This window comes from Stenotrophomonas sp. YJH_SMC_94-11, from assembly GCF_059370435.1.
In genome coordinates this window covers 682,171-739,841 of the sequence record NZ_JCAFTR010000001.1, presented here as the reverse complement: position 1 = coordinate 739,841, position 57,671 = coordinate 682,171, and the positions used below count along the sequence as shown (strand labels likewise).

The 57,671-nt window shown below is 67.1% G+C and carries 42 protein-coding genes and 1 riboswitch (2 of these 43 only partly in view); of the genes, 21 read left to right on the top strand and 21 right to left on the bottom strand.

Going from position 1 to position 57,671, the window contains the following annotated elements; translation table 11 throughout:
* From AC5P74_RS03295 to thiC, 5 genes are all read right to left on the bottom strand, one after another.
* Nucleotides 1-1,586, bottom strand: the 5' portion of a protein-coding gene (locus tag AC5P74_RS03295) for a TonB-dependent receptor plug domain-containing protein (RefSeq protein ID WP_053497514.1). It extends 1,264 nt beyond the left edge of the window; only the first 1,586 of its 2,850 coding nucleotides appear in the window; the start codon lies at nt 1,584-1,586; its stop codon lies off the left edge, out of view.
* Between the two features lie 49 nt (nt 1,587-1,635).
* Entirely contained in the window at nt 1,636-2,535 is a 900-nt protein-coding gene (locus AC5P74_RS03290; RefSeq protein ID WP_053497516.1) for a helix-turn-helix transcriptional regulator, read from the bottom strand.
* 115 nt (nt 2,536-2,650) lie between these two features.
* Entirely contained in the window at nt 2,651-4,969 is a 2,319-nt protein-coding gene (locus tag AC5P74_RS03285) for a winged helix-turn-helix domain-containing protein (RefSeq protein WP_171957460.1), read from the bottom strand.
* Nucleotides 4,970-5,228: 259 nt separating this feature from the next.
* A complete protein-coding gene (locus AC5P74_RS03280; RefSeq protein ID WP_050562719.1) occupies nt 5,229-5,900 on the bottom strand; it encodes an ion channel in 672 nt (223 codons plus the stop codon).
* 136 nt (nt 5,901-6,036) lie between these two features.
* Nucleotides 6,037-7,881 (bottom strand): phosphomethylpyrimidine synthase ThiC, encoded by a 1,845-nt coding sequence (gene thiC, locus AC5P74_RS03275; protein ID WP_171957459.1) that lies wholly within the window; start codon nt 7,879-7,881, stop codon nt 6,037-6,039.
* An 81-nt stretch (nt 7,882-7,962) separates the two neighbouring features.
* A riboswitch (TPP riboswitch) is annotated at nt 7,963-8,064 on the bottom strand.
* A gap of 224 nt (nt 8,065-8,288) precedes the next feature.
* Here thiC and AC5P74_RS03270 point away from each other — a divergent pair.
* Entirely contained in the window at nt 8,289-9,866 is a 1,578-nt protein-coding gene (locus AC5P74_RS03270; protein WP_049413309.1) for a BCCT family transporter, read from the top strand.
* 566 nt (nt 9,867-10,432) lie between these two features.
* Here the strand turns inward: AC5P74_RS03270 and ggt are convergent.
* Nucleotides 10,433-12,151, bottom strand: a complete 1,719-nt coding sequence (ggt, locus tag AC5P74_RS03265) for a gamma-glutamyltransferase (protein ID WP_495204796.1) — start codon at nt 12,149-12,151, stop codon at nt 10,433-10,435.
* Between the two features lie 686 nt (nt 12,152-12,837).
* Between ggt and ilvC the strand changes: the two genes are divergently transcribed.
* The 9 genes from ilvC to leuB all read left to right on the top strand — a co-directional run bounded on the left by ilvC (nt 12,838) and on the right by leuB (nt 22,486).
* Complete coding sequence (gene ilvC / locus AC5P74_RS03260) at nt 12,838-13,812, top strand: ketol-acid reductoisomerase (RefSeq protein WP_495204795.1); 975 nt, start codon at nt 12,838-12,840, stop codon at nt 13,810-13,812.
* 39 nt (nt 13,813-13,851) lie between these two features.
* Nucleotides 13,852-15,588, top strand: coding sequence for an acetolactate synthase 2 catalytic subunit (gene ilvG / locus AC5P74_RS03255; RefSeq protein WP_005419106.1), 1,737 nt, complete (start codon nt 13,852-13,854; stop codon nt 15,586-15,588).
* Nucleotides 15,572-15,823, top strand: a complete 252-nt coding sequence (locus tag AC5P74_RS03250) for an ACT domain-containing protein (RefSeq protein ID WP_005419108.1) — start codon at nt 15,572-15,574, stop codon at nt 15,821-15,823. The genes ilvG and AC5P74_RS03250 overlap by 17 nt, the downstream gene beginning before the upstream one ends.
* Before the next feature lie 96 nt (nt 15,824-15,919).
* Nucleotides 15,920-17,011, top strand: a complete 1,092-nt coding sequence (locus AC5P74_RS03245; protein ID WP_053499063.1) for a threonine dehydratase — start codon at nt 15,920-15,922, stop codon at nt 17,009-17,011.
* On the top strand, nt 17,008-18,594 hold the full coding sequence (locus AC5P74_RS03240) for a 2-isopropylmalate synthase (RefSeq protein WP_053499065.1): 1,587 nt from the start codon (nt 17,008-17,010) through the stop codon (nt 18,592-18,594). Before AC5P74_RS03245 ends, AC5P74_RS03240 begins: the two co-directional genes overlap by 4 nt.
* 10 nt (nt 18,595-18,604) lie before the next feature.
* Complete coding sequence (locus AC5P74_RS03235; protein ID WP_053499067.1) at nt 18,605-19,378, top strand: class I SAM-dependent methyltransferase; 774 nt, start codon at nt 18,605-18,607, stop codon at nt 19,376-19,378.
* A 60-nt stretch (nt 19,379-19,438) separates the two neighbouring features.
* Nucleotides 19,439-20,857 carry a 3-isopropylmalate dehydratase large subunit gene (leuC, locus tag AC5P74_RS03230; RefSeq protein WP_069139238.1) on the top strand — a complete coding sequence of 473 codons (1,419 nt, stop codon included), beginning with the start codon at nt 19,439-19,441 and terminating at the stop codon, nt 20,855-20,857.
* A complete protein-coding gene (leuD, locus tag AC5P74_RS03225) occupies nt 20,857-21,435 on the top strand; it encodes a 3-isopropylmalate dehydratase small subunit (RefSeq protein ID WP_005419117.1) in 579 nt (192 codons plus the stop codon). The genes leuC and leuD overlap by 1 nt, the downstream gene beginning before the upstream one ends.
* Nucleotides 21,425-22,486 (top strand): 3-isopropylmalate dehydrogenase, encoded by a 1,062-nt coding sequence (leuB, locus tag AC5P74_RS03220; protein WP_346607906.1) that lies wholly within the window; start codon nt 21,425-21,427, stop codon nt 22,484-22,486. The genes leuD and leuB overlap by 11 nt, the downstream gene beginning before the upstream one ends.
* Before the next feature lie 170 nt (nt 22,487-22,656).
* Here the strand turns inward: leuB and AC5P74_RS03215 are convergent, their stop codons facing one another.
* Entirely contained in the window at nt 22,657-23,430 is a 774-nt protein-coding gene (locus tag AC5P74_RS03215) for an SDR family oxidoreductase (RefSeq protein WP_188239483.1), read from the bottom strand.
* A gap of 117 nt (nt 23,431-23,547) precedes the next feature.
* Here AC5P74_RS03215 and AC5P74_RS03210 point away from each other — a divergent pair, with 117 nt between their 5' ends.
* Entirely contained in the window at nt 23,548-24,453 is a 906-nt protein-coding gene (locus AC5P74_RS03210) for a LysR family transcriptional regulator (RefSeq protein ID WP_053499076.1), read from the top strand.
* 243 nt (nt 24,454-24,696) lie between these two features.
* Here the strand turns inward: AC5P74_RS03210 and AC5P74_RS03205 are convergent, their stop codons facing one another.
* Both AC5P74_RS03205 and AC5P74_RS03200 read right to left on the bottom strand, forming a co-directional pair.
* Nucleotides 24,697-27,858, bottom strand: coding sequence for an efflux RND transporter permease subunit (locus AC5P74_RS03205; RefSeq protein ID WP_049416701.1), 3,162 nt, complete (start codon nt 27,856-27,858; stop codon nt 24,697-24,699).
* Between the two features lie 4 nt (nt 27,859-27,862).
* The gene (locus AC5P74_RS03200) at nt 27,863-28,993 is read right to left on the bottom strand and encodes an efflux RND transporter periplasmic adaptor subunit (RefSeq protein ID WP_053499077.1); all 1,131 of its coding nucleotides are present in this window, start codon (nt 28,991-28,993) and stop codon (nt 27,863-27,865) included.
* 119 nt (nt 28,994-29,112) lie between these two features.
* Between AC5P74_RS03200 and AC5P74_RS03195 the strand changes: the two genes are divergently transcribed.
* The 3 genes from AC5P74_RS03195 to AC5P74_RS03185 all read left to right on the top strand — a co-directional run bounded on the left by AC5P74_RS03195 (nt 29,113) and on the right by AC5P74_RS03185 (nt 31,951).
* A complete protein-coding gene (locus tag AC5P74_RS03195) occupies nt 29,113-29,793 on the top strand; it encodes a TetR/AcrR family transcriptional regulator (protein WP_005419125.1) in 681 nt (226 codons plus the stop codon).
* A gap of 135 nt (nt 29,794-29,928) precedes the next feature.
* On the top strand, nt 29,929-30,576 hold the full coding sequence (locus AC5P74_RS03190) for a protein-L-isoaspartate O-methyltransferase family protein (RefSeq protein WP_053499081.1): 648 nt from the start codon (nt 29,929-29,931) through the stop codon (nt 30,574-30,576).
* A 16-nt stretch (nt 30,577-30,592) separates the two neighbouring features.
* Complete coding sequence (locus AC5P74_RS03185) at nt 30,593-31,951, top strand: TolC family outer membrane protein (RefSeq protein WP_346607907.1); 1,359 nt, start codon at nt 30,593-30,595, stop codon at nt 31,949-31,951.
* Between the two features lie 96 nt (nt 31,952-32,047).
* Here the strand turns inward: AC5P74_RS03185 and AC5P74_RS03180 are convergent, their stop codons facing one another.
* Together AC5P74_RS03180 and waaA are read right to left on the bottom strand one after the other, a co-directional pair.
* Nucleotides 32,048-33,247 (bottom strand): APC family permease, encoded by a 1,200-nt coding sequence (locus AC5P74_RS03180; RefSeq protein WP_372484517.1) that lies wholly within the window; start codon nt 33,245-33,247, stop codon nt 32,048-32,050.
* 271 nt (nt 33,248-33,518) lie between these two features.
* The gene (gene waaA / locus AC5P74_RS03175; RefSeq protein WP_053499087.1) at nt 33,519-34,817 is read right to left on the bottom strand and encodes a lipid IV(A) 3-deoxy-D-manno-octulosonic acid transferase; all 1,299 of its coding nucleotides are present in this window, start codon (nt 34,815-34,817) and stop codon (nt 33,519-33,521) included.
* Nucleotides 34,818-34,877: 60 nt separating this feature from the next.
* Here waaA and AC5P74_RS03170 point away from each other — a divergent pair, with 60 nt between their 5' ends.
* Nucleotides 34,878-35,795, top strand: coding sequence for an LpxL/LpxP family Kdo(2)-lipid IV(A) lauroyl/palmitoleoyl acyltransferase (locus AC5P74_RS03170; protein WP_005419134.1), 918 nt, complete (start codon nt 34,878-34,880; stop codon nt 35,793-35,795).
* Between the two features lie 108 nt (nt 35,796-35,903).
* On the opposite strand, the gene AC5P74_RS03165 is transcribed toward AC5P74_RS03170, so the two are convergent.
* The 4 genes from AC5P74_RS03165 to AC5P74_RS03150 all read right to left on the bottom strand — a co-directional run bounded on the left by AC5P74_RS03165 (nt 35,904) and on the right by AC5P74_RS03150 (nt 39,131).
* Nucleotides 35,904-36,353, bottom strand: a complete 450-nt coding sequence (locus tag AC5P74_RS03165; RefSeq protein WP_346607909.1) for an REP-associated tyrosine transposase — start codon at nt 36,351-36,353, stop codon at nt 35,904-35,906.
* A gap of 137 nt (nt 36,354-36,490) precedes the next feature.
* Complete coding sequence (locus AC5P74_RS03160) at nt 36,491-37,822, bottom strand: O-antigen ligase family protein (RefSeq protein WP_206620414.1); 1,332 nt, start codon at nt 37,820-37,822, stop codon at nt 36,491-36,493.
* Nucleotides 37,803-38,918 carry a glycosyltransferase gene (locus AC5P74_RS03155; RefSeq protein ID WP_069139227.1) on the bottom strand — a complete coding sequence of 372 codons (1,116 nt, stop codon included), beginning with the start codon at nt 38,916-38,918 and terminating at the stop codon, nt 37,803-37,805. The genes AC5P74_RS03160 and AC5P74_RS03155 overlap by 20 nt, the downstream gene beginning before the upstream one ends.
* 15 nt (nt 38,919-38,933) lie before the next feature.
* Nucleotides 38,934-39,131: a zinc-finger domain-containing protein gene (locus tag AC5P74_RS03150; RefSeq protein WP_005410967.1), complete on the bottom strand. Its 198-nt coding sequence runs from the start codon at nt 39,129-39,131 to the stop codon at nt 38,934-38,936.
* Nucleotides 39,132-39,549: 418 nt separating this feature from the next.
* On the opposite strand from AC5P74_RS03150, the gene AC5P74_RS03145 reads away from it, so the two are divergent.
* Both AC5P74_RS03145 and AC5P74_RS03140 read left to right on the top strand, forming a co-directional pair.
* Nucleotides 39,550-42,894: a GH92 family glycosyl hydrolase gene (locus AC5P74_RS03145; RefSeq protein WP_346607910.1), complete on the top strand. Its 3,345-nt coding sequence runs from the start codon at nt 39,550-39,552 to the stop codon at nt 42,892-42,894.
* Complete coding sequence (locus tag AC5P74_RS03140; RefSeq protein WP_032954509.1) at nt 42,891-43,634, top strand: basic secretory protein-like protein; 744 nt, start codon at nt 42,891-42,893, stop codon at nt 43,632-43,634. The genes AC5P74_RS03145 and AC5P74_RS03140 overlap by 4 nt, the downstream gene beginning before the upstream one ends.
* 385 nt (nt 43,635-44,019) lie before the next feature.
* Here the strand turns inward: AC5P74_RS03140 and AC5P74_RS03135 are convergent, their stop codons facing one another.
* Nucleotides 44,020-46,311 carry an NADP-dependent malic enzyme gene (locus AC5P74_RS03135; protein ID WP_053501175.1) on the bottom strand — a complete coding sequence of 764 codons (2,292 nt, stop codon included), beginning with the start codon at nt 46,309-46,311 and terminating at the stop codon, nt 44,020-44,022.
* 230 nt (nt 46,312-46,541) lie between these two features.
* The gene (locus tag AC5P74_RS03130) at nt 46,542-47,885 is read right to left on the bottom strand and encodes a dicarboxylate/amino acid:cation symporter (protein WP_065178333.1); all 1,344 of its coding nucleotides are present in this window, start codon (nt 47,883-47,885) and stop codon (nt 46,542-46,544) included.
* A 332-nt stretch (nt 47,886-48,217) separates the two neighbouring features.
* Between AC5P74_RS03130 and AC5P74_RS03125 the strand changes: the two genes are divergently transcribed.
* The 3 genes from AC5P74_RS03125 (at nt 48,218) to AC5P74_RS03115 (ending at nt 53,019) form a co-directional block, all read left to right on the top strand.
* Complete coding sequence (locus tag AC5P74_RS03125) at nt 48,218-49,387, top strand: OprO/OprP family phosphate-selective porin (protein ID WP_346608095.1); 1,170 nt, start codon at nt 48,218-48,220, stop codon at nt 49,385-49,387.
* A 66-nt stretch (nt 49,388-49,453) separates the two neighbouring features.
* On the top strand, nt 49,454-52,102 hold the full coding sequence (locus AC5P74_RS03120) for a hybrid sensor histidine kinase/response regulator (RefSeq protein WP_346608096.1): 2,649 nt from the start codon (nt 49,454-49,456) through the stop codon (nt 52,100-52,102).
* A gap of 530 nt (nt 52,103-52,632) precedes the next feature.
* Nucleotides 52,633-53,019: a hypothetical protein gene (locus AC5P74_RS03115; protein ID WP_206620412.1), complete on the top strand. Its 387-nt coding sequence runs from the start codon at nt 52,633-52,635 to the stop codon at nt 53,017-53,019.
* Between the two features lie 84 nt (nt 53,020-53,103).
* On the opposite strand, the gene AC5P74_RS03110 is transcribed toward AC5P74_RS03115, so the two are convergent.
* Genes AC5P74_RS03110 through AC5P74_RS03095 form a run of 4 tightly spaced genes read right to left on the bottom strand, consistent with a single transcriptional unit; the run spans nt 53,104 to nt 56,914 of the window.
* Complete coding sequence (locus AC5P74_RS03110; protein ID WP_069139222.1) at nt 53,104-53,760, bottom strand: response regulator; 657 nt, start codon at nt 53,758-53,760, stop codon at nt 53,104-53,106.
* Nucleotides 53,761-53,788: 28 nt separating this feature from the next.
* The gene (locus tag AC5P74_RS03105; RefSeq protein WP_495204794.1) at nt 53,789-54,844 is read right to left on the bottom strand and encodes an ABC transporter substrate-binding protein; all 1,056 of its coding nucleotides are present in this window, start codon (nt 54,842-54,844) and stop codon (nt 53,789-53,791) included.
* Nucleotides 54,841-56,232 (bottom strand): sensor histidine kinase, encoded by a 1,392-nt coding sequence (locus AC5P74_RS03100; RefSeq protein ID WP_032954514.1) that lies wholly within the window; start codon nt 56,230-56,232, stop codon nt 54,841-54,843. Before AC5P74_RS03100 ends, AC5P74_RS03105 begins: the two co-directional genes overlap by 4 nt.
* Nucleotides 56,225-56,914: a response regulator transcription factor gene (locus AC5P74_RS03095; RefSeq protein ID WP_005419188.1), complete on the bottom strand. Its 690-nt coding sequence runs from the start codon at nt 56,912-56,914 to the stop codon at nt 56,225-56,227. The genes AC5P74_RS03100 and AC5P74_RS03095 overlap by 8 nt, the downstream gene beginning before the upstream one ends.
* A gap of 276 nt (nt 56,915-57,190) precedes the next feature.
* Between AC5P74_RS03095 and AC5P74_RS03090 the strand changes: the two genes are divergently transcribed.
* A protein-coding gene (locus tag AC5P74_RS03090) for an OprO/OprP family phosphate-selective porin (protein WP_070489913.1) crosses the window boundary here: on the top strand, nt 57,191-57,671 show its beginning. Its footprint extends 659 nt past the window's final position; only the first 481 of its 1,140 coding nucleotides appear in the window; it begins with the start codon at nt 57,191-57,193; its stop codon lies beyond the right edge, outside the window.

The window sequence follows — 57,671 nt, the reverse complement described above, 5'->3', positions numbered from 1 at the left end:
TAGCTGCCTTCTTCCTTGCGGTGCTCGACACCCAGGGCGAAGCCCAGGTCGCCGGCCGGCAGGGTCACGATGGCACCCGACAGGTTGGCGGTGAAGCTGGTGGTCTTGGTGACGCCACGGGTGGTGAAGGTCGGGAACAGGAAGTCCTGCAGCTCCTGGTTCGCCAGCGAGCCCTGGCCATCAACGCCGTACGGCAGCAGCGGGTTCCACGGGCGGCAGTCGCCCAGGATCGGGTTGGCCGCGGTGCCGCAGCGGGCAACGCCGCCGGCATCGATGAACGACGGGCCCAGGGCCTGACGCGCGCCGATCAGGCTCATGTCGCCACGGTTGCTCTTGATCGACTCGTTGCGGTTCCACAGCGCGCCGACATCCCAATCGAAGGTCTTGCCGCCGAGCTCGAAGAAGCCGGTCAGGGTCGGAGCGAAGCGCAGGGTCTTCAGCTGGCTGTCAGTGGTACGCGGCACTTCCCACAGGCGGCGACGGAAGCTGACGTCCTGGCCGACCGGATTGAAGGCGCTGGCAGCCGACAACGGGGTCTTGATCGAGTTGGAAGCGGACTGGTACGGGTAACCGGCAATCTGCTGGAACGTCTGGCGCTCGTTGTAGAGCACGTCGGTGTTCAGGCTGATCGAATCGGTGAAGTCGTAGGTGCCGTTGATGTAGACCGACTTGCGCTTCACACCGGTGAGCAGGGTCATCTGCTCGTTCGAGTTGGCGAACTCGTCTTCGGTGATCGCGTGGTAGTCGTTCGGGTTCTTCGGGTTGCCACCCGGGTTCAGGGTCTGCCACACAGCGCTCGACTTGGTGCAGTCGTACAGCGCCGGGTTGCACCAGCTGCCGTTCTGGCTGATCGGGCTCCAGTCAGCCGAGGTCGAGTTCGGACCCAGCGAGCCGTCACGGCTGTACCAGCGGTCCTTGGCCCACACCGGATCCTGCTTCGAGTACTCGGCCGACAGGGTCAGGCTGCCGCGTTCGCCGCGGGCACCGAGGGTCATCGAATAGGTTTCGGTGTCGCCGTCGCCCTTGCCGTACTGGCCGACGTAGACGTTGGCTTCGCCGCCATCGAAGTTCTTGCGGGTGATCACGTTGACCACGCCGGCAATGGCGTCGGAACCGTAGATCGACGAGGCGCCATCCTTCAGGATCTCGATGCGCTCAACGGCCGACATCGGGATCTGGCTCAGGTCCTGCAGGCCCGAGGTCGAAGCGCCCAGGCGCTTGCCGTTCATCAGCACCAGGGTGCGCTCGGCGCCCAGGTTGCGGATGTCGACGTAATAGCCGCCCACGTTCTCGCCCGAAGCCAGCGACTCCGAACGCGAGATGGCCGGGGAGCCGGCCGAGGTCAGGTTGTTCAGCACGTCGGCGACGCTCGAGAAGCCCTGCTTTTCCAGGGATTCGCGGGTCATCGTCAGGATCGGCTGCTGGGTTTCCACCGAGGCGCCGCGGATGCGCGAGCCGGTGACCGAAATGCGGTCCAGGTCGGTGGTGCCCTTTGCTTCCTGCGCCGAAGCAAAGGCCGGCGCCAGCGCCAGCGCAATGCCGGCCGGCAGCAAGCCGAACCGCACTGCGGGATTACGAACGTTCATCTATCTCTCCAAGGTACGTGTTAGCAGCGTGTTAAAACACCCCAGCACGTTACGATTGCGTTGCAGCGCTGTATTTGCGCGAACCAACCGGAGACTTTGCGGATTGTGGCGGGAGCAAGCCGCCGTTCTCCCTGAAGCGCGATGCGGACTGGCCGTAGCGGGCGCGGAACGCACGCGCGAAGCTGCAGCAGTTGTCGAAACCGCTGGCGGCAGCGACCTCGCCCACCATCATGTCGGTGTCACGCAGCAGATCAGCGGCGCGTTCGAGGCGCAGCCGTGCCGAAAGCGACTGCGGGCTTTCCTCGTACAGGCTCTGGAAGGTCTTGGACAGGTACCAGCTGGAGAAGTTGGTCAGCTCGGCCAGTTCGCCGATGCGCACCACCCGGTGGCTGTTGCCTTCCAGATAGAGGCGCGCGCGCTGCATGCGGCCGAACACCTGGCGCTTGCGGCTGCGCGAGCGGCCCGGGCAGCGCTGCACGTTGTCGGCCAGGCCGCGCTGCAGGCCCGCGAGGTGCAGCAGCAGCGGGCGCAGGGCCTGCGCCGGCTGGCCGCTGGCCAGCGCATCGCGCCACAGGCGCAGCGCCACGCGCGCATCAGTGCGGTTCATCCGGCCACGACCTGCATACAGGCCGCAGTCGGCCATCTCGGTCAGCACGCGAAGCGCTTCGATGTTCAGGTTCAGGCCAACGCACAACCCGTTGCGACCGGCCTGCACCAGCGGCCGCGATTCCTTCTCGAACGCGATCCACTCGCCTTGGCGCAGGCGGAAGCGCCCTTCCTTGGCCTCGACCCACGAGCTGCCACGCACCTGCATCCAGACAGTGAAGCTGGAGCCGGCGGTCTGCAGGCTGCCCAGCCGGGCCACGCCCAGGCAGGTCGGTGCGACGTCGTCGAGCGACCGGTCCAGGGAAACAGTTTGGCCGCGATCGGCCAGCGAGAGTTGACGCATGGGGGCACCACGGATTTGCCTAGTACAGGACTCCGTTTTGCCAAATCAGGCGGCACTGCGTCAGGAAGGTCCGACGAGATCGCCACGAATTCGCGACGAGATCCCGACGAAGAAATTACGAAGGCCCATTTCCCTTGAACAACAACAACTTGGAGAATGCGGGGAACAGTGCAGGCGGGCGTTCGGGCAACCGCATCACGCCGATGTCAGCGCCATCGCTGACCGCCATCGCCACGAACAGGTCCTTTCCGTCGGCGCTGGCACTGAGCCCGTTGCCGGCGCTGAGCCGTTCTGCGTCCAGGCAACGTTCCGGCTCCTCCCGGCCGGGCTGGATGCGCACGAAGGTGGTGCCACACGTGGTCGAGGTACCGAGGTAGCCGATGCCGCTGTTGCCGGTCACGGTCCAGGCCCGGTATCGCCAGCGGCTGGGCCGGTCATCGCTGATCTGCTGCACGCTGGCCGGGGACAACGCGGCATCCGCCGACCACAGGCCACCGGCGGCCAAGCGGGTGAACAACACGCGGCCACTGCTCCGGTCAAAGCGCGCCTGCGACACCCCATCGATGCTGGCCAATCGGCGCCAGGGCTGGACGCTGCGATCGAACAGGCTCAACCGCGTGCGCTGGTCGGCATCGCGCTCGACCACAAACAGCTGCTGCGGCGAGGCGCCATACAGTGCCTGCAACGGCTGTTCGGCCGGAACCGGCAAGGGTTGCAGGCGTTCATCGCGTGGCGCGATTTCATAGAGCACCGTGCGCCCATGCGCATCGCGGCCAACCACGAGCAACTGCCGGCTGTCGGCCGACCAGTCAGGCGCCTGCCGCGCTTCCGGCCGCAGCCCTTCGATGGGACGCAGCGAATCCGGTCGCTGCATGTCCGCCCACCACAGGGCGAAGCTGCCGGAACGATCGGAGGTGAAGACCAGCTGGCGGCCATCAGGCGCTGCCATCGGCTGCCCATCGCGGCCACTGGAGGCGAACAGGCGCTCGGGCGTGCCGCTGCCCTGCATCGGCACCTTGAACACGCCGAACTGCGCGCGCCGGTGGACGAACGCCAGCATGCCACCGCGTCGCGAGACCGCTGGCCACTGCGCATCATCCAGGCCGGCATCGCGCAACGTGTGCCGCTCGACGTCCAGGTAATAGAGCCGCGCCTCGCTATCGACACGGCGACCGAAGACGATGGTTCGGCCATCGTCCAGCCAGGCCCAGCCGCGCAGCTCTGCCGCTTCATCGGTCAACTGCTCGGGCGTACCGCCCGCGGCTGGCACCCGCCACAGATCACCCAGCTGCGGGTTGCGCACGAACACCAGCCATTGCCCATCAGGCGAATAACGCGGTGCGTAGTCGAAGTCATCCTGGTCGACGCTGTAGGCCAGCGCGCGCCACTGGCCACTGGCCAGGTCCAGCACGCGGATGCCACGGTGCGCGTAGCGACCGACCATGCTGCCGAACACCAGGCCACGCCCATCTGGCGTCCAGTCGAAACTGAGCAGCTCCGTCCCATCGCAGCGTGTGGCCTGGCGCAGTGCGCCACCGGTGGCGCTGGCGATCAGTACCTGGCAGCCGCCGTCGGCGGAGAACCGCGCGAAGGCGATTTCGCGACCATCCGGCGACCAGTTCGGGAAGCGATCGACGGCACCGGCCGGTGGCGCCAGCAACTGGCGCGCCGGCGCGTTGCCGGAGGTCTGCAGCTTGATCGCGCCACCGCCGTTGCCATCCTCGTTGGCGCCCTCATAGGCCACCAGCGAACCGTCCGGTGACAGCGTGGGATAGGTTTCGAAGCCGCTGGTTGCGGTGATCAACCGATACGGTCGCTGCGGGCTGCCGATCACCCGCGTACCGTTCTCCACGGCAGCCTCCACCGGCGAGCTGCCGGCCGGTGCACGACGCAGCAGCAGCGTGGTCAACACCAGCAGCGTGGCCAGCATCAACACGCCCAGCACCAGCAGCACGCGCCGACGGATATGGCGCCAGCGGCGGCGCGCTGCCTGTGGATGCGCAGGCAACGCAGCAGTGGTCACCGGCTGCGCGGCCATGCCTTCGTCGTCGGGGACGCCTGCGGCCACGGGCTCGGCATCGTCCAGCACCTGCACCGGGACCAGAAGCCGATAGCCTGTCTTGGCGATGGTTTCGATGTAGGCCTGGCCGTTGTCGTCGTCGTTGCTGAACGCCTTGCGCAGCTGGGTGACGGCCTGGGTCAGCACATCGTTGGTCGGCAGCGTGTCCGGCCATACCTCGGCGAACAACTCGTCGCGGGTGACAACGCGACCCGGCTGCCGCAGCAGCACGCGCAGCACGCCCAGCGCCTTCGGCGTCAGCCGGCGCGGGCGACGCGCGCCGACGACCTCGACTTCGCGCGAGGACAGAGTGACGGTGCACTCTCCTATCCGGATCCGATCGGATACCGGGAACTGGATTTCGCTGCTGTTCATTTTCTGCTACACAGTAGAGACAGGTCCCGGGCAGTGTTTGCCTTCGATACCGCCCCGTCCTGGGAACAGCGAAAAGCCAGACTCCGCACAAAGCATCGGCGCATACCGCAAAAACAATCGAGCGCGCGAATACTAGCCTATGCAAGTTACCTCGCCTATCGCGTGGTCGACATCAGGCTCTCTCTCGCCGACGAATTCACATAATTTGCGACATCATTCGCGCCCTTTCGGGCGCGAAATTTTTATCTGGCGTTCATTTTCACATGCGCCGCAACATGGTCAATCCGACCAGCCGCGAAACCACCAAAGCCACGTACATCACGCCGGAAAACTGCTCCAGCATGACCAGCGCGCGTGCCTGTGGATGCAACGGCACGACGTCACTCAAGCCGACTCCAGACAGCAAGCTGAAGCTGAGATAAAGCAGCTCCATCCAACTGCGCTGCGAGCCTCCGCCGGTGCCCTGGAAGCTGCCCGGGTACCACTGCTGGCATACCGCGAATGCGAACGCAAATGCCCATGCAAGCAAGGTGAATGTCGCGCCTGCGGCGAACAGTTCGTCGCGGGTGACCTTGTGGTCCTGGAGCATGTAGGCAATCAGGGCGCCGGCCGTATAGAAGTACAGCAGGCTCTCCAGCAACTGTGCGGTGGTCAGCAGTGCGCTGCGGTCGAGCAATGCGCCAGCCAGCGAGAACACCACCGACGGGATGGCCAGCAGCAGTGCCAGCCAGGTGCCCAGTGGGCTGCGCTGGACCACCCACAGCGCCAGGCCCAGTACCGCCATGCCGAACATGCCCAGCGCCGCGCGGCCGGCAGCGGTGTCATCCAGCGCGGGGTACAGCAGCACCGCGATCAACTGGGCACCCAGCAGCCAGGCCGAAGGATGACGGCGGGCAATGGCCAGCCAACGGGTGGTCATGGCAACGGGCATGGTGTCCTTCCCCCAGGGTGATGCGCGGAGCATAGCGGGGAGCGGCGTGATGAGCGGTGGTGCCGGCCGCTGGCCAGCGCTCCTCCCGGCCCCTGCACAACCGGCCGCCGGCCGGCAGCCGGCACCCGGCTACTCGTCATCCCTGGTGGTAGACCTCTGCGCCAGCCGCGCGGAACTCCTCCGACTTCTCCTTCATGCCGGCTTCGGCGTAGTCACGCACATCCTGGGTGATCTTCATCGAACAGAAGTGCGGGCCGCACATCGAGCAGAAGTGGGCCAGCTTGTGCGCATCCTTCGGCAGCGTCTCGTCATGGAACTCCCTGGCCTTCTCCGGATCCAGGCCAAGGTGGAACTGGTCTTCCCAGCGGAACTCGAAGCGCGCCTTGCTCAATGCGTTGTCGCGAACCTGCGCACCCGGATGGCCCTTGGCCAGGTCGGCTGCATGCGCGGCAATGCGATAGGCCATGATGCCGTCGCGCACGTCCTGGCGATTGGGCAGGCCGAGATGCTCCTTCGGCGTCACGTAACAGAGCATGGCCGTGCCGAACCATCCGATCATCGCCGCGCCGATCGCGCTGGTGATGTGGTCGTAGCCCGGTGCGATATCGGTGGTCAACGGCCCCAGCGTATAGAACGGCGCCTCGCCGCACTCACGCAGTTGCTTGTCCATGTTCTCCTTGATCAGCTGCATCGGCACGTGGCCGGGGCCCTCGATCATGGTCTGCACATCATGCTTCCAGGCAGTCTTCGTCAGCTCGCCCAGCGTTTCCAGCTCACCGAACTGCGCGGCGTCATTGGCATCGGCGATGCAGCCCGGGCGCAGGCCGTCACCCAGCGAGAAGGTCACGTCATAGGCCTTCATGATTTCGCAGATCTCTTCGAAATGCGTGTACAGGAAATTCTCCTTGTGGTGCGCCAGGCACCACTTGGCCATGATCGAGCCCCCGCGGCTGACGATGCCGGTCACCCGCTTGGCGGTGAGTGGCACGTAGCGCAGCAGCACGCCGGCGTGGATGGTGAAGTAGTCCACGCCCTGCTCGGCCTGCTCGATCAGTGTGTCGCGGAAGATCTCCCAGGTCAGTGCTTCGGCGCGGCCGTCGACCTTCTCCAGCGCCTGGTAGATCGGCACCGTACCGATCGCCACCGGCGAGTTGCGGATGATCCACTCGCGGGTTTCATGGATGTGCTTGCCGGTGGACAGGTCCATCACGGTGTCACCGCCCCAGCGGATCGCCCACACCAGTTTCTCTACCTCCTCGGCGATTCCCGAGGAAACGGCGCTGTTGCCGATGTTGGCATTGATCTTGGTCAGGAAGTTGCGGCCGATGATCATCGGCTCGCTTTCCGGATGGTTGATGTTGTTGGGCAGCACGGCGCGGCCGCGCGCGATTTCATCCCGCACGAACTCCGGAGTGATGATCTTCTGGATCGAGGCGCCGAACGCCTCGCCCGGGTGCTGCTGCAGCAGGCCCGCATCGCGGATCGTCTCCAGCCGCTGGTTCTCGCGGATGGCAACGAATTCCATTTCCGGCGTGATGATGCCGCGCCGCGCATAGTGCATCTGGGTGACGTTCGCGCCTGCCCGTGCACGGCGCGGCAGGCTGCGGGCGGGGAAGCGCACGGCAGCGAGCTTCGGGTCGTGCTCGCGATCACGCCCGAACGACGAACTCAGGCCTTCGAGCTGCTCGGTATCGCCACGTTCCTCCACCCAGCCGCGACGCAGTGCCGGCAGCCCGGCGGACAGATCGATACGCGCGTCCGGATCGGTGTAGGGGCCGGACGTGTCGTAGACCGTGACCGGTGCATTCTCTTCGCCGCCGAACAGCGTCGGGGTGCGGGTCAACGCGATCTCCCGCATCGGCACCTGCAGATCCGGGCGCGAACCGGGCACGTGGATCTTGCGCGAGCCGGGAATGGGCCGGGTCACGGATTCGGAGAGTTGCTGGGCCTGTTGCTGCAGGGCGGAGAGCTGTGCGTTCATCGGCATCGTCCAGAAAGGTCAGGGACGAAGCGGCGGCGCACTGCGACCGCGCCCGGACGGTCCTTGGGCGGAGTCCGGGCACGGCTGCATTGCAAAGCTTCCCTACGCCGGTATGAGCCGGATCAGGTTCCAAGGGACTGTCTCAACCGTGGCCACGTGGCCTCGGTACCCCCGCTTCTTGGCGTGCATTAGAGCATAGACCGCCCGCTTCCGGATCTGACCCCAATCGCTGTTCGTTAACAGAACCATGACGTCGCGTTCAGTAACGTGCACGTCCGTCGCGCTCCCGCGACCGACGCTTCCTTCGCCGCCGACGCGGCCCCTGCCCGGTTCGCGCTGCATGCCGCCGGCCCTTCGCTGCAAGCTCTGCTCGCTCCCCTCAATCCCTTGATCGGAGAAGCTCCTTCATGGTGTTTCGCGTTTCCATCGCACTGGTTCTGCTGCTGGTGCTGCTTGCCGGTATTGCACCTGGCCCCTTCAATACCGTGGTGCAGAGCATCCTCGGCGAACTCATCCGCGGTATCGGCTGGCTGTACCTGCTGGTGGTGTTCCTGGCCCTGGTGTTCCTGATGTACCTGGCCTTCGGACGCTTCGGCAACCTGCGCATCGGTGGCGAAGACGCCGAGCCGGAGTTCTCGCGGGCCAGCTGGATGTCGATGCTGTTCGCCGCCGGCATGGGCATCGGCCTGGTGTTCTGGGGCGCCGCCGAGCCCATTTCGCACTTCAGCAAGCCACCGGAAGGGCTTGCTCCGCAGAGCCTGGATGCGGCACGCGCCTCGATGCGCTATGCATTCTTCCACTGGGGCCTGCACCCGTGGGCCATCTACGCGCTGATCGGGCTGGCAATGGCCTGGTTCCAGTTCAACCGCAACGGCCGTGGCCTGGTCAGCGACATGCTGCAGCCGATCATCGGCCGCCATCATCGCGGCTGGATCGGTCGCGTGGTCAACATCGCTGCAGTGGTCGCCACCGCGATCGGTGTCGCGACGACGCTGGGCTTCGGCACCATCCAGATCGCCGCCGGCATCGAGCGCGTGTTCGGCGTGCAGGCTACCGTCCCAGTGCAGATGACCATCATTGCCGTCGCCTTCGTGCTGTATATGGCGTCCACCGCCAGTGGCGTGGAGCGGGGTGTGAAGTGGCTGTCCAATTTCAACCTGGCGTTGGCTGCCCTGCTGGCAGCCATCCTGCTCGTGCTGGGGCCGACCGGCTTCATCTTCGATACGTTCACCACCACGCTGGGCTCCTACCTCAACCAGCTGGTGACAATGAGCCTGCGCATGTCACCGTTCTCCGGCAGCACCTGGGTGGCGGACTGGACAATCTTCTACTGGGCCTGGTGGATCTCGTGGGCACCGTTCGTGGGCTCATTCATCGCACGCATCTCGCGCGGCCGCAGCGTGCGCGAGTTCGTGATCGGCGTAGTGCTCGCGCCGACGCTGCTGGGCTTCTTCTGGTTCGCGGTGTTCGGCGGCACCGCGCTGTGGGCGCAGATCTTCGGCCATGCCGACCTGGTGCAGGCGCTGGGCAATGGCTACGAGACGGTGCTGTTCACGCTGTTCGACAGCATGCCGCTGCCGTTGCTGCTGTCGTGCATCGCACTGGTACTGCTGATGATCTTCTTCGTAACTTCGGCCGACTCGGCGGTACTGGTTCTGGCCAGCATGTCCACTGACGAAGCAGGCGATCCACCGTTGAAGCGCAAGCTGGCCTGGGGCATCGCGGTGGCGTTGATCGCAGCGGCGTTGCTGCTGGCCGGTGGCCTGGATGCACTGCAGGGCATGATCACGATTGCGGCGTTGCCATTCGCGCTGCTGATGGTGCTGGTGATGGTGTCGCTGTACCGCGTGCTCGACCAGGAGTACACGCGTGAGCGACGGCAGGCGCAGCGCCAGCGGCACATGATCGATGCGTGGATCGCACGCGAGATGGCGGCGCAGGAAGAGACGCAGGCCGAGGCCGCACGCGCGCACGATCAGGATTGAGGGTGTTTTGCAGCCTGCGGCTGCACCGCTTTTTCAGGCAAGGGCCAAGGTCAAATTCAAAGGCGGTTCTGGGTTGCTGCTGGTTGGGTGGGGCGGTGTGGGTGGGCAGGACACGCCGTGAACCCATCCATGGGGGCTCGATGGCGCCATCCATGGCGCCAACGGTCCTGCCCACCCACACCGCCCCACCCCCGACAGTTTCCCGGTAACTGTTGGTTTTCCACGCTTTGCGTGGAAGATGTGTATCGGAAAACAAGAAGGGGTCAGATCCGTTTTCCTTCGGAAAACGGATCTGACCCCAACACACAGCGCGCGGCTGTTGCCGTTGCCTTTGCCTTTGCCTTTGCCTTTGCTCTTGCTCTTCTTTTTTCTTTTCCTGCGGTGACGGACACGGAAACTGTCCGTGGCCGGGCGGGTGGGTTGGCTGGGGGCGTGAGCCGCATGGATGCGGCGACCGAGCTTACATGGACGTACTTGCAGCGGCCCCCAGACGATCCACCCGCCCGGCTAAGCCCCGTATCGCTGCCATCACCGCAGAGGGGACTCAGCCCGTTGGCCGGGAAACCTCAATACCCCGCCGCCTGCCCGTCCTTGCGGCTCTCCGAAGCCCCGTAGTACACCCCGGTCTCGGGATCGCGCATGATCGCCTGATAGCCACCATACGGGCCGTCGGCGAACACGATGCGATGCCCCTTGCGCATCAGCGCGCGCACGGTTTCATACGGGAAGCCGGTTTCCAGGTTCACTTCACCACCGTCGGTCATCGCCGTGGCCTGGCCGGTCGGCTCGGTGGAACCCTCATGCTGGATGCGCGGTGCGTCACCGGCTTCCTGCAGGTTCATGCCAAAGTCCACCAGGTTCATCACGATCTGCGCATGGCCCTGCGGTTGCATCGCGCCGCCCATCACGCCGAAGCTGGCATACGGCTTGCCCCCCTTGGTAATGAACGCCGGAATGATCGTCTGGAAGGGGCGCTTGCCCGGTGCGTATCCGTTGGGATGGTTCTTCTGCAGCACGAACATCTCGCCGCGGTCCTGCAGGATGAAGCCCAACCCCGGCGGCGCCATGCCGCTGCCCATGCCGCGGTAATTGGACTGGATCAACGAGACCATCATGCCGTCGGCGTCGGCCACCGTCATGTAGATCGTGTCGCCTTCCTCCAGCTGCTTCGGTGTGCCCGGCTGCACTTCCTTCAAGGCCTTGTCCATCGAGATCAGCGCGCGGCGCTGCGCGGCGTACTCCTTGGAGATCAGCTTCTGCACCGGCGCCGGCTGGAATGCCATGTCGGCGTAGAAGCGCGCACGGTCGGCGAAGGCCAGCTTCTTCGCCTCAACGAACAGGTGCACATGCTCGGGTGAGCCGAACGGGATCTTCGAGAAATCGTAGCCTTCCAGCACGTTGAGGATCTGAAGCGCAGCGATGCCCTGGCTGTTGGGTGGCAGCTCCCAGACATCGTAGCCACGGTAGTTGCTGCTGACCGGCTCGACCCATTCACCGTGGTGGTCGGCCATGTCCTGGTAGCTCAGGTAGCCACCGTTGGCCTTGAAGTAGTCACCGATGGTGCGCGCGATCTCGCCCTTGTAGAAGGCGTCGCGCCCGCCGTCGGCGATCTTCTGCAGGGTGCTGGCCAGGTTCGGGTTCTTCCACATCTCGCCCTTGCGCGGGGCGTGGCCGTTGATCGTGAACTGCTCCTTGAAGCCCGGGTACTGCGACAGCTTGGGCACCGAACGGTCCCAGTAGTAGGCGATCACCTCGACCACTGGGTGGCCCTCGCGGGCGTAGCGGATGGCCGGCGCCAGGTTGTCGGCCATCGGCTTGCGACCGAAACGGTCGTGCAGGGCGAACCAGCCGTCGACCGCGCCAGGTACCGACACCGGCAGCGGGCCGGTGGCCGGGATGTCCTTCAGGCCACGACGCTGGAACTCGGCCAGGGTGAGCGACTTCGGCGAGCGGCCCGAGCCGTTGTAGCCGTAGAGCTTCTGCGTCTTTGGGTCCCAGACGATGGCGAACAGGTCGCCACCGATACCGTTGCCGGTCGGCTCCATCAATCCGAGCGCGGCATTGGCCGCGATCGCCGCGTCGACCGCCGAGCCACCGCCCTTCATCACGTCCAGCGCGATCTGGGTGGCCAGCGGCTGCGAGGTAGCCGCCATCGCATGCGGGGCGATCACCTCCGAACGGGTGGCGAAGGTGTGGCCGGTGATGCGGTCGGCGGCGATGGACAGTGCAGGCACGGCAGCCAGCACGGCGGCGGCGAGCAGGGAGCGGGCAAGGCGTCGGGACACGGTCGGGTTCCGGTGGAAGGTGGTTCCGCGATCTTCGCCGCTGCGGCCTTCATGCGGTATCGGGCAGAGGTCATGGGCGATGGCCTTTCGGTAGGTGCCGACCAGGGTCCGCCCCAGCATGGCGAACAGCGACCCGGAATCCGCGCAAAAAGCGTGTTGAAAGGAGTGAATTCGGGTTCACTGAAACACTTTCAGTGGCAACCATCCTTGCGGCGCAAGCGATTTCGCTGGACTCACTGGAAACCGATAAAAAAACTGTCGTGAGGGTTGACACCGCCAAAACGCCTGTGTTTCTCTCGATCGCATGTTGCATCACAACACGCCACCGCGAACCCACATCGAAGCCGCCGCCATCGGCGCCGCCTCGCTGCGTTCGATTCTTGTGCTCGTACTTATTACCCAACCCACAGGTGCGGGACGAGCCAGCGTGTAAGCAACAGACACACCGGAACTCTTCAAAAACCCGCACCCGCCCCGGTGCGGGTTTTTTCATTTCAGAACCTGGTTTCAGACGCAACCACCATGACCAACGCTCATCGCACAACCCGGACCTGCAGCACCACGCCTCGTGGTGGCTGTGCCTGTGCGATGCGCGGCGCCCCCTCCACCGCTTTCCCCTGACCGGCCGGCACGTCACCTCGACGACCGGCCGTTCTTTTTTCTTCCCACCGCAAGGAACCTCCCCCATGAGCACCAACGACCTGCCCCAGACCAAGATCGCCGTCATCGGCTACGGCAGCCAGGGCCGCGCCCACGCACTGAACCTGCGCGAATCCGGCTTCGACGTGGTGGTAGGCCTGCGTCCGGGCGGTCCGACCGAAACCAAGGCCCAGGCCGATGGATTCACCGTGGTCGCGCCCGCCGATGCGGTGAAGGACGCCGATCTGGTCGCCGTGCTGACCCCCGACATGGTGCAGAAGAAGCTCTACAACGATGTGCTGGCGCCGAACATGAAGCAGGGGGCGTGCCTGCTGTTCGCCCACGGACTGAACGTGCACTACGGCATGATCGAGCCGCGCGCCGATCTGGACGTGGTGCTGGTCGCGCCGAAGGGCCCGGGTGCGCTGGTGCGCCGTGAGTACGAGATCGGCCGTGGCGTGCCGTGCATCTGGGCGGTCTACCAGGACGTCAGCGGCAAGGCCGCGCAGCATGCCCAGGCCTATGCGGCCGGCCTCGGCGGTGCCCGCGCCAACCTGATCCAGACCACCTTCAAGGAAGAGACCGAGACCGATCTGTTCGGCGAGCAGGCGGTGCTGTGTGGTGGTGCGTCGGCGCTGGTGCAGGCTGGTTTCGAGACCCTGGTGGAAGCCGGCTACCAGCCGGAGATCGCCTACTACGAAGTACTGCACGAGCTGAAGCTGATCGTCGACCTGTTCTACGAAGGCGGCATCTCGCGCATGCTGGAATTCATCTCCGAGACCGCGCAGTACGGCGACTACGTCAGCGGCCCGCGCGTGATCGACGCCGGCACCAAGGCGCGCATGAAGGAAGTACTGAAGGACATCCAGGACGGCACCTTCACCAAGAACTGGGTGGCCGAGTACGAAGCGGGCCTGCCGAACTACAACAGGTTCAAGCAGGCCGACCTGGAGCACCCGATCGAAAAGGTGGGCAAGGAACTGCGCGCCAAGATGGTCTGGTTGCAAGGACAGGCCGCGTAACCGCGCGGCCCTCCCCCACCCGCTTTGCAAGGTTCCCCCATGAACTCTTCCACACACCGCAGCGCGCCGCCCAACGGCGCGCGCTGGCTGACCCAGGCGCTGGAGGCCGAAGGCGTCCGCACGCTGTTCGGCTATCCCGGTGGCACCATCATGCCGTTCTACGACGCGCTGGTGGACTCGTCGCTGAAGCACATCCTGGTGCGCCACGAGCAGGGTGCCGCCCTGGCCGCCAATGGTTTCGCCCGCGCCAGCAACCAGGTGGGCGTCTGCGTGGCCACCTCCGGGCCGGGCGCGTCGAACCTGGTCACCGGCATCGCCGATGCGATGCTGGACTCGGTACCGATGGTCTGCATCACCGGCCAGGTCGGCACGCCGCTGCTGGGCACCGACGCCTTCCAGGAACTGGATGTGTTCGGCCTGACGATGCCGATCGTCAAGCACAGCTGGCTGGTGCGCAGCGTCGATGACCTGCCGCGCGTGGTGGCCGATGCGTTCCGGATCGCCCGCGAAGGTCGCCCCGGCCCGGTGCTGATCGACCTGCCCAAGGACGTGCAGCTGGCCGACGCCAGCCATCTGCCGGCCCATGCGCCCAGCAGCGTCGAACCACCGCCGGCGCCGGCCGAGGCCGCCATTGCCGAAGCCATTGCCGCGCTGGCCGCGGCCGAGAAGCCGGTGGTCTACGCCGGCGGTGGCATCGCGCTGGGTGATGCGGTGCAGGACCTGCGCGATTTCGTCGAGGCTAGTGCCATCCCCACCGTGATGACGCTGCGCGGCCTGGGCGCACTGCCGGCCAGCCATCCGCAGTCGCTGGGCATGCTGGGCATGCACGGGACCCGCGCGGCCAACATGGCGGTGCAGGAAAGCGACCTGCTGCTGGTGCTGGGCGCACGCTTCGACGACCGTGCCACCGGCAAGCTGGCGGAGTTCGCACCGTTCGCCCGCGTCGTTCACATCGATGCGGACGCATATGAGATCTCCAAGCTGCGCAGCGCCGATGTCGCCGTGCCCGGCAACGTCGGTCACGCCATCCGCGCCCTGCGTGCGGCCTTCCCCTCCCCCAAGGCCCACCAGGACGCATGGCGCAAGCGCTGTGCACAGCATCGCGATCGTTTCGCTGCGCGCTACGACGCACCGGGCCAGCACATCTACGCCCCGGCGCTGCTGAAGCGCCTGAGCGAGCTGGCCCCGGCCGATGCGGTGATCGCCTGCGACGTTGGCCAGCACCAGATGTGGGTGGCGCAGCACTGCCGCTTCAACCACCCGCGCAACCACCTGACCAGTGGCGCGCTGGGCACCATGGGCTTCGGCCTGCCGGCAGCGATGGGTGCGCAGTTCGCCTGCCCCGATCGCACCGTGGTGCTGGTGTCCGGCGACGGCAGCTTCATGATGAACGTACAGGAGCTGGCGACCATCGCGCGCTGCCGCCTGCCGGTGAAGATCGTGCTGCTGGACAACAGTTCGCTGGGCATGGTGCGGCAGTGGCAGGAGCTGTTCTTCGCCGAGCGCTACAGCGAGATCGACCTGTCCGACAACCCGGACTTCGTGGCGCTGGCGCAGGTGTTCGGCATTTCCGCCACCCGCATCGACGCGCGGGATGACGTCGAGGGTGGCCTGGCCGCGCTGCTGGCCGAACCCGGCCCGGCACTGCTGCACGTGGCCATCGATGCACGCGCCAACGTATGGCCGCTGGTGCCACCGAACACCGCCAACAGCACGATGCTGGAAAGCAACCCCGCCCATGCCCGCCAGGAGATCCCCAATGCACTACCGGCTTGACCTGGTGCTGCACCCGGCCGAAGGCGCGCTGTTGCGCGTGATCGGCATGGCCGAGCGCCGTGGCTTCGCGCCGCGTGCGATCAGCGGTGCGCCGGTGGCCGCCGACGATGGCCGCTGGCACCTGCAACTGGTGGTGGATGGCCAGCGCCCGGCGGAAACGCTGTGCCGGCAGATCGAAAAGATCTACGACTGCGTGTCCGTGCAGGTCACCGCCGTGGAAGGAGCATCCGTATGAACACCCGTACCGTAGTGACCACGGTGCCGGTACGGAGGCGTCTTCTTCGCCGCCCGTGCCCGCATGCGGCGGTCGCCTGCACCCCGCTGGTGGCCCATGCCGGCCGCTGATGCCAGCCAGGAAAGCGATGTCGGAGACGTAAGCGTCGCCGACGTACTGGCGGCGCAGGCCCGGCTGCGCCGCTTCCTGCCGCCTACCCCGCTGCACCATGCCGAGCGCTTCGGCACCTGGCTGAAGCTGGAGAACCTGCAGCGCACCGGGTCCTACAAAGTGCGCGGCGCGTTGAACGCGCTGCTGGCCGGCCGCGAGCGCGGCGATACCCGGCCGGTGATCTGCGCCTCGGCCGGCAACCATGCCCAGGGCGTGGCGTGGGCGGCCTACCGCCTGGACGTTCCGGCCATCACCGTGATGCCACATGGCGCGCCGGCCACCAAGATCGCCGGCGTCGCTCACTGGGGCGCCACCGTGCGCCAGCATGGCACCAGCTATGACGAGGCCTACGCCTTCGCGGTTGAACTGGCACAACGCCACGGCTACCGCTTCCTTTCCGCGTTCGACGACGCCGATGTGATTGCCGGCCAGGGTACGGTCGGCATCGAGCTGGCCGCGCACGCACCGGACGTGGTGATCGTGCCGATCGGCGGCGGTGGCCTGGCCTCCGGCGTTGCACTGGCGCTGAAATCACAGGGCGTGCGCGTGATCGGTGCCCAGGTGGAAGGCGTTGACTCAATGGCGCGCGCCATCCGCGGCGACGTACGCGAGATCGCCCCCGTCGCCTCGCTGGCCGACGGCGTGCGGGTGAAGATCCCTGGATTCCTGACCCGACGCCTGTGCACCTCGCTGCTGGACGACGTAGTGATCGTGCGCGAAGCCGAACTGCGTGAAACCCTGGTCCGGCTGGCACTGGAAGAACACATCATCGCCGAGGGCGCCGGTGCGCTGGCGCTGGCAGCAGGCCGCCGTGTCGCTGGCCGCCGCAAGTGCGCGGTGGTGTCCGGCGGGAATATCGATGCGGGTGTCCTGGCCGGCCTGCTCACCGACATCCGGCCGCGCCCGCCGCGCAAACCACGGCGACGGCGTAGTGAAACCCCGCGCTCGCCCGGCAAGGCCAGCGCCCTCGCGTCCCCCACCTCTTCCCCTTCCCCCCTGCAAGCCGCCGCACCCGCTGTCGAGGAGATTTCCCTGTGACCACCATCGAACGAATTACCACCCCGCGCATCCGCATCTTCGACACCACCCTGCGTGACGGCGAGCAGTCCCCCGGCTGCAGCATGAGCCCGCCGCAGAAGCTGGTGATGGCGCGTGCGCTGGACGAACTGGGCGTGGACATCATCGAGACCGGCTTCCCGGCCAGCTCGCAGTCCGACCGCGAGGCGATGGCGCTGATCGGCCGCGAACTGCGCCGCCCGAGCCTGAGCCTGGCCGTGCTGTCGCGCTGCCTGCAGGCCGACATCGAGACCTCGGCACGCGCACTGGAAGCGGCCGCCAACCCGCGCCTGCACGTGTTCCTGTCGACCAGCCCGCTGCACCGCGAGCACAAGCTGCGGATGACCCGCGAGCAGGTACTGGAATCGGTACGCAAGCACGTCTCGCTGGCTCGATCGTACATCGACGATGTCGAGTTCTCCGCCGAGGATGCCACCCGTACCGAGCTGGACTACCTGATCGAAGTCTCGCGCGTGGCCATTGCCGCCGGCGCCACCACCATCAACCTGCCCGACACCGTCGGCTTCACCACGCCGGAAGAGATCCGCGCGATGTTCCAGCAGGTCATCGCCGGCGTCGCCGACGTGCCGAATGCCGCCAATGTGATCTTCAGCGCGCACTGCCACAACGACCTGGGCCTGGCGGTGGCCAACTCGCTGGCCGCCATCGAAGGCGGTGCACGCCAGGTCGAGTGCACCGTCAACGGCATCGGCGAGCGCGCCGGCAACTGTTCGCTGGAAGAGATCGCGATGGTGCTGAAGGTGCGCCAGGCCTTCTACGAACAGGACAGTTCGATCAACACCCCGCGCATCGTCGGCACCTCGCAGCTGCTGCAGCGCCTGGTCGGCATGCCGGTACAGCGCAACAAGGCCATCGTCGGTGCCAATGCCTTCGCCCACGAATCGGGTATCCACCAGCACGGCATGCTGCGCCATCGCGGCACCTACGAAATCATGCGCCCGGAAGACGTGGGCTGGGAAGATTCGCAGATGGTGCTGGGCCGCCACAGTGGCCGCGCCGCCGTCGAAGCACGCCTGCGTGCACTGGGCTTCTGGCTGGACGAAGACGAACTGAAGCTGGTGTTCGAGCAGTTCAAGGGCCTGTGCGAACAGCAGCGCGTGGTCACCGATGCCGACCTGCAAACCTTGATGCAGGGCGGCTCCAACGCGCAGGGCTATCGCCTGGCGTCGATGACCATCAGCGACGTCGGCAGCCGCGCCAATGCACTGGTCGAACTGTCCGACCCGGACGGCAACCGCGTGGCCGAGACCGCGCAGGGCGACGGCCCGGTCGATGCGCTGTTCGGCGCGCTGTCGGCTGCCACCGGCGTGCAGCTGATGCTGGACAGCTACCAGGTGCACAGCGTCGGCATCGGCGCCGATGCGCGCGGTGAAGCCAATCTGAGCGTGCGCCACGACGGCGTGGAGTACGACGGCACCGGCACCAGCAAGGACATCATCGAAGCCTCCGCGCTGGCCTGGCTGGATGTGGCCAACCGCCTGCTGCGCCAGCGCCAGGCCACCGCCCACAGCAGCACCGACGTTCCCACCCCTGCCACCGCCTGAGAAACCCGAGATGAGCGCCTTCGACACTCCTACCGCAGCCGCTGGCCAGCAGTGGAACGCCCAGGACTATGCGATCGATGCCGGCTTCGTACCGTTGCTCGGTGGCGCGGTCGCGCGCCTGCTCGATCCGCGCGCCGGTGAGCGCATCCTCGACCTGGGCTGTGGCGATGGCGTGCTCAGCACCGAGCTGGCCCTGAGCGGCGCGTGCATCCACGGCGTGGACGCGTCGCCGGAACTGGTGATCGCCGCCCGTGCACGTGGCGTCGACGCGCAGGTGATGGACGGCCACGCGCTGTCGTTCGACAGCGAGTTCGATGCGGTCTTCAGCAATGCCGCATTGCATTGGATGGGCAACCCGGACCGTGTGCTGGAAGGCGTGCGTCGCGCGCTGCGCCCCGGTGGCCGCTTCGTCGCCGAGTTCGGCGGCCATGGCAACGTGGCCACGATCGTCGCGGCGGTACAGGCCGCACGCGTGGCCCACGGCCATGGCGCCAGCACCTTCCAGTGGTACTTCCCGACCGCCGATGCCTATGCAGACCGCCTGCGCCAGCATGGCTTCCAGGTGCAACTGATCGAATGCACGCCGCGCCCGACCCCACTGCCGACCGGCGTGGCCGGCTGGCTGCGGGTATTCGCCGCGCCGCTGCTGGATGACCTGCCCGCCGAGGCCCGCGCCACCGTGCGCGAGGCTGCCACCGCGTTGCTGGCCGACCTGCCACGCAATGCCGCCGGCCAGGCGCTGGCCGACTACGTGCGCCTGCGTGTGCTCGCCCGCCGTCGCTGACTTGACCGTTCCGCTTTCTTTACTGATGTTCGCTATCTCGTACTTCTGCCAGGCATACGCATGACTTCCGCACCCCGCACCCTGTACGACAAACTGTGGGACGCCCACGTGGTGGTTCCCGAATCCGACAGCGCGCCCGCCGTGCTGTACATCGACCTGCACCTGATCCATGAGGTCACCTCGCCGCAGGCATTCACCGAACTGCGCGAGCGCGGCCTGGCGCCGCGCCGGCCGGACCGCACCAAGGCGACGATGGACCACTCCACGCCGACCTTGCCGGCTGCGGCCGACGGCACGCTGCCCTATGCCAGTGCCGCCTCCGAAGCACAGGTCGCCACCCTGGCGCGAAACTGCGCCGAGCACGGCATCGAACTGTTCGACATGGCCTCGGACAACCGCGGCATCGTCCATGTCATTGCGCCGGAACAGGGCTTCACCCAGCCGGGCATGACCATCGTCTGCGGCGACAGCCACACCTCCACCCACGGTGCATTCGGCTCGCTGGCCTTCGGCATCGGCACCAGCGAGGTCGGCCACGTGCTGGCCACGCAGTGCCTGCTGCAGCGCAAGGCCAAGACCTTCGCGATCACCGTTGACGGTGCGCTGGCACCCGGCGTCGGCGCCAAGGATGTGGTCCTGCACATCATCGGCGTGATCGGCGTCAACGGCGGCACCGGCCACGTGATCGAGTTCCGTGGCAGCACCATCGAAGCGATGGACATGGAACAGCGCATGACCCTGTGCAACATGTCGATCGAGGCCGGTGCACGCGCCGGCATGGTCGCGCCCGACCAGGTCACCTTCGACTTCGTCGCCGCTACGCCGCGCGGCCCCAAGGGCGCCGACTTCGACGCTGCCGTGGCGCGCTGGCAACAGCTGCGCAGCGATGACGGCGCGCGCTTCGACAGCGAAGTGCACATCGACGCCGCCGACATCCGCCCGACCCTGACCTGGGGTACGCATCCGGGTACCGCGATCGCCGTGGATGCGCCGATTCCCGCCGCCAACGATGCCGCCGCACAGAAGGGCCTGGACTACATGCACTTCCAGGCCGGCAAGGCGCTGGCGGGCACACCGGTGGACGTAGTGTTCGTTGGTTCGTGCACCAACGGCCGCCTGAGCGACATGCGCGAAGTCGCACAGGTGCTGCGCGGCCGTCGTGTTGCCGAGCGTGTACGCATGCTGGTGGTACCGGGCTCGGAGATCGTCAAGCGCGAGGCCGAGGCCGAGGGCATCCACGAGATCGTGCGCGCGGCCGGTGCCGAATGGCGCGAGCCGGGCTGCTCGATGTGCATCGCGATGAACGGCGATCTGGTCGCCCCCGGCCAGCTGGCCGTGAGTACCAGCAACCGCAACTTCGAGGGCCGCCAGGGCCCCGGTTCGCGCACGCTGCTGGCCTCGCCGATGAGCGCGGCGTGGGCCGCGGTGAACGGGCACGTTGCCGATACCCGCGAACTGTTCGCACAGGAGGTGGCGTGATGGCCGGCTTCCGTACCCTGACCTCGGCCAGCGTGGTGCTGCGCCAGACCAACATCGACACCGACCAGATCATCCCGGCGCGGTTCCTGTCCACCACCGAGCGTGCCGGGCTGGGTCGCAACGCGTTCAACGACTGGCGCTGGCAAGCTGATGGTTCGCCGGTGGCCGACTTCGCCTTCAACCAGCCGCACAACGCCGGCCGCAGCATCCTGCTGGCGGGCCGCAACTTCGGCTGCGGCTCGTCGCGCGAACACGCACCATGGGCGCTGACCGACCTGGGCCTGCGTGCCATCGTCAGCAGCGAGATCGCTGATATCTTCCGCGGCAACGCGCTGAAGAACGGCCTGCTGCCGATCGTGCTGGACGAGGCCGACGTACAGGCGCTGATGCAGCGCCCGGACGATGCGCTGACCATCGACGTGGCTGCGCGCGAACTGCGCACCCCCGATGGCCAGGTCTATTCCTTCCCGCTGGATGGCTTCTCGCAGACCTGCCTGCTGGAAGGCGTCGACCAGTTGGGGTATCTGTTGGGCCGTGTCCCTGAAATCGAACGTTACGAGAGTGAGCATGCACGCTGAAATTGTTGTCCTGCCCGGTGATGGCATCGGCCCGGAAGTGGCCGCCGCGGCAGTTGCCGTCCTGAAGGCGGTCGCCGGACGCTTCAACCACACCTTCACCTTCAGCGAGCACGACATCGGTGGCATCGCCATCGACCGCCACGGTGAACCGCTACCGGCGTCGACGCTGGCCGCCTGCCAGGCCGCCAATGCGGTGCTGCTGGGCGCGGTCGGCGGCCCGAAGTGGTCCGACCCGAACGCCAAGGTGCGCCCGGAACAGGGCCTGCTGGCGATCCGCAAGGCGCTGGGCCTGTATGCCAACCTGCGCCCGGTGCGTACCCACGAGGCCGCGCTGCACGCCTCGCCGATCAAGGCAGAGCTGCTGCAGGGCGTGGACTTCGTGGTGGTGCGTGAACTGACCGGCGGCATCTACTTCGGCGACAAGACCCGCGACGCCGACAGCGCCAGCGACCTGTGCCGCTACACCGTGGCAGAGATCGAGCGCGTGCTGCGCAGCGCCTTCCGCCTGGCCCAGCAGCGTCGCGGCAAGGTCACCTCGGTGGACAAGGCCAATGTACTGGAAACCTCGCGCCTGTGGCGCGACGTGGCCGCACGCATCGGCCGCGAAGAATTCCCGGACGTGGCGCTGGAGCACCAGCTGGTCGATTCGATGGCCATGCACCTGCTGGCCAAGCCACGCGAGTACGACGTGATCGTCACCGAGAACATGTTCGGCGACATCCTCACCGATGAGGCCTCGATGCTGGCCGGTTCGCTGGGCCTGCTGCCGTCGGCCTCGCTGGGCGAGCCCGCTGCGGTGGGCATTTACGAGCCCATCCACGGTTCGGCCCCGGACATCGCCGGCAAGGGCATCGCCAATCCGTACGCGACAATCTTCAGCGCCGCGATGCTGCTGCGCCATTCGCTGGGGCTGGAAGCCGAAGCGGCCGCGGTGGAAGCCGCCGTGCATGCGGTGCTGGATGACGGCGTGTTCACCGCCGACCTTGCGGCCAAGGGCCAGGCCGTCAGCACCGCCGCGGCAACCGACGCGGTGCTGGCGAAGCTGGGCTGATCCATCGGGCAACACCTGTAGAGTCGAGCATGGCACGGCTCTACAGGTGGCCCGTGGCCACTGCCCGACTTCGTGCCAACCAAGGTTGGCACCTACCACAGCGGTAGATCCACGCCATGCGTGGATGATTCGGTTCCCGCGCAGTAGGGCTACGCCATGCATGGCTTTGCTTACTTGGTGGTGTACCCACCATTGACCAGAATCGTCTGCCCGGTCATCCACCAGCCATCGGTCACCAGGAAGCGGATCCACGGCACGATATCGGCGATGTCGGTCAGCCCGGTGCGGGTGAACGCCGACAACGCCGCCGCAGTCTTGTGATACGCCTGCGCATCGGCGCTCTCGGCCGGATAGAAGAACGGCGTGTCCATCGGACCGGGACCGATCGCGGTCACCGAGATGCCGCGCTCGCCGAACTCCTTCGACGCCGCACGGGTGAAATGCTCGACCGGCGCCTTGGTGCCGGCATAGCTGGAATAGAACGGCGTGAACGCACCCAGCAGCGAGGTGACCAGGGTGCAGATGCGGCCACCGTCATTGACGTGGCGACCTGCCTCCTTCAGGAAGAAGAACGCGGCCTTGGCATTGACCGCGCTCATTTCGTCGTACTCCGCCTCGCTGATGTCCAGCAGCGGCTTCTTGAGTACCTTTCCCACCGTATTGATGGCGATGTCAGGACGGCCGACTGCGGCCACGGCATCGACGAACAAGCGCTCCATCGCTGCCGCCGACGTCAGGTCGCCCTGCAGGGCCACCGCCTTGCTGCCGGCGGCCTGCACCGCGGCTACAGTCGCTTCTGCATCGGCCTGGGTAGCGGCACTGTTGTAATGGATGACGATGGCTTTGGCGCCCTGTGCGGCGAAGTCGCGGGCGATCAGGCCGCCCAGGTTCTTGGCGCCACCGGCGATCAGCACGGTCTTGCCCTTGAGGGAATGCTCGGTCATGGCTTCGGTCTCGGGAGGGGGCTGCCCGGGGTGGCAACCCTGCCCTGACGACGATATCGTGCAGAAAAAGCGGATAAAGCCCGCCACATTGACTTAACTTTCCAGAGTCAGCGAACAATGGACCGGATCGATCGCTTTCGCATCTTCACCCGGGTCGTGGAGTGCGCGAGCTTCACCCGCGCCGCCGACCAGCTCGGCCTGCCCCGCTCCACTGTCTCGGCAGCCATTGCGGAGCTGGAGCAGCGGCTCGGCACCCGCCTGCTGCAGCGCTCGACCCGGCGGGTGTCCACCACCCACGACGGCGACGTGTTCCATGCCCGCTGCCTGCGCCTGATCGCCGAGGTCGAGGACGCCGAATCGCTGTTCCTCCAGGTCGACGCCCAGCCGTCGGGGCTGCTGAAGATCGACGTACCCAGCCGCATCGGCCGCCGCATCATCGCACCGGCGCTGCCCGACTTCTTCGCCCGCTACCCGCAGGTGGAAGTGGACCTGGGCATGAGCGACCGCGCGGTGAACCTGATCGAGGACGGTTGCGATGCAGTGTTGCGGGTCGGCCAGCTGGGCGACTCCAGCCTGGTGGCGCGCACGCTGGGCCAACTGGATTTTGCCAACGTTGCGGCGCCGGCTTACCTGCGCGAACACGGCGTGCCGCAGCATCCTGCCGACCTGCCGCAGCATCGCGCGGTGAACTACGCGTCGCCGACCACGGCACGGGTGGAACCTTGGGAGTGGCAGGACGGCGGCCAACTGCGCACGCTGCCGATGCCTGGCTGGGTGCGTGTGAACAGCGCCGAGGCATCGATTGCGTGCTGTGTGGCGGGGTTGGGTCTTTTGCAGATTCCGCGCTACGACGTACAGGCCGAGCTGCAATCCGGCGCGCTGGTGGAAGTGATGCCACAGCACGTCGCACAGCCATTGCCGGTCACCCTGCTGCAGCCGCATCGGCAGCACCGTGCGCTGCGCGTGCAGGTGTTCATCGAATGGCTGCTGCCGGTGCTGCGGAGCGGCCTGCAGCTGCAGTAGATCCACGCCATGCGTGAATGCATGCATCCGTGCCAACCAAGGTTGGCACCTACCGAGCGATGGCGAATCGCGGTAGATCCATGCCCTGCGTGATGTTTCTGTAGAGTCGAGCCATGCTCGACTCATCCCATCATCGCGCGAAGAGCAGCCGAGCATGGCTCGGCACTACATAAAGCTGGTCCCGCGAGCAGTGCCAACCAAGGTTGGCACCTGCCAGAGGCGCTGGCCGTGGACGCGGGGCCATCACGCCCCGGATTCATCGGGCTTCACCCGGAACCACGCCGCGTACAGCGCCGGCAGGAACACCAGGGTCAGCACCGTACCGACGATCAGGCCGCCCATGATCGAGATCGCCATCGAGCCGTAGAACGCGCTGCGCGACAGCGGAATCATCGCCAGCACGGCTGCCAGTGCGGTCAGCACGATCGGGCGGAAGCGGCGCACCGTGGCGTCGATGATCGAATGCCAACGGTCATGCCCGGCATCGATGTCCTGCTGGATCTGGTCGATCAGGATCACCGAGTTGCGCATGATCATGCCGGCCAGCGCGATCGTGCCCAGCAGCGCCACGAAGCCGAACGGCGCCCGGAACAGCAGCAGGAACAGGGTCGCGCCGATGATGCCCAGCGGCGCGGTCACCAGCACCATCGCTGCACGCGAGAAGCTGCGCAGCTGCAGCATCAGCAGCGTGGCCACCACCACCAGGAACAGCGGCATGCCGGCCTTGATCGAGTTCTGGCCACGCGCCGAATCCTCCACGGTACCGCCGGTTTCCAGCAGGTAACCACTGGGCAGCTCGGCACGGATGCCGTCCAGTGTGGGCAGGATCTGATGCACCACGTCCAGCGCCTGCATGCCATCACTGATGTCGGCGCGCACGGTCACCGTCGGCAACCGGTTGCGGTGCCAGATGATGCCGTCCTCGAAGCCGTACTCCATCGTCGCCACCTGCGACAGCGTGATGCTGCCACCGTTGGCGGTGGGCATCGACAGGCTGGACAGCAGCTCCAGTTGATTGCGCTCATCGGCCGGCCCGCGCAGCAGCATCTCGATCTGGCGATTGCCCTCGCGATACACGCTTACCGATTGCCCGGCCAACGAACTGGACAGGAACTGGCTGACCTGGGCGCTGCTCACGCCCAGCGCGCGGGCGCGCTCCTGGTCGACCACCAGGCGCACCACCTTGCTCGGCTCGCTCCAGTCCAGGTTGACGTTCATCACGTGCGGGTTCTCCCGCACCTTGGCCTCGACCTGGCGCGCGATCGCCTGCACCTTCTCGATGTGCTCGCCGGAGATGCGCATCTGCACCGGATAGCCGACCGGCGGGCCGTTCTCCAGGCGGGTCACGCGCATCTGCACGTCCGGGAACTTCGGGATCACCTCGTGCAGCAGCCAGTCGCGGGTGCTTTCGCGTGAAGTGATGTCCTTGGCCAGCACCACGAACTGGGCGAAGTTGGTCGCCGGAAGCTGCTGGTCCAGCGGCAGGTAGAAGCGCGGCGAACCGGTGCCCACATAGGACACGTAGTTGGCAATGCCCTCGCGGCTGGACAGCAGCTTCTCAAGCTTCTCGGCCTGGGCCTGGGTCGAGCGCAGCGAGGCGCCCTCGGCCAGCTCGATGTCCACCATCAGTTCCGGCCGGGTCGAGTCCGGGAAGAACTGCTGCGGCACGAAGCGGAACATCATCAGCGAGAACACGAACAGGCCGATGGTCGCCGCGATCACCCACCAGCGATGCCGCAGGCAGGTATCGAGGAAGCGACGGAAACTACGATAGAACGGGCGCTGGTACGGATCGTGGTCGTGCCCGTGCTGCGGCGGCGCGATCAGATTGGCCAGCGCCGGATAGCGGTCGGCCCACTGCTGGCGCTTGGCGTGCCAGCGCGCTGACAGGCTGCCCGGCTTCGGCGGCTGCGGATTGAACAGGTCCGGCAGCATCTTGTCGCCCAGGTAAGGGATGAACAGCACCGCTGCGATCCACGACACCACCAGCGCGATGGTCACCACCTGGAACAGCGAGCGGGTGTATTCACCGGTACTCGATGCCGCAGTGGCAATGGGCAGGAAGCCGGCCGCGGTGATCAGGGTGCCGGTCAGCATCGGGAACGCGGTCGACTCCCAGGCGAAACTGGCGGCGCGCAGGCGGTCGTAGCCCTGCTCCATCTTGGTGGCCATCATCTCCACCGCGATGATCGCATCGTCCACCAGCAGTCCCAGCGCCAGCACCAATGCACCCAGCGAGATCTTGTGCAGGCCGATGTCGAAGTAGTGCATGACAAAGAAGGTCATCGCCAGCACCAGCGGGATGGTCACGCCCACCACCAGGCCGGTGCGCAGGCCCAGCGAGAAGAAGCTGACCAGCAGCACGATCACCACCGCCTCGGTCAGCACCTGCACGAACTCGCCGACCGACTCTTCCACCGATTGCGGCTGGTCGGACACCTTGCGCAGCTGCATGCCGGCCGGCAGGGTCTTCTGCAGGCGTTCGAACTCGGCATCGAGGTTGGCGCCGAGCTTGAGGATGTCACCGCCATCCTTCATCGCCACCGCCAGGCCGATCGCCTCTTCGCCCATGAAGCGCATCTTCGGCGACGCCGGATCGGCAAAGCCGCGCTTGACCTCGGCGATGTCGCCCAGGTGCACGGTGCGGTCGCCGGCGCGGATCGGGAACTGGCGGATCGCTTCGATGTCGTTGAACTGGCCGGTCACCCGCAGCTGCACGCGATCGGTGGCGGTCTCGAAGAAGCTGGTGCCGGTCACTGCGTTCTGGTCGGCCAGCGCCTGCTGCACCTGCTGCATCGACACGCCCAGCGTGGCCAGCCGGGTGTTGGACAGTTCGATCCACACCTTCTCGTCCTGCAGGCCGACCAGGTCGATCTTGCCGACGTCGGGCACCCGCTGCAGTTCCAGCTGGATGCGGTCGGCGTAGTCGCGCATCACCGCGTAGTCGAAACCCTTGCCGGTCAACGCGTAGATGTTGCCGTAGGTGTCGCCGAACTCATCGTTGAAGAACGGACCGACGATCTCGCGCGGCAGCGTCGGGCGGATGTCGCCCACGCGCTTGCGCACCTGGTACCACAGGTCCGGGATCTGCCTGGAACGCAGGCTGTCGCGCGCCATGAAGATGATCTGCGATTCGCCCGGGCGCGAGTACGAGCGGATGAACTCGTACTCGCCGGTATTCATCAGCGCCTTCTCAAGCGGCTCGGTCACCTGCCGCGAGACCTGCTCGGCGGTCGCCCCCGGCCACAATGTGCGCACCACCATCGCCTTGAAGGTGAACGGCGGGTCCTCGGACTGGCCCAGATGCTTGTACGACCATGCGCCGATCAGCGCGAAAGCCAGCATCGCAAACAGCACCAGCGGGCGGTTGGACAACGCCCACTCGGAAAGATTGAAGCGGCGCACCGGCTTACTCCCTGGCCTTGGCGGCAGCGGCCGGCGTAGCCGGCTTCAGAACGGGACGGTTCTGCCGGTCCACGGCGATCACCGGCTGGCCGGCCCGCAGCAGGTGGCCACCCGCAGCAACTACCCAGTCGCCCCCGCTCACGCCCGACAGTACCGGTACCGTCTCGCTGCCAAACGCACCGGTGGTAACCGTTGCGGCCTTCAGCGTGCTGTTGCCCGGATCGACCACCCATACGCTGGCGGCACCGTTGGCACCACGCTGCAGCGCGCCCAGCGGCAGCTGCAGGGTGCCGTGGCGACCGGCGCTGCTGTAGACGCGTGCACTCTGGCCCAGTTCGACGTCGGCCAGCGCATCGGCGGGCAGGCTGACCCGGGTGGCATAGGTACGTGCCTGCGGATCGGCAGCGGCGGCGATCTCCCGGATCGTGCCCGGCAGGCGCTGGCCGGGGCGGTTCCACAACTCCACCTCGACCGGTTGGCCCACAGCATAGTCGCGGATGGTGGCCTCGGGCAGGTCGATCAGCACTTCGCGGCCACCGTCGGCGGCCAGGTTGAAGATGGTCTGCCCGGCGGACACTACCTGCCCGGCCTCGGCCTCGCGGCTGGCGATCACACCGTCGGCCGGCGCACGCAGCTGTGCGTAGCTGGCCTGGTTGCGGAGCACATCGAGGTTGGCGCGGGCGGCGTTGGCCTGGCCCTGCGCGGCCTTGAACGCGGCGGACTGCTGGTCCAGCTGCGAGCGGCTGACCAGCTGCTGGTCGGCCAGCACCTGGTAACGCTTGAGGTCATCGCGGGCGCGCACCAGATCGGCTTCGGCTGCCGCCAGCTGCGCCTGCGAGGCACGGGCCTGCAGCGCGAAGTCGGCCACGTCCAGCTCGGCCAGCACGTCGCCCTTCTTCACCCGTTGCCCGGCATCGACGTGGCGCTTGACCAGGTTGCCGCCAACTCGGAACGACAGCGGGCTTTCCTGTCGCGCACGCACCGTGCCCGGGAACGCCGCCGGCGCCTGCCCGGCCTGCTCGCCGGGGTGAACCACCAGCACCGGTACGGCCGCCGGTGGCGCCTGTTCCTGCCCCGAACAGGCTGCCAGCGCAGCCATCCACACCATACCGCCCATCCAGCGCACGATCTTCATCGGTCAACGTCCTGAAAACGCAGGGTTGCAACTAAGGGAGGAGCCGCGACTGCCGGCCCAATTTAATAAACCGGCCGGTATAGTATAAATATCGAACCGCTTGGTCTAGTATTGTCGCGATGAGTTCCCACATTTCCCGCAAGCCGTCGGCCAAGCCCGCTGCCAAGGCCGCCGGACCCGGGCGCCCCAAGGACCTCGGCAAGCGCGCGGCGATCCTTGAAGCAGCCAAGGCACTGTTCATCGAACAGGGCTATACCGGCGTGAGCATGGACACCATCGCCGCTCAGGCCGGCGTCTCGAAGCTGACTGTGTACAGCCACTTCGGCGACAAGGAGACGCTGTTCTCCGAGGCGGTGCAGTCAAAGTGCATTGAAATGCTGCCCGACGCGCTGTTCGTAGCCGACGCGGACGGCCCGCTGCGCGACCAGCTGATCGGTATCGGCCTGGCCTTCTTCGAGCTGATCACCTCCGACGCGGCGATCTCGATCCAGCGCATGATGATGGCGCCGGAGACCGACGAACGCCTGCGCGCGCTGTTCTGGAAAGCCGGCCCCGAGCGTACCTGCGAGGCCCTGGCCGATTTCCTGCGTGCCCGCGCCGAACGTGGCGAACTGGATATCCCCGACTGTGCTCTGGCCGGCGAGCAGTTCCTGACCCTGGTCAAGGGCGAAGTGCACATGCATATGATGTGCGGCATGCCACTGTCACCCGTGGAATGCGACCCTCTTGCCCACGTGACCGCCAGCATCGACTTCTTCCTGCGCGCCTACGCGCCGCGAGGGGCCGGAACGGCTGAATAACCAAAACTGAACGAACCGGAGGTCGCGATGACTTCCGGCACTGCGACCCCGGCCCCCGGCAGCTGATGCTCTGGGCGCTCCGCCGGCCTCCGGCACCGGTAAAATGGCCGGCCCACTGCGCTGGATTTGAACCTCATGACGATTGATTACGCCCACGCCCGCGAACTGATGGTGGAACAGCAGATCCGTCCCTGGGACGTGCTGGACATCAAGGTGCTCGACGTCCTGGCCCGCCTGCCGCGCGAGGCCTTTGTCGCCGACGCGCACCGGGCACTGGCCTACGCCGATGTCGAACTGCCGATCGGCCACGGCCAGAAGATGATGAAGCCGGTCATCGAGGGCCGTACCCTGCAGGCACTGGACCTGCAGCCGGGTGACGAAGTGCTGGAAATCGGCACGGGCAGCGGCTTCCTGTCGGCCTGCATCGGCGCGCTGGCGCGCGATGTGCTGAGCCTGGAAATCGACCCGGAGCTGGCCGCCGCTGCGCGTGCCCGCCTGGATGCCTCCGGCCTGGGCACCAACGTCCGCGTGGAAGTGGCCGATGCCCTGTCCTGGCAGACCGAACGCCGTTTCGACGTGATCTGTGTCACTGGCGCCGTGGACGTGGTGCCGTCACAGTTCGCATCGTGGCTGCGTCCGGGAGGGCGGCTGTTCGTGATCCATGGCCGCTCGCCGGCGATGGAGGCCCTGCTGGTCAAGGCCGACGGCGGCACCGAGTCCCTGTTCGAGACCGATATCGATTACCTGCGCGGTGCCGCCCCGGCACCCCAGTTCCACCTCTGAGTCCAAGGAAGCCGCAATGATCCGTCGATCCCTCGCTGTTGCGCTGGCCACTGCCCTGCTGCCGTTGTCCGCCCATGCCGCCGACCTGCTGCAGGTCTACGAGATGGCGCGCAACGGTGATCCGCAGCTGTCGGCCGCCGAATCGACCCGGCTGTACGACAAGGAAGGCGCCGTGCAGGCGCGTGCCGCCCTGCTGCCGCAGATCAACGGCCAGGCCGCGCTGAACCGCACGCGCAGCGAGCCGAACGCCGACGCCAACTCCGGCTCGTTCACCAACAAGCGCCGCACCTACACGATCGACGGCAGCCAGACGCTGTTCAACTGGACCCAGATCAACAACCTGCGTTCGCAGCGCGAGCTGAGCAAGGCGGCGGACTTCACCCTCGATTCGGCCAACGACAGCCTGATCGTGCGCACCTCGGCGGCCTACTTCAACGTGCTGGTGGCGATCGAATCGCTGAACGCTGCACAGACCAATGAAGCGGCCGCGAAGAAGCAGTTCGACTTCGCCGACAAGCGCCTGGAAGTGGGCCTGGCGCCGATCACCGACGTGCACGAAGCACGCGCCCAGTACGACCAGGCGCGCGCCAACACCATCATCGCGCAGAACACCCTGGCCGATAACTACCAGGCCCTGACCGAACTGACCGGCCAGCCGGTGACCAACCTGCGTGGCCTGCCGGCGGACTTCCGCCCGGAAGTGCCGGCCAACCGCGGCAACATCGACGAGCTGGTGCAGCAGGCTACGACCCAGAATCCGGCGCTGAAGGCGCAGGAGCTGAAGGTCAGTGCCGCTGAAGCCAGCGTGCAGGCTGCCCGTGGTGGTCATTACCCGACCCTGTCGCTGGGCGGCAGCTGGGGCAAGAGCGCCACCTGGGGCGACAGCACCGGTGCCGGCTCGCTGTCGCCGGATGCGCGCACCAACAGCATCGGCCTGACCCTGAGCGTGCCGATCTTCTCCGGTGGTGCCACCCAGTCCGGCGTGCGCCAGGCGCTGGCGCAGCGTGACATCGCCCAGGACGGCTACGAGCAGCAGAAGCGTGCCCTGGATCGCAATACCCGCAATGCCTACCAGACCCTGGTGCAGGGCATCAGCGAAGTGGAAGCCCGCCGCCTGGCGGTGGTCTCGGCGCAGAGCGCGTACGACGCTTCGCAGGTCGGCCTGGAAGTCGGTACCCGCACCGTGCTGGATGTGATCCAGAACCAGCGCATCCTGTTCTCGGCGCAGCTGGACTATGCCCAGGCCCGCTACACCTTCCTGCAGAACCGCCTGCTGCTGAGCCAGTCGCTGGGTGCGCTGGACGTGGCCGAACTGCAGGACGTCAATCGGCTGCTGACCCAGGACGCGGGCAACCCGGCCACGACCACGCACTGAGTCGTCGCCCCTGCAACAAAAAAGCCACCCGCGAGGGTGGCTTTTTTGCAGATGCTGCATCCACACGCGCGCGCCCCGGCGTGGCCCCACGAACCGTCAGCCCGGCCATGCGCGCAGGCGTTCCAACGCCGCGAGCGCGCACAGCACGGCTGCCAAGGGGGCGAGCATCGACATCATCAGCCCGCAGCCGGCTGCGCCTTGCCGGGTGTCATCCCGACGCCGCAGCACCGCCAGGCACAGCGCCGCCATCACCACCAGCGTTGCCGGACCCGGCAGCGCCGGCAAGGTGCCCTGCGGCAGCCCCAGCACCAGCATCACCGCCGGCAGCGCAACCACCATTGCGCTCAGGCGCGTGCGGGATCGTCCCGCCGCGTCAGCTGCGCGGGGCCACAACGATGTGGCCAACCGGACGGCCAGCATCAGCAGCACCAACTGCAGGGCGGCCAGGCCCGCTGCCCCGGCCAGGGGCAACAATGGCAGCATCCACTGCAGCTGGGGGTGCACCTGCAGCGCAACCGCCAGTGGCCGGGTACTGGCGAGCGCGGAAAACTCGACCAGCCCGGCCTGCAATGCTGCCAGCACGATCAGCAGCAGCATCGCCAGCAACGAGACCAGCGCCAGCACCGCCGGCTGCCACATCGCGTCCTGGCGGCGCAGCGCAGGAAAGCCCAGTGCCAGGCCCACGCTGGCAAATATGCCCAGCAGCGGCACCGCAGCCGCCAGCACGCCCCCCAGCCCGAAGCGATACGGTGCGGTCGCCGGAGGCAGCCAGGGAATCCAATGCCCGTAGTGCACGTGACGCGCCGCCAGCGCCAGCAGCAACACCCCCACACCGATCTTCACCGTCAGCAGCGCACAGGCCGCCAGAGCCACACCCCGCGGCGGCAGCAACGCGAGCGCGCTCAACATCAGCAGACCCATGGCCGCCGCTACCTGCACGGGCAGCCAGTCGTTGGCATGGAGGCCTCCGGTAGCCAGCACGGCATGTACATGGCGGGCCATGGACTGTGCCGCGCCCGCCGTGGTCGCCGTCAGCTCAAGCAACAGGATCGCGCCCAGAACGATGGCCACCCGTGGCCCCCAGCTGGCGGCCAACAGCCCGTACAGGCCATCGGCCGCCGGCAGTCGCAGCACCAGATCCTGCAGGCAGCACAGCACCAGGCCAGCCCCCAGTGCGGCCAGCAACAGGCTCAGTACGATGGCCGGGCCAGCCTGTGCCGCCGTGTGCTGGCCCACCAGCGCGATCACGCTGCCGCCCACCAGCAGCGTCAGTGCCACCACAGCCAGGTGGTCCATCCCCAAGCGCGCCCCACCGGTGCCGTCCCTGCCCCTGTCGCCGTCCATCGCAAGTTCCCTTGATATCCGCCCAAGCGCGGTCGACAGCAGGCTGGCAGCCTGCGTCGTCCTGCGGAATCAGAATCGGTGCTGCGTGCGCCACGATGTGATGGCAGGCACGCTGCCATCGGCAGGGTCGGTCCAGCAACGACAGAAAAATCGTTGCTAAGCAGAATTGATGAAGTTGATCACGACAACGCTGCACAGCGCCGCCGACGCCGCGCTGCCGGGATCACTCGCGCGGTGGTGGCAGGTGCGGTGCGACCAGCGCAAGCGTGCGCTGCAGCGCGCCACGGCCATTGCTGACCAACGTGCAGCCCGCACGCGCCATGTCTTCGCGGGCCTGCGCATCTTCAAGCAGATGCTGCAGCAGGTCGCCCACTGCCTGCACATCTTCGCCGATCAGCAGCGCACCGGCCTCGCGCATGCGCCGGGAGATTTCCGCGAAGTTGTGCAGGTGCGGGCCGGTCACCGCCGCGGTTCCCATCGCAGCGGGCTCCAGCAGGTTGTGGCCACCGATGGCCTGCAGGCTGCCGCCGACGAAGGCGACCTGGGCGCAGGCGTAGAACGGCATCAGCTCGCCGAGGGTGTCGATGACGAACACGTCTGTGGCGGCGTGCGGCCACTGGTCCACGCGGCGGGTCGCCACGCTCCAGCCCTGTTCGCGCGCCAGCGCTTCCACCTTCGGGAAACGTTCGGGATGGCGCGGTGCCCACAGCAGCAGCAGATCCGGATGCTGCTGGCGCAGGCGCCGGTGCAGGTCGATCACCGCCTGCTCTTCGCCATCATGGGTACTGGCGGCGATCCATACCGGGCGCGCGCCCGGCACCCGTGCATGGAACTGTTCGACGAAGCCCTGCACGTCCGGCGTGGTGATGTCGAACTTCAGGTTGCCCAGTGCCTGCACCTGGCCGGGCTCCGCCCCCAGCTGCACGAAGCGCTCGGCATCGTCCTGCGACTGCGCGGCCACGCAGGTGACGGTGCGCAGGGCGCGGCGGATCAATGCGGCCAGCAGCCGGTAGCCGCGCAGCGAACGCGCCGACAACCGGGCATTGAGGATGTAGACCGGAACGCCACGGTCACGGCAGCCGAACAGCATGTTCGGCCACAACTCGGTTTCCAGAATCAGCGCCAGGCTGGGCTGGAAATGGCCGAGGAAGCGGTTGACGCTGCCCGGCACGTCGTACGGCAGGTAGACATGGTCCAGCGCGTCGCCCCAGAGCGCACGCACGCGCTCGGAGCCGGTCGGAGTGATGGTGGTGATGACCCAGCGGATGTCCGGGCGCTGCTGGCGCAGGGCGTTGACCAGCGGCGCGGCGGCATTGACCTCGCCCACCGAGACCGCGTGCAGCCACACCCGTGGCTGGCCGGTGGGCTGCGGATAGGAGGCGTAGCGCTCGTCCCAGCGCCGGAAGTATTCACGGACCCGGAAGCCGCGCCAGACCAGGTGGTACACGGTGATCGGCAGCAGGATGTAGAGCACGACCGAGTACAGGCCGCGCAGGATCCATTCGACAGGGTCTTTACGCATGCGGCAAGGATACGGGAGCCCCCCGGGAAAGACACGCGGCCGCCTTGGTAGAATGGCCCCATGTCAGATGCCTCCACCGCCGTCCGCCCGTCGCTGCGCGATCCGCGCAACTGGCCGATGTTCGCCGCCATGTTCGGCGCCTTCGCCATCGCCCGCCTGCCGTGGATGCTGCAGCGCGCGCTGGGCCGGGGCGTCGGCTGGATCACCTGGCGCCTGCTCGGCAGCCGCCGCCGCGCCGCCGAGGTCAATCTGCAGCTGTGCTTCCCGGAGAAGGACGAGGCGTGGCGGCAGCGCCTGGTGCGCGACAGTTTCGATGCGCTGGGCGTCGGCGTGTTCGAGTGCATCCGCGCCTGGTGGGGCAGCATCGACAGCATCCGCCCGCAGGTACGGATCGAAGGCCTGGAACACCTGCGGCAGATGCAGGCCGAAGGCCGCGGCGTCCTGCTGGTCTCCGGCCACTTCATGACCCTGGAAATGTGCGGCCGCCTGCTGTGCGACTACGTCGATCTTTCCGGCATGTACCGCAAGCACAAGAACCCGGTGTACGAGTGGGCGGTGAAGTTCGGCCGCCTGCGCTATGCCAAGGCGATGTTCGCCAACGAGGACATCCGCGCGACCGTGCGCCACCTGAAGAAGGGCGGCTTCCTCTGGTACGCGCCAGACCAGGACATGCGGGGCAAGGACACCGTGTTCGTGCCGTTCTTCGGCCACACCGCTTCGACCATCACCGCCACCCATCAGCTGGCGCGCATGACCGGCTGTGCGGTGATTCCGTACTTCCACCGGCGCGAAGGCGGAAAGTACTTCCTGAAGATCGGCGCGCCGCTGGAGAACTTCCCCAGCGAGGATGTGGAAGCCGATACCACGCGGGTCAACCAGGCCATCGAAGCGATGGTGCGCGAGGCTCCCGACCAGTACCTGTGGATCCACCGCCGCTTCAAGCGCCAGCCCGGTGGCCGGAGTGATTTCTACAAATAACGGTGGGGCGGGAGGGTTTCGTCCACGCATGGCGTGGATTTGATGACGCGGAGCATTCTGAAGTAGATCCACGCCATGCGTGGATGCTCTACATCCGGGTGCCGGCACCTACAACGGCCAACGGCACCATGCGTGCGGGTACTCACCCAACGTGCCGGCCAGGCCCGCACGGACCGGATTGGCCAGGATGTACATCGCCTTCTCATGAAGGGATTCATCGCTGCGTACGGCATGATCGTGGTAACCGTGCTGCCACAGCGCCCCTCGTCGCTCCAATCGCCGGTTCAGCAGTCGGCTGCTGCGTGATTTGAGCAGGGCCATACACTCGGCCAGGGTTACTCCGCGCAGCTCCATCAGCCAGTGCAGATGGTCGGGCATGACCACCCAGGCGAGGCTGTGGCTGAAGCCCTTGCGCTCTACGAAGCGCAGGGTGTCGATAAGGATCGCCACGTTTGCCGCATCGGCGAACAACGGTTCGCGGCCGAGGGTTGCTGTGGTCAATGAATACACGGTGCCGGATCGGGAATACCGACCGTAGCGAAGTCTGGGGCTGGCCATGCCTCCAGCGTGCGCGAACTGCCGGGGCACCGATAGTGGAGATGTCACCGTGTTCAGGTCGGGAAAGCCTCATCCACGCATGGCATGGATCTACTGATCGACTCCATGGTTGATCCCTACCATGCGCGGATGCGCGGTCACTTCACCGGCGGGGAATCATCTGCGTCGCGGGCCAGCAGGCTGCCGGCGAACAGGGCTGCCAGCAGCACCGTCAGGCCACCCCAGAACGCGGAATAGAACGCCAGGTGCGTATTGAGCGGGAACACCGTAACCGCCAGCGCCAGCATCGCCGGTCGGGCGCGATCACGCGCAGCCGCCGGGGCATAGCGCCAGGCCCGCCAGGCCTGCGCCACCGCCGCCAACCACAGCAGCAGGCCCAGAACGCCGGTCTCGGCAAGGATTTCCAGCACGATCTGGTGGGCGTGCAACGCCGGTTGGCTGCCCCACACGGCGGGACCCTCATCTGACACGCAGGCCGGATACGCATCGCGGAAGCCGCGCGCACCGACACCGTTGACCGGATGCTCCTCGATCATGCACACCGCTGCGGTCCAGATGCGCGCGCGCCCCGAAAGCGCCTCGTCAACGCCCTGCCCGTCTTCGTTCCATGCCTGCGCCGTGCGCGCGACACGCTCGCGCAGCTGCGGCACGCCCGCTGTCAGTGCGGCCGTACCCAGCGCTGCCACCAGGGCCAGCAGCAGCAGCCGCTTCCAGCCGAACTGGCGCACGCCGCTGTAGGCCAGCACCAGCACAAAGGTGATCCACGAGGCGCGCGAACCTGCCAGCAGCAGCACGCACCCCAGTGTTGCAGCGGCCAGCAGCCACCCTGCATTGCCGAAACGCCGCGCCATCGGCAGCAGCAGGAACGGTGACAGGCTGGCCAGCACCTGGCCGAATTTCAGATTGCAGGGTCCAAGCGCGCCACTGAGGCGGTCGGCCAGTGCGGCTTCGTCGGCCGGGCACAACGCGTGGCCACTCACGGCCAGCTTCAGGTGTTCCAGCGACCAGAACCACGGGCTGGTGCCAGCCAGCGCCTGCACCAGCGCGTCCAGCGTCCACACGCCGGTGATCAGCGCCAGGCCACCGAAGGTCAAGCGCCGCCGTTCCGGCGTGGCCACCGCGATCGCCACCAGCCACATGAAGGGCAGGTAGCGCAGTCCGGCGGCCGCCTTGGTCCAGGAGGCCGAAGGGTCGATCGCATCGATGGCCGAAAACGCCTGCGGCAGCCAGTAGCCGAGGAACAGGATCGAGGTCAGCGCCCACGCCGCCGTGCTCAACAGGTGCGGGCGGCGCTGCAGCCGGCGCATGACCATGCGCGCGGCAGCATAGACCGCGCCAAGCCCCAGCACGGTTTCGGCAATGCCCGGCAGCGGCCACATCGCCACGTACGCCAGCACCCACCAGGGCGCCCAGCGCCCGGCACGGTCGTCGCGCACGATGGCAGCGGGGTCAGCCGGCGAGATCGGCATAGAGGCGGAGGGTATCGCGCTGCATGGCCTGCAGGGTAAACGGGATGCGGGTCGGCAGGGACGGCGGCTGCGCCAGCAGGGCCAGCGCACGTTCACCCAGCGCGCGCGCGTCGCCGAGCGGCACCGCACCGCTGGGCTGCAGCTGCAGCAGCAGTTCGCCGACGCCACCGTGGTCCCAGCCCAGCACCGGGCGACCGACCGACAGCGCCTCAACCACGGTGCGGCCAAAGGCTTCCGGCTTGTCCGACAGCTGCAGCACCAGATCGCTGGCGGCGTAGGCCTGGGCGATGCGGACGGTAGGCGTGCTGATCTGTACGGCCTCGGCCACGCCCAGTGCCGCGGCCTGGCGGCGCAGGTCAGCCACGTAGGCCTCGCGCCCGGGTTCGTCGGTGCCCAGCATCCACAGCTGGGCAGGCACGCCGGCGGCACGCACGTCGGCCAGCAGCTGCAGCGCGTGGGTGTGGCCCTTCAGCCGGGTGCCGCGCCCCGGCAGCAGCAGCAGCGGGCCTTCGACCTGGGCCAGCCACGGGTAGTCGGCCGCCAGCGCCAGCCGCGGGCGGCGGTCGGCGCGCGCCACGCGCGGGAACTGGTTGACGTCGACACCTCTCGGTATGACCCGCAGTTTTTCTTCCGGCACCGTCGGGTAATGGCGTTGCACGTAGGCGCGCACGGTGTTGGACACGCAGATCACGCGTTCGCCACTGGTCATCACCGCGCTGTAGCGGCTGGGCGAGTTCAACCCGTGCACGGTGGTCACCCAATGCGGGCGCTGTGCGGCGGGCATGGCGCGGATCGCGTACAGGCCCAACCAGGCCGGCAGCCGCGAACGGGCATGCACGATGTCCGCACCAACTTCGGCAAACAGCCGGCGCAGGGTCGGCAGATGGCGCAGGGTCAGCAGCGACTTGCGGCCGATATCCAGGGTGAGGTGCTCGGCACCACTGTCCAGCAGCGGCTGCACCAGGCGGCCACCGGCAGACACCACCAGCGCGCGATGGCCGGCGGCAACCAGGGCCGCAGCGATTTCCAGGGTCGAGCGCTCGACACCACCGGAGTGCAGCGCCGGCAGCAACTGCACCACGGTCAATCGGCGCATCGAAGGGGCCGCCGTTTAGTCGGCCAGCACGAACACGGAACCGCAGTACGGGCACTGCGCTTCGCCGTTGGGCTCGTCCTCGATCGGCAGGTACACGCGCGGATGCGAGTTCCACAGCGCCATTTCCGGGGTCGGGCAGCTCAACGGCAGATCGCTGCGGTGCACGGTGTAGCGCTTCTCGGCGTTGGCGGGCGCGGTGGCGGTATGGCTCATGGCGGATTCGGTGAACGGGTTGCGAGGCCCGTGATTCTAGCATCTGGGCCGCAACGACATTGCCCCGCAACGGGCCTTTGCACGCCGCCGCCGATGCCTCGCATCTCCCCGCCGCACGCCGGGCGGCGGCGATTCCGGGGATTTCGCGGTCGTTCCGGCAGGTCCGCTCGCCAGAATCGACTCCAGCGATATTTCCCGCATTTGGATCGAACTAAATGGCACTTGCCAGCGCGCGGCGGCTGTTGCAGGATCGGGCCAGGTCGCACCTCGACCCACCCAATCCAACCCGATCGCATGGCCCGCCCCCACCGGACCGGCATCGCCTCTTCCACTGCCAGCCTGGCGGGCGGAGCGATGCTGTCCGTGGTGTCCGCCGATGCGGGTTCGCCCGCCGCCAGCCCTTCCGGGAGACCCTTGCATGACCCTGTCCGATCCGCTCCGCGCCCTGCTTCCGCTCGCCCTGGCCCTGGCCTGTGCGACCACTGCGATGCCGGCGCGGGCGCAGGGGTTGCAGACCTCGTTCGAACCGGGCGAACCTGTCCCGGCGCAGGCCACCGGTGCGCTTCAGGTCACGATCGGCAATGGACCGGCCGCGCCCTACGCCGCCAAGCGCAACGCCGGCTACAGCGGCCTGCATGCGCTGCGCTACAGCAGCGAAGGCGGCAGCGCGCGGCGCGAACTGTTCAAGGCCGACCTGCCCATCGAGGCCGATACCACGCTGTCGTGGCTGGTGCTGCCGGAAATCGTCGGCAAGGACACCGTCGCCTCGACCTATGTATCGCTGGACCTGCTGCTGGACGATGGCAGCCGCGTTTCAGCCGGTGCGGCACGCGACCAGCATGGCGTGGCGATCGGCGCACGCGCGCAGGGCGAATCGAAGACGCTGTACCCGCAACAATGGGCGCGCAAGGCAGTGCGGCTGGGCGACGTGCCCACGCTGAAGGGCCGCCGCGTGGTGGCGATCGAGCTGGAGGTAGCCAGTGCCGAGGGCGCGCCGGTCTCTGGCTGGATTGATGACGTGCGCCTGGATGCCCAACCGCGGCAGCGGCCGCAGCGCGTCTCCGACTGGGTGCTGACCACCCGCGGCACCCAGGCCAACGGCACCTTCTCGCGCGGCAACAATTTCCCGGCCACGGCGGTGCCGCACGGGTTCAACTTCTGGACCCCGGTGACCGACGCCGGCGCACTGAACTGGCTGTACCGCTGGAACGAACAGAACGATGCGCAGAACCGCCCGCAGCTGCAGGCACTGGCACTGAGCCACCAGCCCAGCCCGTGGATGGGCGACCGCCAGACCTTCCAGGTGATGCCCTCGGCCAGCCGTGGCGTGCCGGACGCCGACCGCCGCAAGCGCGCGCTGTCGTTCGACCGCCGTCATGAAAGCGCGCGCCCCTACCGCTACGACGTGCGCTTCGACAATGGCATCGCTGCTGCCATCGCACCGACCGACCATGCCGCGCTGTTCCGCTTCGAGTTCCCCGAGGGCGGCGACGCCAACCTTCTGTTCGACAATGTCGATGCGCGTGGTGGCCTGACCCTGGACACGGCCACGCAGACCCTCAGCGGCTACACCGATACGCGCAGTGGCCTGTCCAACGGCGCCAGCCGCATGTACGTGGTGGCCAGCTTCGACAAGCCGTGGCGCAGCAGCGGCCGCCTCGACACCGGCCGCCCGACCGGTTACATCAAGTTCGATGCTGGCAGCGACCGGCAGGTGACGATGCGCATCGCGACCTCGCTGATCTCGGTGGAACAGGCGCGTCACAACCTGGCGCTGGAAATCTCCGCCGCCGACACGCTGGAAAGCGTGGCGGGCCGTGCGCAGGATGCATGGGACGCGCGCCTGGCCCGCTTCGACATCGGCGATGCCACTGACGACCAGAAGACCACCTTGTATTCCAGCCTGTACCGGCTGTACCTGTATCCCAACTCCGGCCACGAGAATGCCGGCAGCGCGGCCGCGCCTGACTGGCGCTACGCCAACCAGGCCAGCGCCAGCGACGACAACACCGAAGGCAGCGCGAACCGCAGCTTCACCGGCGTGCGCGATGGCAAGGTGTTCGTCAACAACGGCTTCTGGGACACCTTCCGCACCACCTGGCCAGCCTATGCGCTGTTCACGCCCGACGATGCCGGGCAGATGGTGCAGGGCTTCATCGAGCAGTACCGTGCCGGTGGCTGGATCGCACGCTGGTCGTCGCCGGGCTACGCCGACCTGATGGTCGGCACCAGTTCGGACGTTGCCTTCGCCGATGCGTGGCTGAAGGGCATCGGCGGCTTCGATCCGGCCGAGGCCTACGCCGCCGCGCTGAAGAACGCGACCGTGGTCCCCCCCGACCGCCATGTCGGCCGCAAGGGCATGGACCGTTCGACCTTCCGTGGCTACGCCAGCGCGGACGTGCACGAAGGCATGTCGTGGACGATGGAAGGCGCACTGAATGACTTCGGCATCGCCAACATGGCCGACGCTCTGGCCAAGCGCGCGACCACGCCGGCCGCACGCGAGCGCTACAGCACCGAGGCCGACTACTTCCGCCATCGCGCCGCCAGCTACGCGACGATGTTCGATCCGGCCGCCGGCTTCTTCCAGGGCCGCAACGCCGATGGCCAGTGGCGCGTGGACGCCAAGGCCTACGACCCGCGCGTGTGGGGCCACGACTACACCGAATCCAATGGCTGGACCTTCGCCTTCACCGCCGCCCACGATGGCGAAGGACTCGCCGCGCTCTATGGTGGCCGTGACAAGCTGGCAGCAAAGCTGGATGCCTTCTTCTCCACGCCGGAAACCGCCGACCCCGCGTTTGCCGGATCCTACGGCGGCACCATCCACGAGATGACCGAAGCGCGCGATGTGCGCATGGGCATGTACGCACACAGCAACCAACCGGCGCACCACATCCCATGGATGTACCTGTACGCCGGGCAGCCGTGGAAGACCCAGCAGCACGTGCGCGAGATCCTGTCGCGGCTGTATGTGGGCAGCGAGATCGGCCAGGGCTATCCGGGCGACGAGGACAACGGCGAGACCTCCGCGTGGTACGTGCTGGCCTCGCTGGGCCTGTATCCGCTGCGCATGGGCGCCCCGGAGTACGTGATCGGTTCACCGGCGTTCGGACATGCGAGGGTGGAACTGCAGGGCGGTGCGGTGCTGACCGTGAACGCGGCCAACAACTCACGCGAGAACGTCTACGTGCAGTCGCTGAAGATCAATGGCAAGCCGTGGACGAAGACCTGGGTGCCGCACGAGCTGATCGCCAAGGGCGCGACGCTGGACTTCGTGATGGGGCCGCAGCCGTCGCGCTGGGGCAGCGGCGTGGATGACGTGCCGCGCTCGCTGACCGCGCGGGGCCAGCGCCCGCAGCTGCTGCACGACCTGCTCGGCAGTGGCGCCAAGGCGACGCTGGCCGATGGCCGCGCCCTGCCGGCGCTGGTCGATGACGATGCAGCCACCACCGTCGGCCTGGGCGGCGGCGCAACCATCGCACTGACCGGCCTGGGCGACGGCGCGCCGACCATGTACACGCTCACCAGCGGTGACGGCCGCATCCAGGGCGGCGAATGGACGCTGGAAGCGCGCAGTGGCAACGGCCGCTGGATCGTGCTCGACCAGCGCAGCGGCGAAGCCTTCGAGTCTGCCCGCCAGACCCGACCGTTCCGCATCGCCAAACCCGGCCGTTACAGCGAGTATCGGCTGCGCCTGGCCGCACCGGGCCGGCTGCCGCTGGCGGAGATCGAACTGTTGGCGCCCAGCGCCGTACAATGAGCCCCATGCGCTACCGTCTGCTGCCTCTGGCCCTTGTTGCCCTTTCCTTCTCCAGCTTCGGCCAGACCCAGGCCTTTGATGCGCAGCTGACCCGCGATGGCGTGACGCTGAACTACCAGGACGCCCGTGGCGCCCTGGCCGCGCCGCAGCGCAAGCGGGTGATCGATACGTTCTACTTCGCCTACCTGCGCGAACGTGCGGACTTCCACCCGGCCGCGCCGTCGATGGTGCGCATCGTGATCGACCCGGCCTACACCGGGATCGCCTTCGTCGGTGACAAGGACCAGGCCGCAACGATCACCATCAACCCGGGTTGGCTGGCGCAGCACCCCAACGACATCGACCTGGTCACCCATGAGGCCATGCACATCGTGCAGGGCTATCCGGGCTATGGCGACGCACGGGTGCCGGGTTGGCTGGTGGAAGGCATCGCCGACTACGCACGCGACCGCTACGGCATGGACAATGCCGCCGCGGGCTGGGCACTGCCGGGCAAGGTCGAGAAGGGGCAGAACTTCGACAGCGGCTACCGGGTCACCGGTGCGTTCCTGAAATGGGCCGACGCCGAACATCCGGGCCTGGTGCTGGCACTGGACAAGGCCCTGCGCGACGGCCGCTATGCACCGGCGCTGTGGCAGAAGCACACCGGCAAGGCACTGCCGGCGCTGTGGGCGCAGTACGCCAAGCCGCGTTCCGACGCTCCGCCGCCGGCCCCTGCACGCCGCGGCAAGCGGCGCTGACACCCACGCTGTCGTCGGCGCCTCAGCGCGACTGCACGAAACCGGCGTACAGCGCGAACAGCTGCTGGAAGTACCGCCGCGTCACTCGATTGCGCATGACACCCTCGCCGATGGGAAGTTGGTCGGGCCCAGGGTGGGAAGGCCGGTCCGGTCCCTTCCCACGGCCAGGCCGCGTGGGCGTATTGGGCCGCAGCGGCGTTGCAGGGAAATGACCGCCGGACTGCAATTCATCGGGTAGCGCCGGGCCATGCCCGGCGGAATGCGAGAAGCGCCGCGCTGCGCGCTCGCCGGGCATGGCCCGGCGCTACCCGATCCGGTTTCCGCTGGGCGGAAACGAAACGCGCCCCGAAGGGCGCGTTTCTGCAGATCGCAGCGGAACGAAGGCTTACACCTTCTTTTCCGCTTCGATCTGCTTGCGGATCTGCGCATCGACCGCCGCAATGGCGGTCATGTTCAGGATCCGGCGCGAGGTCGCGCTGGTGGTCAGGATGTGCACTGGCTTGTTCACGCCCATCAGGATCGGGCCGATCGCCACGCCGTCGGTGAACACCCGCACCAGGTTGTAAGCGATGTTGGCCGCTTCCAGGTTCGGCAGCACGAACAGGTTGGCGCGGCCCTGCAGGGTCGAGCCCGGCAGCAGCTTCTGGCGCAGCGCTTCATCCCATGCGGTGTCGCCCTGCATTTCGCCATCCACGTTCAGGCGCGGGTTGCGCTTGAGCAGCAGCTCGCGCACCTGGCGCATCTTCAGCGCATCCTTCGAATCATGGCTGCCAAAGTTGGAGTGCGACAGCAGCGCCACCTTCGGCTCGATGCCGAACAGCTTCATGCGATAGGCCGCCTGCAGGGTCGCCTCGCACAGCTGCTCGGCGGTCGGATCTTCCTGCACGTGGGTATCGACGAAGAAGAACACGCCCTGCTGGTTGATCACGCCGGTCATCGCCGAGGTCGAGGTGACCTTCGGCTCCAGCGGCAGCACGCTGCGCACGTAGCCCAGCTTCTTGTGGAAGCGGCCGACGATGCCGGTCAGCATCGCATCGGCCTCGCCACGGGCCACCATCACCGCTGCGATCAGGGTCGGGCGCGAACGCATCAGGTTCTTCGCCGCGGCCACGGTCACGCCACGACGGCCGGTCAGGCCGTGGTAGTACTGCCAGTATTCGTTGAAGCGCGGGTCATCGTTGATGTTGGTGACTTCAACGTTCTCGCCGATCTTCAGGCGCAGGCCGAGGCGCTCGATGCGCGACTCGATCACTTCCGGGCGGCCGATCAGGATCGGATGCGCCAGGCCGTCATCGACCACGTTCTGCACCGCCTGCAGCACCACTTCCTCTTCGCCCTCGGCGTACACCACGCGCTGCTTGTCGCTGCGCGCGCGGTCGTACACCGGCTTCATCATCAGGCTGGTGCGGTAGACGAACTGGGCCAGCTTGTCGCGGTAGGCGCCCATGTCCTCGATCGGGCGCGAGGCCACGCCCGAATCCATCGCGGCCTGGGCCACGGCGGCCGACAGTTCCACCAGCAGGCGGCGGTCGAACGGGCGCGGGATCAGGTATTCACGGCCGAAGCTCGGGGTCTCGCCGCCGTAGGCCGAACCCATGTCGGTGGCTGCACGGCGTGCCAGTGCAGCAATGGCACGCACGCAGGCGATCTTCATTTCCTCGTTGATCGCGGTGGCGCCCACGTCCAGCGCACCACGGAACAGGTACGGGAAGCACAGCACGTTGTTGACCTGGTTCGGGTAGTCCGAACGGCCGGTGCCGATGATCGCGTCCGGACGCGCAGCGCGCGCCACCTCCGGCATGATTTCCGGGGTCGGGTTGGCCAGCGCGAAGATCACCGGATCCGGCGCCATGGTCTTGACCATGTCGGCGGTCAGGATGCCCGGTGCCGACAGGCCCAGGAAAATGTCCGCGCCGTCGACGATCTCGGCCAGGGTGCGCTTGTCGGTGTCACGCGCATAGCGCTGCTTTTCCGGGTCCAGGTCGGTACGACCGGTGTGGATCACGCCCTCGCGATCGAAGGCCAGGATGTTCTCCGGCTTCAGGCCCAGCTGCACCAGCATGTTCACGCAGGAAATGCCGGCCGCGCCCATGCCCGTGGTCGCCAGCTTCACTTCCTCGATCTTCTTGCCGGTGATCGCCATCGCGTTGAGCACGGCCGCGCCGACGATGATCGCCGTGCCGTGCTGGTCGTCATGGAACACCGGGATCTTCATGCGCTCGCGCAGCTTGCGCTCGACCACGAAGCATTCCGGCGCCTTGATGTCCTCCAGGTTGATGCCGCCGAAGGTCGGTTCCAGCGAGGCGATGATGTCGACCAGCTTGTCCGGGTCGGTCTCATCCACTTCGATGTCGAACACATCGATGCCGGCGAACTTCTGGAACAGCACGCCCTTGCCCTCCATCACCGGCTTGCCGGCCAGCGCGCCGATGTTGCCCAGGCCCAGCACCGCGGTGCCGTTGGAGATCACCGCCACCAGGTTGCCGCGGGCGGTCAGCTCGCTGGCCTGCTGCGGGTCGGCCTTGATCGCTTCACAGGCGTACGCCACGCCCGGCGAATACGCCAGCGACAGGTCGCGCTGGGTCAGCATGGGCTTGGTAGCGGAAACCTTGATCTTTCCCGGCGGGGACATCCGGTGGTAATCGAGGGCGGCCTGTTTGAAATCTTCGTTGGACATCGATGTGGGTTACATGAATGGGCAGAAGGGACAGGGGATGATACCCCCGTTGGAGCGTCCGGACCTGTCGCTATCCTGTCGCAAGCATGCTGCGACCGCACAATTCCGTGCCGTATGCGACGGTACCGCGATACCAGCTTCGGCGCTGCCCATGACAGCCATGGGACGCCCTGAAACGCCGCGGGGCCGTACCACTGACGTGATCGGCCCCGCGGTACCACACACCTGGATCAGCCCTTGGCCGGCAGCGCCTCGGGCAGCGCATCGACCGGCGGCGGCAGTTCGCTCTCACGGCCATCCAGCGCCAGCTGCAGGCGGTTGCGGTCCAGCGCGCCTTCCCAGCGCGAGACCACCACGGTGGCCACCGCATTGCCGATGAAATTGGTCAGCGAGCGGCATTCGCTCATGAACCGGTCCACGCCCAGGATCAGCGCCATGCCAGCCACCGGCACCTCCGGCACCACGGCCAGGGTGGCGGCCAGGGTGATGAAACCGGCGCCGGTGACACCGGCCGCGCCCTTGGAGCTGAGCATGGCGACCAGCAGCAGGGCGATCTGGTGGCCCAGGGTCAGTTCGGTGTTGGTGGCCTGGGCGATGAACAGTGCCGCCAGGGTCATGTAGATGTTGGTGCCGTCCAGGTTGAACGAGTAGCCGGTCGGGACCACCAGGCCCACCACCGACTTGCTGCAGCCGGCGCGTTCCATCTTCTCCATCAGCGACGGCAGCGCCGACTCCGACGAGGAGGTGCCAAGCACCAGCAGCAGTTCGGCCTTCAGGTAGCGCGCCAGCTTGAACACCGAGAAGCCGCACAGGCGGCAGACCACACCGAGGATCACCGCCACGAACAGGAACGCGGTGAGGTAGAACGAGCCCACCAGCCAGGCCAGGTTGATCAGCGAGCCGACGCCGTACTTGCCGATGGTGAAGGCGATCGCACCGAAGGCACCGATCGGGGCAGCCTTCATCAGGATGTGCACCAGCTTGAACACCGGGGCGACCAGCGCCTCCAGGAAGTTCAGCACCGGCTTGCCCTTGTCGCCCACCATCGCCAGCGCGATGCCGAACAGCACGGCCACGAACAGCACCTGCAGGATGTTGCCATCGACAAAAGCGCTGAGCAGCGTCTTCGGGATGATGTCCATCAGGAAGCCGACCAGGGTCAGGTCATGCGACTTCTCGACGTAGCTGTGCACTGCGGTCTGGTCCAGCTCGGCCGGGTTGATGTTCATGCCCGCGCCGGGCTGCACCACGTGCGCCACGATCATGCCGACAATCAGCGCCAGCGTGGAGAAGAACAGGAAGTACGCCATTGCCTTGGCGAACACCCGGCCCACCGTGCGCAGGTGGGTCATGCTGGCGATGCCGGTGACGATGGTGAGGAAGATCACCGGCGCGATGATCATCTTCACCAGGTTGATGAAGGCATCGCCGAGCGGCTTCATCTTCTCGCCGACCAGCGGTTCGTAGTGGCCGAGGATGGCACCCAGGACGATCGCCACGATCACCTGGAAGTACAGCTGGCGATAGATCGGCAACGGCTTTGCAGGCACCGGTGCTGCGGTCGGGATGTGCATGGCGGACTCCGGAAGGGGCGTTTTCAGGCACGTACGGCCCCGGGACTGCACGGGAGCCGTTACCGTGGAAACTGACCGCAGGCCCTGTACTGCACGCACAGGGGGTGCGACCAATGGACGCCTTTGTACGCGCCAGGCACGCCGGCGCAGATAACCTATTGGTACTAGCCCCCCGGTTCAGGTGGCACAGGTGCCTACACTGGCGCCGCACCGCCCAGAAACGGGAAGGCCGGTGGCCCGGGCTGAACGGCTGGGCATGTCCCTGCGAAAGTTTCGGCCCCTGCGGCCGTTGATGTCCTGTCCACACGCAATCTGAGAGAGCCGCACCCAACATGCGCCCGAATCCCACCTTGCTGGCCCTGTCGCTGGCCGCCCTACCCGCCTTCGCTTCGGCTGCGGATTTCGACAACTGGCCGACCAAGTACACCTTCGGTGACGGCACCGAGTTGGCCGCTACCGCCAACATCGCCTACGACTACAACGACTTTTCCTCGGCCAGTGGCCTCGAGGACGACGACGCCGTGCGCCGCAAGGAATTCGGTGCGACGCTGAAGAAGAAGGGCGTGTACGACGCGATGGTCTACTACGACTTCCAGGCCGATACCTGGCTGGACGTGTTCGTGCGCTTCGAGAGCAAGGCCTTCTTCGGCCGTGACGTCGGCCGCTTCCGCTTCGGCTACATGAAGACCCCGGTCGGCCTGGATGCGAACACCTCTTCGCGTGCCGGCAGCTTCCTGGAAACCTCGCTGCCGGTGCAGGCCTTCTACGAAGGCCGCCGTACCGGTGTGGAATGGGTGCTGGAGCGCCCGCAGTACCTGCTGCAGGCAGGCGCCTATGGCGGCAAGGACCTGCAGGGCGACAACCCCGGCACCACCCAGGCGGTGCGTGCGGTGTGGACGCCGGTGAAGGCACCGGGTGACGTTATCCACCTGGGCCTGGCCTACTCGCAGGAGAACCCACGCGGCTACAGCGATGGCCGCGACGTGCACCACGAGGCCAGCGCCCGCCTGCGCGCGCGCCCGGAAGCCGGCCTGACCGACATCCGCTACGTCGATTCCGGCGCGCTGGTCACCGCCGACCAGATCCGCCGCACCGGCCTGGAAGGCATCTGGATCCGCGGCCCGTTCTCGCTGCAGGCCGAAGCGCTGCGCGCCACGGTCACCCGCCATGACGGCAAGCCCGACTTCACCGGCAGCGGCCAGTACGCGATGGCCAGCTGGGTGCTGACCGGCGAATCGCGGCCGTACAACACCGGCGCGGTGGCCAACATCAAGCCGGCGCACAACTACGGTGCGGTCGAACTGGTGGCGCGTTACAGCCGCCTGGACCTCGACGATGGTGACATCCTGGGTGGCCGCCAGCACGACCTGACGTTGGGTGCGAACTGGTACCTGACCAGCCACTTCAAGTTCCAGGCCAACTACGTGAAGGTCGACGCCAGCCGTCGTGGCGTGCACAGCACGCCGGAGATCTTCGAACTGCGCGCGCAGATGCACTTCTGACCCCTTCCACGTCAGACCCCGGCGGGCGTGCACGCCACGCCCGCCGGCCCTGCGTAGACTGCCGCCATGTACTGGCTCAGCCGCCACCGGATGCTGTTGCTGACGATCCTGGTGATGGTCGGTGGCACCGTGCTGTGCGCGGTCGCCGCTGGCCATTACGCCTGGCGGCGCGCGCTCGGCGACGAAAGCAGCCAGGTGCAACGCCAGCTGCAGCTGTATGGCCAGGGCCTGCAACAGCGCATCGACCGCTTCGGCACCTTGCCGCAGGTCATGGCACTGGATCCGGATCTGCTGCACGCACTGCGTGTGCCGCCCTCGCCCGGCGAACGGCAGCGACTGAACCTGAAGCTGCAACGTGCCAATGAAGTCACCCGGGCCTCGACCCTGACCCTGGTCGGCCACGATGGTGTGGCGGTGGCGGCCAGCAACTGGGACCAACCGACCAGCAACGTCGGCGAGAACTACAGCTACCGCCCCTACTACCGCCAGGCGCTGGCGCAGGGCCGTGGCCGCTTCTACGGCATCGGCATGACTACCGGCGTGCCCGGCTATTATCTTTCGCAGGCCATCGAGGATGACGGCAAGCGGCTCGGCGTGGTGGTGATCAAGGTCGAGCTGTCCGCGCTGGAACAGGAATGGTTGAGCAGCCCGGACGTGGTGCTGGCCAGCGACGACCATGACGTCGTGTTCCTGGCCAACCGGGACAGCTGGCGCTACCGGCTGCTGCGTCCGCTGCGTGCCGGTGAGCGCCGCGAAATGCTCGATGCACGTCAGTACGCCGACCGTGCCCTGCAGCCCTTGCGTGCACGTACCGAAGACGTGCTGTCCGATGGCGGCCGCATGGTGCGGCTGCTGGATCCTGCGCTGCCGCAGCCGATGCTGTGGCAAAGCCTGGCGCTGCCCGCCGAGGGCTGGAACCTGCACCTGCTGCACGACGCCGGCGCCGCTACTGCTGCCGGTCGCGCGGCCGCCCTGACCGGCGGTGCCGCGTGGCTGGCCTTGGGCTTCCTGGTGCTGTTCGTGCAGCAGCGCAGGCGCCTGGCCAAGCATCGCCTGCGCAGCCGCCGCGAACTGGAAACCCTGCTCAAGCAGCACGCACAGGAGCTGCGCACCGCACAGGATGGCCTGCTGCAGGCCGCCACCGACGCCGACAGTGGTCTCAGCCGCAGCCTCGAACACCTGCCGCAGGGTGTGGTGGTGATCGACCGCGACCTGCGCCTGGTCGCGTGGAATTCGCGCTATCTGGAACTGTTCCGGTTCCCGGCAGACCTGGTGCGCGTGGGCCGGCCGATCGAGGAACTATTCCGTTTCAATGCCCGTCGTGGCCTGCTCGGTCCCGGCCCGGTGGACGAGGCCATCGAGCGCCGCCTGAACCACCTGCGCAGTGGCCGCCCGCACATGCGCGAGAGCGAAAAGGACGACGGCACGGTGCTGGAGATCCGCGGCAATCCCCTGCCTGATGGCGGCTTCGTCACCAGCTACGCCGACATCACCAGCTACAAGAATGCCGCGCGCGAACTGCGCTCGCTGGCCGATGCGCTGGAACACCGCATCGCCGAACGCACCCGTGACCTGGACGAGGCGCGGCGCGAGGCCGAGCAGGCCAACCGCTACAAGACCCGCTTCGTCGCCTCGGCGGTGCACGACCTGCTGCAGCCGCTCAACGCTGCGCGCATGTTCGTCTCGGTGCTGCGCGGCAAGCTGGGCGACCCGGCGCAGCAGCAGACTGCCGATCATATCGATGCCGCGCTGGCGGCGCAGGACGCGATCCTCAACAGCCTGCTGGATATCTCGCGCCTGGAATCAGGATCGCTGCAGGTCCGCGTGCGCACGTTTGCACTTTCTCCGCTGCTGGAGACCCTGGCGCGCGAGTTCGGCATCGCCGCCCAGAGCCGTGGCCTGCAGCTTGACTGGGTGGATACCCGCGCAGTGGTGGTCAGCGACGAAGCCCTGCTGCGGCGGATCCTGCAGAACTTCCTGTCCAACGCGTTGCGCTACACCCCACGTGGGCGCGTGATGATCGGCTGCCGGCGTGCAGGCGATCAACTGCGCATCGAAGTGCATGACCAGGGCCCGGGCATTCCGGAAAGCCTGCAGGGTGAGATTTTCGAGGAGTTCCGCCGGCTGAACGACGGCGTGGAACAGGAACGTGGCGCCGGCCTGGGCCTGGCCATCGTCGAACGCATCGGCCGCCTGCTCGGCCACCGCATCAGCCTGCGCTCTACACTGGGCAAGGGCAGCGTCTTCGCCGTGAGCGTAGCACTCGGGCGCGCCGACGATGTGATCGCACCTGCCGCAGCGCCGGTCATCGCGAGCGAACCCTCCGACGACAGCCCACTGCGAAAGTGCCGGGTGTGGAGCATCGACGATGATCCCCACGTCTGTGCGGCGACCCGTGCGCTGCTGGAGCGCTGGGGTTGCCAGGTGGAACTTGCCGACGGTCCGCAGGGTGCTCTGGAAATCGCCAGTGCATTGAACGTGCCGCAGTTGCTGCTGCTGGACGTGCGCATGGGGCAATGGCACGGACCGGACCTGTATGAAGCGCTGTGCACGCTGTGGAAGGCGCGGCCGCCGGTGATCCTGGTGACCGCCGAGCGTGATGAGGCACTGAAAGCGCATGCTGCCGAGAACGGCTGGGGCTTCCTGCTCAAGCCGGTGCGGCCGCCCGCGTTGCGGGCATTGATGACGCAGATGCTGTTGCGGCATCGGGGCTAGGACGGCTCGGCCACGCGGGCGTCGCGTTGCCGGCGCACGCTGGCTTTGCTCCTCGTTGATTCCGTACCGAATTCCCAAACCTCTTCGCGCGACAGCCATGGGCAAGGAGGAAATGGATGCGCCGCGTCATTGCGTAGGGCATGGAGAAAATCCGAGTGGGGAGAGAGCAGTCTCCTGACTGACCGGCGCTGCTGAGGATCAGTAGATTTCAACGTTCGGCTGATCGGCAGATCGTACTGAAGACAGCCACAGCCTACGGCCAAGGATCCAGCATGCCCTGCCATCACCTATCCATCGCCCCCCTCCGATACCTCCATCGAATCACAGCAATGCTCTTCTGCCTGTGCTGCGCGGGATGCATGGCTGACAGCACACCAGATACGGACGTCAGCCTCAGGAGGGCCGCGACAGAAGCACAGGCTCCTCCAGCCATATCGAATGCGGACGCCTCGCCGAACCCCGGCATTCCGACAGCGGCCACGCATCGCGCAGCGTCTTCGCTCGCGCTTCTTCGGTCAGAATCCGCACTCATGTTCAAGGACGGCATCTCGATCCTGGCCGCCGAGGGCCTCCTGCAGTCAAGCAGAAACATGTCGGATGCGATCAACCGCATGACGCAGGATGCAGCTTCCAGCCCCGAGGCGCAGGACCTGACCCGGCACTATCGATCATCACTTGAACGTGCAATCGGTCAAGAAGGTGTACTTGAACGCTTTTCGTGTGGCCTGAGCATCTGCATCGGTATCGCCCGGACCCGAAGCAGCGCGGATCATGAGGCGTGGGGTCACAGGTTTGCGTCAGATGCATCCTCTCCCACTTACAGCTATGCCGAAGCGTCTGAGCATTCCTGGATGGGATACGAGAACAGGTTCATCTTTTCGATCGACCCGCAGATAAGTTCGATCAGCGGCAACTGACGGGCCAGACTCCATTTTCGCGTTGGCGCAGTTGATTCGAGCAGCTCAGAATGCTCTCACCGAGAGCCAAGTGCCCTGCCCAGGTCAGCCGTCCATCCCTGCCCGCGGGTCGCCTTCCGGTTCCAGCGCCTTCACCAGCACCGCCGCCTGCGTGCGGCTATGGCATTCGAGCTTCTTCAGGATGGCAGTGACGTGCACCTTCACCGTGTTCTCGGCCAGGCCCAGCTCGTAGGCGATCTGCTTGTTGAGCAGGCCATCGGCTAGGCACAGCAGCACGCGGAACTGCTGCGGGGTCAGCTGCGCCAGGCGGCTGGCCAGCAGTGCATCGGCCTCAGAACGCTCGGCGGCCATCGCCGGGAACCACAGGCCACCATCGAGCACCGCCTGCACGGCCTCGCCGATGGTCTCGGCCGGGGCCGACTTCGGGATGAAGCCGGCCGCGCCGAACTGCTGGGCACGGCGGATCACCCGCGGATGGTCGTTGGACGATAGGATCACCACCGGAATGTCGGGATGCGAGCCACGCACGTGCAGCAGCGCGGAAAAGCCGTGCGCGCCAGGCATGGTCAGGTCGAGCAGCACCAGGTCCACGTCCGGCTGCGCGTCGAGCGTCTCGGCCAATGCCTCGGCGCTCGCAACCTCGCGCACCTGTGCCAACGGCAGGCTCTGCCGCAAGGACTGCACCACCGCCGAACGCAGCAGCGGGTGGTCATCGGCGATCAGGATGGTGTATTCGCTCATACCGCCATTGTACGGGCAGGTCGCCGCCTCAGCGCCCGGCCGGCTCGACGCTGCTGCGCCAGGCATCGAGAAACTGGCGACGCTTGAGCGCGTCCAGATACACCAGCAGGCCCGGACCCAGCTGGATCGGGCGGCGGCTGCGGCCCGGCGCATCATCGCCGCGCGCGCTGCCGGTCACGATCGGCATCAGCCGTGCCTCGCGCGACAGCACCTGCTGGCCGCGTGGCGACAGCAGGTAGTCAAGGAAGCGCCGGGCTTCTTCCGGGTGTGGGCCGGTACGCGGGATCACTGCGGTACGCAGCACCACCAGCGTGTAGTCCTCGGGCTCCACAATGCCCAGCGGCGCGCCGGCATCAACGCGCGCCTGCGCGTAGGAGCCAAGCACGTTGTAGACCAGCGACAGCTGGCCACTGGCCACCTGGTCCAGCAGCACGCCGGTGCGCTCCTCGCGCACCACGTCGTTGTCGCCGAGCGCGCCCAGCAGCGCGCCGGCAATGCTGCCGCGCTGCGCGTCCTGGGTCGCCAACAGGTAGCCGACGCTGCTGCGCTCGATGTCATAGGTGCCGACCCTGCCGCGCAGGGGTGCACCTTCAGCACGCAGCCGGTCCAGCAGCTGGCGGCGCGTGTGCGGCACATTAGCCGCCGGCAGTGCGCGGGTGTTGTAGACCATCACCACCGGCTCGTAGCTGATGCCGAACGCCTCGCTGCGCCATTGCGCCCACGCCGGCAGCGCCGCGGTCTGCGCCGAGCGATGCGGCAGCGCATGGCCATCGTTGACCAGCTTGGTCTGCAGGTCCATGCCGCTGGAGATCAGCAGGTCCGGCGATGCCGGCCCGGCACGGTCGTGCAGGTAGCGCGCGTACAGGTCCTGGGTGATGATGTCCTCGTACACCACCTCGGTGCCGGGGTGCAGGCGCTGGTAGTCGGCGATGACCACCGCGAACACTTCGATGTCGGTGGTGCCGTGGATGCGCAGCTGAGCGGTGGCCGCTCCCTGTGCGGGAAAACGGCGCACATCGCCGGGCGCGGCCAACACCGGCAGGGCCAGCAGCAGCGCAACAGTCGTGGCGAACAAGCGGATCATGGACTGCTCCGGGGCAGGCGGATGGTGGCGACCAGCCCGCCCTGCGGGCGGTTGCTCAGGTCAATGCGGCCGCCATGGCTGTCGACCACGCGCTTGACGATGGCCAGGCCCAGCCCGGCACCACCGGAGGGCGCGCCTTCGCCACGGGCGAAACGCTCGAATACGCGCTCGGCATCGGCCGGGGCGATGCCCGCGCCGTGGTCGGCGATGGTCAGCACGGCCTGCTCGCCTTCCACGGTAAGGGCAATCTGCAAGTCGCCGTCACCGCCGTACTTCAGTGCGTTGTCGACCAGGTTCTTGATCGCCTCGCGCAGCAGCAGCGCATCGCCGTGCACCAATGCCGGTTCGGCGGTCATCGCCAACTGCACGCGCGGCGCCGGACCGGCCTGCGGCAGCGCTTCATGCAGGGCCTGGTGCACGGTCTCGGCCAGGTCCACCGCTGCAAAGCGCTGCAGATGCGAACGATGGATCACGCTGGCATCGCTGAGCAGCTGGTTCAGCAGCCGGCTCATATGGGTGGCGTTGCGCTCGATCGCCTGCAGGCTGCGCCGCATGTCCTCCGGATCGTCATCATCCAGCGCCAGCTGTGCCTGTGCGCGCAATGCCGCCAGCGGCGTGCGCATCTGATGCGCAGCCTCGGCCATGAACGCGCGCAGTGTCTCGTTGCTGCTGGACAGGCGTTCCATGAAGCGGTTCAGCGCCGCCACCATCTGGTCCATCTCGCGCGGAACGCGGGCATCCAGCGGCTTCAGGTCGGACGGCTCCCGTCGCGACAGCTCGCGCTCCACCCGCACCAGCGGCCGGAATGCGCGATGCACGCCGAACGCCACCAGTGCCAGCAGCAGCCCGGACAGCACGCCGATCGCCAGCAACGCGCGATTGACCATGTCCTGCGCGACCGCTTCACGCGCACGCCGGGTCTGGCCGACCTGGACCTGCACCTCGCCCTGCGCCGAGGCAGCGGCGAAGCTGCGGCCGACCACCACGAAGCGCACGGTCTCGCCGCTGTAGGTGGCATCGAACAGCTGCGGCTGGGTACCGGGCCGGCGCGGCGCTGCCGGCAGGTCATCGTAGCCGGTGATCAGCGTGCCGCGGCTGTCGGCCACGCGATAGAACACGCGGTCCTCCGGCGCCATCGCCAACAGGTCCAGCGCCGCATACGGCAGATCGACCTGCCACTGCCCATCGACCAGCGCCACCGAATCGGCGATGGACAGTGCCGAGGACACCAGCAGGTGATCGTAGGAACGGTTGGCGGCACGCTGGCCGTAATCGCGTGCGGCGAACAGCAGGGCCACCGCGAACACCGCCAGCAGCACGCCGAGATAGAGCAGCAGCGTGCGCCGCAGCGAACCCGGCGCCGCAGTCGCAGCGCGCGCGTCAGCCATCGGCGTCGGCATGGGTATCGCTGGCCTCCAGCAGATAGCCGACACCGCGCACCGTGGTGATGCGCAGCGGTGCGCCCGCCAGCTTCTTTCTCAGGCGACCAACATACAACTCGATGGCATTCGGGCCCGCTTCGTCATCGAAACCGAACAGGCCGTTGCCGATCTCATCCTTGCCGACCACTTGGCCGAGGCGCCCGACCAGGATCTCCAGCAGGCGGTACTCGCGGTTGGGCAGTTCGATCGGTTCGCCGTCGAGGCTGACCCGGTGCGCAGCGTTGTCGAACTGGAAGCCGCCGATCTGCACCACTTCGCTGGCCTGGCCACGCGCACGCCGCAGCAGCACGCGGCAGCGCGCTTCGAACTCGCGGAAATCGAACGGCTTGCCCAGATAATCGTCGGCACCGACATCCAGCGCCTGCACGCGATCCTCGATGCCATCGCGCGCGGTCAGCATCAGCACCGGCGTGCTGTCACCGCGCTCGCGCATGCCGGCCAGCACGCGCAGGCCATCGAGCTTGGGCAGGCCGATGTCCAGCACCACCAGGTCGAAGCTCTGGTAACGCAGCACGCTGGCGGCGGCCAGGCCATCGGCCTGCCAGTCCACGGCGTGCCCGCTGCGGCGCATCCGGCGGATGATCGCATCGGCCAGATCCGGGTTGTCTTCGACCAGCAGCAGGCGCATGGGCACACGGGTGGGAGGGGAACCGAATGCTACCGCATGCCGCCGGGTCCGCCCGCCGGTCATGGACCGGCGCTACCGGGATACATCGCATGGGTAGCACAGGGCGGTGCCCGGCGGTCGTTTACGCTGCACCGCACAAACCACTGACAGGACGATGACAGCTTGCCCGACCCAGACTGCGGCCGCGCACCGTCCGGTGCCCACGATTGCCGCGCGCCTGGCGCGCACCTGGGAGGGTTTGTGGAATTCACGTTTGCCTGGCGGCGTCCTGCCGCCATGATGGCGCTGGCTGCCCTGTCGGCGCCGGCCTTCGCTGCCGAAGACGACCGCCCGGTCACCGCCACCCTCGGTGGCCGCCTGCACCTGGACTTCGCCACCTTCGACAACGACAACCGCGGCACCCCGAACAAGGACGACACCGAGATCCGTCGCGCCTGGCTGGACGTGTCCGGCAAGTTCTTCGTGGTCGACTACAAGCTGGAAGCCGACTTCTCCGGCGACCGCGTCGAGGCCAAGGATGTCTACCTGGCACGCAGCTTCGGCGAGGCCGGCAAGCTGACCGTCGGCCAGTTCAAGCAGTACTTCTCGCTGGATGACCGTACCAGCTCCAACTACGGCAGCTTCCTGGAGCGCGGCAACGCCGGCACCACGCTGGCGCCGCTGTACCGCCTGGGTGCGTCCTGGCAGGCCAATCCGGGGGATTTCACCTGGGCGGCCAGCCTCTACAGCCTGGAGAGCATCGACGCCTGGCAGGTGA

Coding starts and splice junctions, on each gene's coding strand:
- AC5P74_RS03290 (WP_053497516.1), bottom strand. CDS start 2,535: ATGCGTCAACTCTCGCTGGCCGATCGCGGCCAAACTGTTTCCCTGGAC.
- AC5P74_RS03285 (WP_171957460.1), bottom strand. CDS start 4,969: ATGAACAGCAGCGAAATCCAGTTCCCGGTATCCGATCGGATCCGGATA.
- AC5P74_RS03280 (WP_050562719.1), bottom strand. CDS start 5,900: ATGCCCGTTGCCATGACCACCCGTTGGCTGGCCATTGCCCGCCGTCAT.
- thiC (WP_171957459.1), bottom strand. CDS start 7,881: ATGAACGCACAGCTCTCCGCCCTGCAGCAACAGGCCCAGCAACTCTCC.
- AC5P74_RS03270 (WP_049413309.1), top strand. CDS start 8,289: ATGGTGTTTCGCGTTTCCATCGCACTGGTTCTGCTGCTGGTGCTGCTT.
- ilvC (WP_495204795.1), top strand. CDS start 12,838: ATGAGCACCAACGACCTGCCCCAGACCAAGATCGCCGTCATCGGCTAC.
- ilvG (WP_005419106.1), top strand. CDS start 13,852: ATGAACTCTTCCACACACCGCAGCGCGCCGCCCAACGGCGCGCGCTGG.
- AC5P74_RS03250 (WP_005419108.1), top strand. CDS start 15,572: ATGCACTACCGGCTTGACCTGGTGCTGCACCCGGCCGAAGGCGCGCTG.
- AC5P74_RS03245 (WP_053499063.1), top strand. CDS start 15,920: ATGCCGGCCGCTGATGCCAGCCAGGAAAGCGATGTCGGAGACGTAAGC.
- AC5P74_RS03235 (WP_053499067.1), top strand. CDS start 18,605: ATGAGCGCCTTCGACACTCCTACCGCAGCCGCTGGCCAGCAGTGGAAC.
- leuC (WP_069139238.1), top strand. CDS start 19,439: ATGACTTCCGCACCCCGCACCCTGTACGACAAACTGTGGGACGCCCAC.
- leuD (WP_005419117.1), top strand. CDS start 20,857: ATGGCCGGCTTCCGTACCCTGACCTCGGCCAGCGTGGTGCTGCGCCAG.
- leuB (WP_346607906.1), top strand. CDS start 21,425: ATGCACGCTGAAATTGTTGTCCTGCCCGGTGATGGCATCGGCCCGGAA.
- AC5P74_RS03215 (WP_188239483.1), bottom strand. CDS start 23,430: ATGACCGAGCATTCCCTCAAGGGCAAGACCGTGCTGATCGCCGGTGGC.
- AC5P74_RS03210 (WP_053499076.1), top strand. CDS start 23,548: ATGGACCGGATCGATCGCTTTCGCATCTTCACCCGGGTCGTGGAGTGC.
- AC5P74_RS03200 (WP_053499077.1), bottom strand. CDS start 28,993: ATGAAGATCGTGCGCTGGATGGGCGGTATGGTGTGGATGGCTGCGCTG.
- AC5P74_RS03195 (WP_005419125.1), top strand. CDS start 29,113: ATGAGTTCCCACATTTCCCGCAAGCCGTCGGCCAAGCCCGCTGCCAAG.
- AC5P74_RS03190 (WP_053499081.1), top strand. CDS start 29,929: ATGACGATTGATTACGCCCACGCCCGCGAACTGATGGTGGAACAGCAG.
- AC5P74_RS03185 (WP_346607907.1), top strand. CDS start 30,593: ATGATCCGTCGATCCCTCGCTGTTGCGCTGGCCACTGCCCTGCTGCCG.
- AC5P74_RS03180 (WP_372484517.1), bottom strand. CDS start 33,247: ATGGACCACCTGGCTGTGGTGGCACTGACGCTGCTGGTGGGCGGCAGC.
- waaA (WP_053499087.1), bottom strand. CDS start 34,817: ATGCGTAAAGACCCTGTCGAATGGATCCTGCGCGGCCTGTACTCGGTC.
- AC5P74_RS03170 (WP_005419134.1), top strand. CDS start 34,878: ATGTCAGATGCCTCCACCGCCGTCCGCCCGTCGCTGCGCGATCCGCGC.
- AC5P74_RS03165 (WP_346607909.1), bottom strand. CDS start 36,353: ATGGCCAGCCCCAGACTTCGCTACGGTCGGTATTCCCGATCCGGCACC.
- AC5P74_RS03160 (WP_206620414.1), bottom strand. CDS start 37,822: ATGCCGATCTCGCCGGCTGACCCCGCTGCCATCGTGCGCGACGACCGT.
- AC5P74_RS03155 (WP_069139227.1), bottom strand. CDS start 38,918: ATGCGCCGATTGACCGTGGTGCAGTTGCTGCCGGCGCTGCACTCCGGT.
- AC5P74_RS03150 (WP_005410967.1), bottom strand. CDS start 39,131: ATGAGCCATACCGCCACCGCGCCCGCCAACGCCGAGAAGCGCTACACC.
- AC5P74_RS03145 (WP_346607910.1), top strand. CDS start 39,550: ATGACCCTGTCCGATCCGCTCCGCGCCCTGCTTCCGCTCGCCCTGGCC.
- AC5P74_RS03140 (WP_032954509.1), top strand. CDS start 42,891: ATGAGCCCCATGCGCTACCGTCTGCTGCCTCTGGCCCTTGTTGCCCTT.
- AC5P74_RS03135 (WP_053501175.1), bottom strand. CDS start 46,311: ATGTCCAACGAAGATTTCAAACAGGCCGCCCTCGATTACCACCGGATG.
- AC5P74_RS03130 (WP_065178333.1), bottom strand. CDS start 47,885: ATGCACATCCCGACCGCAGCACCGGTGCCTGCAAAGCCGTTGCCGATC.
- AC5P74_RS03125 (WP_346608095.1), top strand. CDS start 48,218: ATGCGCCCGAATCCCACCTTGCTGGCCCTGTCGCTGGCCGCCCTACCC.
- AC5P74_RS03120 (WP_346608096.1), top strand. CDS start 49,454: ATGTACTGGCTCAGCCGCCACCGGATGCTGTTGCTGACGATCCTGGTG.
- AC5P74_RS03115 (WP_206620412.1), top strand. CDS start 52,633: ATGTTCAAGGACGGCATCTCGATCCTGGCCGCCGAGGGCCTCCTGCAG.
- AC5P74_RS03110 (WP_069139222.1), bottom strand. CDS start 53,760: ATGAGCGAATACACCATCCTGATCGCCGATGACCACCCGCTGCTGCGT.
- AC5P74_RS03105 (WP_495204794.1), bottom strand. CDS start 54,844: ATGATCCGCTTGTTCGCCACGACTGTTGCGCTGCTGCTGGCCCTGCCG.
- AC5P74_RS03100 (WP_032954514.1), bottom strand. CDS start 56,232: ATGGCTGACGCGCGCGCTGCGACTGCGGCGCCGGGTTCGCTGCGGCGC.
- AC5P74_RS03095 (WP_005419188.1), bottom strand. CDS start 56,914: ATGCGCCTGCTGCTGGTCGAAGACAACCCGGATCTGGCCGATGCGATC.